Annotated in this window: 57 protein-coding genes, 1 other RNA gene and 5 pseudogenes (2 of these 63 running past the window's edge); 19 read left to right on the forward strand and 44 right to left on the reverse strand. The window is 37.9% G+C overall.

Annotated elements, in window-relative coordinates; translation table 11 throughout:
- Positions 1-155 carry the beginning of a DNA polymerase IV gene (gene dinB / locus ACPT8O_RS07035; protein WP_041175324.1) on the reverse strand. Its footprint begins 913 nt before the window's first position, so the window shows 155 of its 1,068 coding nt (coding positions 1-155); its start codon is at positions 153-155; its stop codon lies off the left edge, out of view.
- 171 nt (positions 156-326) lie between these two features.
- Here dinB and ssrA point away from each other — a divergent pair.
- The 3 genes from ssrA (at position 327) to ACPT8O_RS07050 (ending at position 2,165) form a co-directional block, all read left to right on the forward strand.
- Positions 327-692: a transfer-messenger RNA gene (gene ssrA, locus ACPT8O_RS07040) on the forward strand.
- A 183-nt stretch (positions 693-875) separates the two neighbouring features.
- Complete coding sequence (locus tag ACPT8O_RS07045) at positions 876-1,475, forward strand: integrase arm-type DNA-binding domain-containing protein (protein WP_021035114.1); 600 nt, start codon at positions 876-878, stop codon at positions 1,473-1,475.
- Between the two features lie 27 nt (positions 1,476-1,502).
- A complete protein-coding gene (locus ACPT8O_RS07050; protein WP_021035113.1) occupies positions 1,503-2,165 on the forward strand; it encodes a tyrosine-type recombinase/integrase in 663 nt (220 codons plus the stop codon).
- On the opposite strand, the gene ACPT8O_RS07055 is transcribed toward ACPT8O_RS07050, so the two are convergent.
- The 10 genes and pseudogenes from ACPT8O_RS07055 to ACPT8O_RS07100 form a co-directional block, all read right to left on the reverse strand.
- Complete coding sequence (locus ACPT8O_RS07055; protein ID WP_228003458.1) at positions 2,146-2,532, reverse strand: helix-turn-helix domain-containing protein; 387 nt, start codon at positions 2,530-2,532, stop codon at positions 2,146-2,148. The two genes, ACPT8O_RS07050 and ACPT8O_RS07055, sit on opposite strands and share 20 nt — an antisense overlap.
- Before the next feature lie 194 nt (positions 2,533-2,726).
- Positions 2,727-4,854 (reverse strand): annotated as a pseudogene (locus tag ACPT8O_RS07060) (replication endonuclease); the annotation flags it as partial.
- 9 nt (positions 4,855-4,863) lie between these two features.
- Positions 4,864-5,172 carry a hypothetical protein gene (locus ACPT8O_RS07065; protein ID WP_021035110.1) on the reverse strand — a complete coding sequence of 103 codons (309 nt, stop codon included), beginning with the start codon at positions 5,170-5,172 and terminating at the stop codon, positions 4,864-4,866.
- A gap of 125 nt (positions 5,173-5,297) precedes the next feature.
- Positions 5,298-5,540, reverse strand: coding sequence for a hypothetical protein (locus tag ACPT8O_RS07070; protein WP_005668404.1), 243 nt, complete (start codon positions 5,538-5,540; stop codon positions 5,298-5,300).
- A gap of 3 nt (positions 5,541-5,543) precedes the next feature.
- On the reverse strand, positions 5,544-5,924 hold the full coding sequence (locus tag ACPT8O_RS07075; RefSeq protein WP_041175322.1) for a hypothetical protein: 381 nt from the start codon (positions 5,922-5,924) through the stop codon (positions 5,544-5,546).
- Between the two features lie 17 nt (positions 5,925-5,941).
- A complete protein-coding gene (locus tag ACPT8O_RS07080) occupies positions 5,942-6,205 on the reverse strand; it encodes a hypothetical protein (protein ID WP_021035107.1) in 264 nt (87 codons plus the stop codon).
- A gap of 91 nt (positions 6,206-6,296) precedes the next feature.
- On the reverse strand, positions 6,297-6,545 hold the full coding sequence (locus ACPT8O_RS07085) for a hypothetical protein (RefSeq protein WP_041175321.1): 249 nt from the start codon (positions 6,543-6,545) through the stop codon (positions 6,297-6,299).
- 192 nt (positions 6,546-6,737) lie between these two features.
- On the reverse strand, positions 6,738-7,094 hold the full coding sequence (locus ACPT8O_RS07090; protein WP_021035104.1) for a hypothetical protein: 357 nt from the start codon (positions 7,092-7,094) through the stop codon (positions 6,738-6,740).
- A gap of 217 nt (positions 7,095-7,311) precedes the next feature.
- The gene (locus ACPT8O_RS07095; protein WP_005633752.1) at positions 7,312-7,467 is read right to left on the reverse strand and encodes a hypothetical protein; all 156 of its coding nucleotides are present in this window, start codon (positions 7,465-7,467) and stop codon (positions 7,312-7,314) included.
- A gap of 45 nt (positions 7,468-7,512) precedes the next feature.
- Positions 7,513-7,710: a hypothetical protein gene (locus tag ACPT8O_RS07100; RefSeq protein ID WP_021035103.1), complete on the reverse strand. Its 198-nt coding sequence runs from the start codon at positions 7,708-7,710 to the stop codon at positions 7,513-7,515.
- Positions 7,711-7,745: 35 nt separating this feature from the next.
- Between ACPT8O_RS07100 and ACPT8O_RS07105 the strand changes: the two genes are divergently transcribed.
- From ACPT8O_RS07105 to ACPT8O_RS07120, 4 genes and pseudogenes are all read left to right on the forward strand, one after another.
- On the forward strand, positions 7,746-7,988 hold the full coding sequence (locus ACPT8O_RS07105) for a hypothetical protein (RefSeq protein WP_041175320.1): 243 nt from the start codon (positions 7,746-7,748) through the stop codon (positions 7,986-7,988).
- A 172-nt stretch (positions 7,989-8,160) separates the two neighbouring features.
- Positions 8,161-8,382 (forward strand): DNA-binding protein, encoded by a 222-nt coding sequence (locus ACPT8O_RS07110; RefSeq protein WP_021035101.1) that lies wholly within the window; start codon positions 8,161-8,163, stop codon positions 8,380-8,382.
- Positions 8,333-8,779, forward strand: coding sequence for a S24 family peptidase (locus ACPT8O_RS07115; RefSeq protein WP_021035100.1), 447 nt, complete (start codon positions 8,333-8,335; stop codon positions 8,777-8,779). The genes ACPT8O_RS07110 and ACPT8O_RS07115 overlap by 50 nt, the downstream gene beginning before the upstream one ends.
- 215 nt (positions 8,780-8,994) lie before the next feature.
- A pseudogene (locus tag ACPT8O_RS07120) lies at positions 8,995-9,613 on the forward strand (IS1595 family transposase).
- A 1-nt stretch (position 9,614) separates the two neighbouring features.
- Here ACPT8O_RS07120 and ACPT8O_RS07125 read toward each other — a convergent pair.
- From ACPT8O_RS07125 to ltnD, 10 genes are all read right to left on the reverse strand, one after another.
- Positions 9,615-10,178, reverse strand: coding sequence for an MIP/aquaporin family protein (locus ACPT8O_RS07125; protein WP_021035098.1), 564 nt, complete (start codon positions 10,176-10,178; stop codon positions 9,615-9,617).
- Entirely contained in the window at positions 10,138-10,326 is a 189-nt protein-coding gene (locus tag ACPT8O_RS07130; protein ID WP_162690879.1) for a hypothetical protein, read from the reverse strand. Before ACPT8O_RS07130 ends, ACPT8O_RS07125 begins: the two co-directional genes overlap by 41 nt.
- A gap of 55 nt (positions 10,327-10,381) precedes the next feature.
- Positions 10,382-10,996 (reverse strand): cyclase family protein, encoded by a 615-nt coding sequence (locus ACPT8O_RS07135; protein ID WP_371903686.1) that lies wholly within the window; start codon positions 10,994-10,996, stop codon positions 10,382-10,384.
- 83 nt (positions 10,997-11,079) lie between these two features.
- Positions 11,080-12,423, reverse strand: coding sequence for a phospholipase (locus tag ACPT8O_RS07140; protein ID WP_041175319.1), 1,344 nt, complete (start codon positions 12,421-12,423; stop codon positions 11,080-11,082).
- Between the two features lie 58 nt (positions 12,424-12,481).
- Positions 12,482-13,948, reverse strand: coding sequence for a GntP family permease (locus ACPT8O_RS07145; protein ID WP_021035095.1), 1,467 nt, complete (start codon positions 13,946-13,948; stop codon positions 12,482-12,484).
- Positions 13,949-13,956: 8 nt separating this feature from the next.
- On the reverse strand, positions 13,957-14,904 hold the full coding sequence (gene denD / locus ACPT8O_RS07150; RefSeq protein WP_021035094.1) for a D-erythronate dehydrogenase: 948 nt from the start codon (positions 14,902-14,904) through the stop codon (positions 13,957-13,959).
- Positions 14,905-14,959: 55 nt separating this feature from the next.
- Positions 14,960-15,736, reverse strand: a complete 777-nt coding sequence (gene otnI, locus ACPT8O_RS07155) for a 2-oxo-tetronate isomerase (RefSeq protein WP_425623319.1) — start codon at positions 15,734-15,736, stop codon at positions 14,960-14,962.
- Between the two features lie 2 nt (positions 15,737-15,738).
- A complete protein-coding gene (otnC, locus tag ACPT8O_RS07160; protein WP_005665968.1) occupies positions 15,739-16,371 on the reverse strand; it encodes a 3-oxo-tetronate 4-phosphate decarboxylase in 633 nt (210 codons plus the stop codon).
- Positions 16,368-17,609 carry a 3-oxo-tetronate kinase gene (gene otnK / locus ACPT8O_RS07165; protein ID WP_038440074.1) on the reverse strand — a complete coding sequence of 414 codons (1,242 nt, stop codon included), beginning with the start codon at positions 17,607-17,609 and terminating at the stop codon, positions 16,368-16,370. Before otnK ends, otnC begins: the two co-directional genes overlap by 4 nt.
- A 2-nt stretch (positions 17,610-17,611) precedes the next feature.
- Positions 17,612-18,517 (reverse strand): L-threonate dehydrogenase, encoded by a 906-nt coding sequence (gene ltnD, locus ACPT8O_RS07170; protein WP_015702001.1) that lies wholly within the window; start codon positions 18,515-18,517, stop codon positions 17,612-17,614.
- 170 nt (positions 18,518-18,687) lie between these two features.
- Between ltnD and ACPT8O_RS07175 the strand changes: the two genes are divergently transcribed.
- The 3 genes and pseudogenes from ACPT8O_RS07175 to ACPT8O_RS07185 all read left to right on the forward strand — a co-directional run.
- Entirely contained in the window at positions 18,688-19,446 is a 759-nt protein-coding gene (locus ACPT8O_RS07175; protein ID WP_005665975.1) for a DeoR/GlpR family DNA-binding transcription regulator, read from the forward strand.
- Positions 19,447-19,491: 45 nt separating this feature from the next.
- Positions 19,492-20,144, forward strand: a pseudogene (locus tag ACPT8O_RS07180) (IS1595 family transposase).
- A gap of 21 nt (positions 20,145-20,165) precedes the next feature.
- Positions 20,166-21,032: pseudogene (locus tag ACPT8O_RS07185) on the forward strand (sodium-dependent transporter); the annotation flags it as partial.
- Positions 21,033-21,346: 314 nt separating this feature from the next.
- Here the strand turns inward: ACPT8O_RS07185 and ACPT8O_RS07190 are convergent.
- The 9 genes from ACPT8O_RS07190 to modA form a co-directional block, all read right to left on the reverse strand.
- Complete coding sequence (locus ACPT8O_RS07190; RefSeq protein ID WP_021035086.1) at positions 21,347-22,609, reverse strand: fimbrial protein; 1,263 nt, start codon at positions 22,607-22,609, stop codon at positions 21,347-21,349.
- Positions 22,602-23,234 (reverse strand): fimbrial protein, encoded by a 633-nt coding sequence (locus ACPT8O_RS07195; RefSeq protein WP_021035085.1) that lies wholly within the window; start codon positions 23,232-23,234, stop codon positions 22,602-22,604. Before ACPT8O_RS07195 ends, ACPT8O_RS07190 begins: the two co-directional genes overlap by 8 nt.
- A gap of 13 nt (positions 23,235-23,247) precedes the next feature.
- Positions 23,248-23,868 (reverse strand): fimbrial protein, encoded by a 621-nt coding sequence (locus ACPT8O_RS07200; RefSeq protein ID WP_021035084.1) that lies wholly within the window; start codon positions 23,866-23,868, stop codon positions 23,248-23,250.
- A 15-nt stretch (positions 23,869-23,883) separates the two neighbouring features.
- Positions 23,884-26,466 carry a fimbria/pilus outer membrane usher protein gene (locus tag ACPT8O_RS07205; RefSeq protein ID WP_021035083.1) on the reverse strand — a complete coding sequence of 861 codons (2,583 nt, stop codon included), beginning with the start codon at positions 26,464-26,466 and terminating at the stop codon, positions 23,884-23,886.
- A gap of 492 nt (positions 26,467-26,958) precedes the next feature.
- Positions 26,959-27,666: a fimbria/pilus periplasmic chaperone gene (locus ACPT8O_RS07210; protein ID WP_021035082.1), complete on the reverse strand. Its 708-nt coding sequence runs from the start codon at positions 27,664-27,666 to the stop codon at positions 26,959-26,961.
- A 78-nt stretch (positions 27,667-27,744) separates the two neighbouring features.
- Positions 27,745-28,386, reverse strand: coding sequence for a fimbrial protein (locus ACPT8O_RS07215; RefSeq protein WP_021035081.1), 642 nt, complete (start codon positions 28,384-28,386; stop codon positions 27,745-27,747).
- Positions 28,387-28,640: 254 nt separating this feature from the next.
- The gene (gene modC / locus ACPT8O_RS07220; protein ID WP_021035080.1) at positions 28,641-29,696 is read right to left on the reverse strand and encodes a molybdenum ABC transporter ATP-binding protein ModC; all 1,056 of its coding nucleotides are present in this window, start codon (positions 29,694-29,696) and stop codon (positions 28,641-28,643) included.
- The gene (modB, locus tag ACPT8O_RS07225; protein ID WP_041175314.1) at positions 29,683-30,411 is read right to left on the reverse strand and encodes a molybdate ABC transporter permease subunit; all 729 of its coding nucleotides are present in this window, start codon (positions 30,409-30,411) and stop codon (positions 29,683-29,685) included. Before modB ends, modC begins: the two co-directional genes overlap by 14 nt.
- Before the next feature lie 120 nt (positions 30,412-30,531).
- Positions 30,532-31,296, reverse strand: a complete 765-nt coding sequence (modA, locus tag ACPT8O_RS07230) for a molybdate ABC transporter substrate-binding protein (RefSeq protein ID WP_021035078.1) — start codon at positions 31,294-31,296, stop codon at positions 30,532-30,534.
- A gap of 137 nt (positions 31,297-31,433) precedes the next feature.
- Between modA and ACPT8O_RS07235 the strand changes: the two genes are divergently transcribed.
- Positions 31,434-32,201 (forward strand): TOBE domain-containing protein, encoded by a 768-nt coding sequence (locus ACPT8O_RS07235; RefSeq protein ID WP_021035077.1) that lies wholly within the window; start codon positions 31,434-31,436, stop codon positions 32,199-32,201.
- Positions 32,202-32,259: 58 nt separating this feature from the next.
- On the opposite strand, the gene lsgF is transcribed toward ACPT8O_RS07235, so the two are convergent.
- The 6 genes from lsgF to lsgA are packed head-to-tail and all read right to left on the reverse strand — an operon-like array spanning position 32,260 to position 37,935.
- Positions 32,260-33,063, reverse strand: a complete 804-nt coding sequence (gene lsgF, locus ACPT8O_RS07240; RefSeq protein WP_021035076.1) for a lipooligosaccharide biosynthesis galactosyltransferase LsgF — start codon at positions 33,061-33,063, stop codon at positions 32,260-32,262.
- 14 nt (positions 33,064-33,077) lie between these two features.
- Entirely contained in the window at positions 33,078-33,959 is an 882-nt protein-coding gene (gene lsgE / locus ACPT8O_RS07245) for a lipooligosaccharide biosynthesis N-acetyl-glucosamine transferase LsgE (RefSeq protein WP_021035075.1), read from the reverse strand.
- A gap of 11 nt (positions 33,960-33,970) precedes the next feature.
- Positions 33,971-34,744: a lipooligosaccharide biosynthesis galactosyltransferase LsgD gene (gene lsgD, locus ACPT8O_RS07250; protein ID WP_021035074.1), complete on the reverse strand. Its 774-nt coding sequence runs from the start codon at positions 34,742-34,744 to the stop codon at positions 33,971-33,973.
- Between the two features lie 11 nt (positions 34,745-34,755).
- Positions 34,756-35,817 carry a lipooligosaccharide biosynthesis family 4 glycosyltransferase LsgC gene (lsgC, locus tag ACPT8O_RS07255; protein ID WP_005692105.1) on the reverse strand — a complete coding sequence of 354 codons (1,062 nt, stop codon included), beginning with the start codon at positions 35,815-35,817 and terminating at the stop codon, positions 34,756-34,758.
- Between the two features lies 1 nt (position 35,818).
- Positions 35,819-36,733 (reverse strand): lipooligosaccharide biosynthesis sialyltransferase LsgB, encoded by a 915-nt coding sequence (gene lsgB, locus ACPT8O_RS07260; protein ID WP_005667132.1) that lies wholly within the window; start codon positions 36,731-36,733, stop codon positions 35,819-35,821.
- On the reverse strand, positions 36,730-37,935 hold the full coding sequence (lsgA, locus tag ACPT8O_RS07265) for a lipooligosaccharide flippase LsgA (protein WP_005692107.1): 1,206 nt from the start codon (positions 37,933-37,935) through the stop codon (positions 36,730-36,732). The genes lsgB and lsgA overlap by 4 nt, the downstream gene beginning before the upstream one ends.
- 131 nt (positions 37,936-38,066) lie before the next feature.
- On the opposite strand from lsgA, the gene ACPT8O_RS07270 reads away from it, so the two are divergent.
- Positions 38,067-38,810 carry a YdcF family protein gene (locus ACPT8O_RS07270; protein ID WP_021035073.1) on the forward strand — a complete coding sequence of 248 codons (744 nt, stop codon included), beginning with the start codon at positions 38,067-38,069 and terminating at the stop codon, positions 38,808-38,810.
- Positions 38,811-38,890: 80 nt separating this feature from the next.
- On the opposite strand, the gene ACPT8O_RS07275 is transcribed toward ACPT8O_RS07270, so the two are convergent.
- On the reverse strand, positions 38,891-39,565 hold the full coding sequence (locus ACPT8O_RS07275; RefSeq protein WP_021035072.1) for a cytidylyltransferase domain-containing protein: 675 nt from the start codon (positions 39,563-39,565) through the stop codon (positions 38,891-38,893).
- Between the two features lie 116 nt (positions 39,566-39,681).
- Between ACPT8O_RS07275 and ACPT8O_RS07280 the strand changes: the two genes are divergently transcribed.
- On the forward strand, positions 39,682-40,344 hold the full coding sequence (locus ACPT8O_RS07280; RefSeq protein ID WP_061725087.1) for an NAD(P)H-dependent oxidoreductase: 663 nt from the start codon (positions 39,682-39,684) through the stop codon (positions 40,342-40,344).
- Between the two features lie 46 nt (positions 40,345-40,390).
- Here ACPT8O_RS07280 and apbC read toward each other — a convergent pair whose 3' ends face one another.
- Positions 40,391-41,503 (reverse strand): iron-sulfur cluster carrier protein ApbC, encoded by a 1,113-nt coding sequence (gene apbC, locus ACPT8O_RS07285; protein ID WP_021035070.1) that lies wholly within the window; start codon positions 41,501-41,503, stop codon positions 40,391-40,393.
- Positions 41,504-41,653: 150 nt separating this feature from the next.
- On the opposite strand from apbC, the gene metG reads away from it, so the two are divergent.
- Positions 41,654-43,702, forward strand: coding sequence for a methionine--tRNA ligase (gene metG, locus ACPT8O_RS07290; protein ID WP_021035069.1), 2,049 nt, complete (start codon positions 41,654-41,656; stop codon positions 43,700-43,702).
- A 110-nt stretch (positions 43,703-43,812) separates the two neighbouring features.
- Complete coding sequence (gene tehB / locus ACPT8O_RS07295) at positions 43,813-44,673, forward strand: SAM-dependent methyltransferase TehB (RefSeq protein WP_021035068.1); 861 nt, start codon at positions 43,813-43,815, stop codon at positions 44,671-44,673.
- 49 nt (positions 44,674-44,722) lie between these two features.
- Here tehB and gloB read toward each other — a convergent pair whose 3' ends face one another.
- Both gloB and ACPT8O_RS07305 read right to left on the reverse strand, forming a co-directional pair.
- Positions 44,723-45,424 carry a hydroxyacylglutathione hydrolase gene (gene gloB, locus ACPT8O_RS07300; RefSeq protein WP_021035067.1) on the reverse strand — a complete coding sequence of 234 codons (702 nt, stop codon included), beginning with the start codon at positions 45,422-45,424 and terminating at the stop codon, positions 44,723-44,725.
- A gap of 171 nt (positions 45,425-45,595) precedes the next feature.
- A pseudogene (locus ACPT8O_RS07305) lies at positions 45,596-45,667 on the reverse strand (carboxymuconolactone decarboxylase family protein); the annotation flags it as partial.
- Between the two features lie 170 nt (positions 45,668-45,837).
- Between ACPT8O_RS07305 and ycaO the strand changes: the two are divergent.
- Both ycaO and gyrA read left to right on the forward strand, forming a co-directional pair.
- Entirely contained in the window at positions 45,838-47,601 is a 1,764-nt protein-coding gene (gene ycaO / locus ACPT8O_RS07310) for a 30S ribosomal protein S12 methylthiotransferase accessory factor YcaO (RefSeq protein WP_021035065.1), read from the forward strand.
- A 567-nt stretch (positions 47,602-48,168) separates the two neighbouring features.
- Positions 48,169-50,811 carry a DNA topoisomerase (ATP-hydrolyzing) subunit A gene (gyrA, locus tag ACPT8O_RS07315; RefSeq protein WP_041175313.1) on the forward strand — a complete coding sequence of 881 codons (2,643 nt, stop codon included), beginning with the start codon at positions 48,169-48,171 and terminating at the stop codon, positions 50,809-50,811.
- 69 nt (positions 50,812-50,880) lie between these two features.
- Here gyrA and metX read toward each other — a convergent pair whose 3' ends face one another.
- Complete coding sequence (gene metX / locus ACPT8O_RS07320) at positions 50,881-51,957, reverse strand: homoserine O-acetyltransferase MetX (protein ID WP_041175312.1); 1,077 nt, start codon at positions 51,955-51,957, stop codon at positions 50,881-50,883.
- 157 nt (positions 51,958-52,114) lie between these two features.
- Here metX and ACPT8O_RS07325 point away from each other — a divergent pair, with 157 nt between their 5' ends.
- A complete protein-coding gene (locus ACPT8O_RS07325) occupies positions 52,115-52,801 on the forward strand; it encodes a SanA/YdcF family protein (RefSeq protein ID WP_041175311.1) in 687 nt (228 codons plus the stop codon).
- A 233-nt stretch (positions 52,802-53,034) separates the two neighbouring features.
- Here ACPT8O_RS07325 and folC read toward each other — a convergent pair whose 3' ends face one another.
- Positions 53,035-54,339 (reverse strand): bifunctional tetrahydrofolate synthase/dihydrofolate synthase, encoded by a 1,305-nt coding sequence (folC, locus tag ACPT8O_RS07330; protein WP_021035060.1) that lies wholly within the window; start codon positions 54,337-54,339, stop codon positions 53,035-53,037.
- Position 54,340: 1 nt separating this feature from the next.
- The gene (gene accD, locus ACPT8O_RS07335) at positions 54,341-55,231 is read right to left on the reverse strand and encodes an acetyl-CoA carboxylase, carboxyltransferase subunit beta (protein WP_021035059.1); all 891 of its coding nucleotides are present in this window, start codon (positions 55,229-55,231) and stop codon (positions 54,341-54,343) included.
- 194 nt (positions 55,232-55,425) lie between these two features.
- Between accD and ACPT8O_RS07340 the strand changes: the two genes are divergently transcribed.
- Positions 55,426-56,817, forward strand: coding sequence for a DegQ family serine endoprotease (locus tag ACPT8O_RS07340; RefSeq protein WP_021035058.1), 1,392 nt, complete (start codon positions 55,426-55,428; stop codon positions 56,815-56,817).
- A gap of 52 nt (positions 56,818-56,869) precedes the next feature.
- On the opposite strand, the gene mfd is transcribed toward ACPT8O_RS07340, so the two are convergent.
- Positions 56,870-57,671 carry the 3' end of a transcription-repair coupling factor gene (mfd, locus tag ACPT8O_RS07345; protein WP_041175406.1) on the reverse strand. Its footprint extends 2,639 nt past the window's final position, so 802 of the gene's 3,441 nt are visible here — the last part of the coding sequence; its start codon lies off the right edge, out of view — the gene reads right to left on this strand; its stop codon occupies positions 56,870-56,872.

Here is a 57,671-nt window from a genome sequence, read left to right on the forward strand (position 1 = left end):
CTCGCCTCATAATTACAAGTTGTTAATACACCACGCTGACGAGAAGAACCACCTACAGCAACAGGCTTTCCCAGCAAATTAGGATTTTCACGAATCTCAATCGATGCGTAAAAACAATCCATATCAATGTGAATAATTTTTTTATCTTGCAACATAAAAAGTGCGGTTAAATTTTTTCTAATATTAATCAAGCAAACAACTGTTTAAATATACATTAAAATTAATAACCTAGCAATTTAATCTTTTATAAATGCCCTTTAACGCAGCAATTCAATCAATCTCAACTTTCCCTACCTTTCTTTTTTTGCTAGACTACGCATAATTTTGGGGCTGATTCTGGATTCGACGGGATTAGCGAAGCCCAAGGTGCACGTCGAGGTGCGGTAGGCCTCGTAAATAAACCGCAAAAAAATAGTCGCAAACGACGAACAATACGCTTTAGCAGCTTAATAACCTGCATTTAGCCTTCGCGCCCTAGCTTCCGCTCGTAAGACGGGGATAACGCGGAGTCAAACCAAAACGAGATCGTGTGGAAGCCGCCGTTTGAGGATCGAAGCACTAAATTGAATCAAACTAGCTTAAGTTTAGCGTGTCTGTCCGCATGCTTAAGTGAAATTAAAGACGAGACTAAACGTGTAGTACTAAAGGTAGAGTAATTTCGGACGGGGGTTCAACTCCCCCCAGCTCCACCACTAAACAAGATCACAAACGGTCAAATTTATTGAAAAATCAATGGTTTGACCGTTTTTATTTAGTGTCTTATAGGTATATAAAAGATCAGTGGATTTCACGAAATATCACAATTTTTTGTAGTAAAAATAGTAGTAAGAACTTACAATGCAAAAATCTTACTACCATTTTATGAAATTCCTACCATGGCAAAAATCATCAAGCAGCTAACCATTGCACAGGTAAATAACGCCAAAGTGGCGGAAAAGATCTATTATTTATTTGACGGTGATGGGTTAAAACTCGTCGTCAAGCCAAACGGTGTGAAAACGTGGGTATTTAATTACAAACGCCCCTACACATTAAAACGTACTGAAAAAACTATCGGCACTTATCCAGCGGTATCGCTTAAATATGCACGTCAAAAAACGCTTAAATTTCGCCAACTTTTAGCCAATAAAATTGACCCACACGAATTTGAGCGAAAACAAGTCATAGACGCACTAAAAGAACAACAGAGTTTTTCCCATGTTGCAAATGAATGGTTGCTCTATCGTGCGAAAATTGGCAAAGAACAAGGCAATTACACAGAAAAGACAAGAATTGATACAGAAAGACGCACGAACGCCGCTATTGACTTAATTGGTGGCGTGCCATTCAAAGAATTGACTCTAAAACACGGTTTATCCGTGCTTGAACCTTATCGCCAATCTGGGGCAACGGCTGAATTGAAAAAGCGTTATTTGGTTTTAAAGTCAATCGCTGAGTATGCTGAACGTTTTGAATATTGGGAAATCAACAAATAGAAATATCTTGGTAATGATTTGCCTGCAGTGAACAAAAACAAACATCATCCTTCAATTCATTACAAAACCTTACCAGAATTTATGATCAGCCTTGCTCGAGCCAACATATCACAAACTGTTCGCCTTGCGATTTTGTGGGGTTTGCTCAACGCTACAAGGGCGAGCGAAACCGTCAGTGCAAAATATTCTGACATCATTGAACACGAACATTTGCCCACTGGTAAAGTGTGGAAAGTGGAAGTTTCAAAAGGCGGGAAAGGGGATCGATTGCACCTTGTGCCGTTAAGTAAACAGGCAGAAACCTTGCTTTCATACATCAAGCAACACGCAAATAAGGAATATTTGTTCCCGTCCACTTTATCAAAGGCGAGAAATAAAAAGCATATCAACAGCCAAACACCGAATGAAGTGATTAAAACAATGGACGGCGGCAAATACAAAGGCACTATGACAAATCACGGCATACGGTCGCTATTCAGTAGTTATTGCAATGATAATCGCCTAGAACTTGGCTTGGATAAGGAAATCATCGAAATTTGCCTAAGCCATTTGAATTCCGATGAAATAAGAAACGCCTATAATCGGGCTGAATATTTGCCTTACCGATTAAAGACGTTTCAAGAATGGGCAACCTATGTTGAAAAATGTGCAAATGGTCTATTTAAAGAAATTATCGCCGACAAGTCTTAATGAATTCGTTCAAGTCGCTTTCCGCAATTTTACGGGAGCGACCGAATTTATAAGACTTTAACTTTCCACTAGCAATCCAACGTTTCACTGTTGCTTCTGAACAAATCCCCGTCTGGGCAATCTCTTTGATTGAAAAGTATCGTTCCATTAAACATCTCCCTCTCTCACAAACATAATCTATAAAATCAATTGCATCCTGTTTTATTATTAATGATGCAGCTGATATATCCCATTTCTTACGCTCAACAAAGTCTGATAATTCTTCATCTTCATTGATATTTACTTCTTTTTCCACTGCAATAACATAATCGGAATTTAAAATAATCTCCTCTGTAAACAAATCAGCTCCAATTGCATTTAATTTCAAAAACTTACTCATTTTTAACCTCACTTTTAATTAATTAACCCTAAAATCCCCCAAGCTCTCGCCCCAACCAAAGGCTTGAGCCAACGGAATTTTTTCTTCTTTAATGAAAACTTCATCGTTTTCACAACAAATCCACCGATAGTCATTAAGCCGTAACCGTCCATGGCGCATTAAAAGGTCAATTTGTGACGGTTTTAATGGCGAACCAATAGGCAACATCAATAAATTAGCTTGCTGTTCAATTTTTGAACGGTTACAGTTATTGACACAAGTCCGAGCTGCGCTCGCTGGTAGAGGTTGAGCTACGCTCAACCAAAGATGGATTAAAGTCCTTAGGACGTTTTTTAATCTCCCATCTTTTGGTTCGCGAAATCACCCGCTTAAGGCTAAAGCGATTGGCTAAGCCAATAATCGCTTTGCGCTGTTCACCATACTTGTTTGCCGGTTTAGTTTCATAATCTAATTTGATTGGCTGTTCTTCTCGTTTTGCCAGTGCCCCCCCCTGAATTTCCATATAAGCGGCATAATCGTTCGCCACACCTGCTGCTTGCGCTTTATCAATGAGTTCATCATCGGCTTGACCGCTGATCAATCGGCGCAATTCACGCCAAACAGAAATGGATGCGCCACCGTAGAATTGGAACTGACGAATGCCCCAACGGCTCGCCCATGCACAAACGCGCAATGCGTTGTCGTGTAGGCTTAGTGTCGGGTCTTCATCTGACACTTCGCCAGCAAGGGCGAAACCGTCAATATTTTTCGCAATGTATTTCGCAATGTAAGCCGTTGCGCTGCCTTTTGTTTTATCACATTCTTCCACTTTGCAACGGTGTTCTGCTGCGCCTTTTTCATTGCCGCTAACTCTAGAGCTTTTTGTTTAAATAAGCGGATGACTTCTTCTTTATGTTCTGCTGGCACATAAGCTAGCGCATGCCAGTGTGGTGTGCCGTCTTTGTGCGGCTCTGCCACTCGCATCCCGTAAAATTTAATATCACGTTTTGCTAACAAAGCACGGAATTGTTGCCACACTTTGTTTAGATAGTTTTGCGTATCTCTTGGATTCACCCCCGACCATTTTTTATTGCCGTTTCCTGCATGGAATGATGATGGCGCAGTGAGGGTTAAAAATAAGGCTTCATTATTGTTTTCTTCTGCCCATTCTTCCAAGCCACGCAAGCGCACCATCATTTCATTACGACGTAATGCGGGGTTAGATGATGATTTTAAGAACATATCGAAAAGTTCGACCTGTTCTTCTGGATTGTCCACGTTTTGAATGATCATTGCGCATAAGTAATCATAGTTTTTACGCTGTTGCAGTTGCCATTCTTGGAAACTTTGATTGGAAATATAACTGGCAGCATTGGCACGCACCTCGCCACAGGCAATAGCAACGTGTTCAACTATTCGGCGTTGTGTGGTGCGTATTTTCTTAAACCACCACTTTTCACAAACAAGACGGCTTAATGTGCTATCAACATATTCCCCTTTAATCGGTTTGTTTTGTTCAATTTTCTCCCAATGGGGAATTTGAAACCCCATTGCCAGTGCCATTTCACCGCACTTTTTATAGAGCTCAAAAAAATGTTGATTGATGCTATCAGCCGTTTGTTTGGGATAATAATCCTTGATGTTTTTTATCGTTTCAAATTGGAATGATTCAAACGCTGTGGCGATTTGATACGCCATCTTTTTGATCTTACGTTCAGTAAGCAAATAAAACGGTAATTTGGCATTTTTAGCTTGTTGCTTACCATATTGCTTAAAATTAAAGCCCATTTTGTGAAGTTCGTTATACTGCTCGGCAATTTCTTCACGTGTTGGCACGGTCATAAACTTAGCTTCAAAACGTGTTTCAAATTGGGTTTTAATGTCTTGTTTTATATCTTGCAACCATTTAGGCGTATTGATGAACGCTTGCAAAAAATCCATATTCACGTTGTATTGTGAAAAGACTTTTTTCAAGCGCACATCTAACACATCGCGCAAATAATCATTGGCATGGCGGCGTTGTTTATTGCCAAGGGCAAAGGCAATTGAACCGTCATCTTTGATGGAGCGATAGGCTTTTAAATAGAGCTTGCGGAAATGCTCACGCTGACGTTGGCGTGGGAGACTTTCTAATTTACGTTCAATAAAATCAAAGTCGATTGGATTAGCTGCGAACAACTCTAGCTGTAATGATGTGTATCTGCCATCATCAAAAGGCAGAGAAGTGCGGTCAACATTCACCGCACTTTGCATCATCACTGCACGTGCATCTGCCATCGCTTGCTCACGTTTGGCAAGATTGGCATTACACTCAAGTTCCCAGTTCATCATCAAGAATCCTTACATTGCTGTATTGGCTAAATATTCACTGTGATATTCAAAATATTCTTTGATTTTGTTGTTGGTCGAATTCACTGCACTGACTAATTCTTCCAAACTCAACATTTCATATTGGGCTAAGTCATAACGGCGTACTTCTTCAATTGCGCCCCAAATTGTGTTATGTAAATTGCCTACTGTTCTTGTTTTTTGTTTGCCATACCAACTATCTTGATCGCCCATCACTTCAACCACTTGAAAGCGAGTGCCGATGGGTAAAATTTCTAGCGTTGCGCCACAATCTAGGGCGATACAAATATTGTTTTCCATTATTCTTTTTCTCCTTTACCAACGGCTATCTAGCACGTCCGTAATAAACTCAATTAATCCCATTACCGTCACAGCCACGCCAAGAACGGCAAACACCACCACGAAAAACATCACTAAACAACTTGTCATTTTCTTTTCTCTCTCCAGTCCGCCCATTCGGCGTGTTTTTTCATTAATTCTCGTTTCGCTTGAATTGCAATATCGCCCAAACGGATATATTCACTAAATGCCGTATTCGCTGATTGTTCATCGCCCTTATCTAAGTGGTAGAAATAAGCGAACAATTGTTCTTGTGCATTATCTAGCTTGTGATAAACATCTTTTGCACAAAAAGACAAAGCACCACGGCTTAAAATTATTGCTGCCATTTGTTATTCCCCTATCGTTTTATCAATTTGAGTAAATTCCCGCTCTGTTACGCCTTGTGAAAACATTCCCGAAAGTAACCGCATTTTACGTAGTGCACGGGCTATTTTGCGTTGTCCTTGTTCTGTGTAGTGATGGAGCTTAGTGCCTGTTAAATGCCCTGCACGTAAATCTGAAAAATCTAAATCGGCTAATTCCAACAGCATTTCTCGAAAGCCTTGTTGTAAACCGTCAAACTCTCGTTCTACACGGAATTGGCTTTTGCTTAACGAGTGCAGCACATCATCAAAACTTCGGATTTCAGGCACCTTTACTTGATTTACACGGCACCATTTTTCAGCGGCAGATTCCATTTCATCGTCAAAGCAATAAGGCATTAAGACCATCACTCCCCCCCATTCATTTATTTACGGAACCACCGTGTAACGCATTGGAAAATGCTTTGTTCACGTTTCCACTGTGCTTTTTCAAGTAATGCAATGCGATCGCTTAATGATTCATTCAGCAAAACTTGCTGGGCATTCACACCTGCTTGGTGCGAAATAGCTCGTTGTAAAAGTAAAATATGGCGCGTTTGTTCATTCAATTTTTGTTGCAACTGCCACACATTCACACGGCTATGAGGCGTGTTTTTTTCTTTGCTGTACACATATTTTTTTCTTGTCATTTGCTCAAACTCCTAAATTTTGGTTGCAAAAATCCTGTCGAATGAATTTCTTCAAACGACGGCGGTTAAATTACTGTTGGAAAATTAAGAATTAACCCGTAGGGATTTCGACTTGGCGAGTATCCGTTTCGTCTAACGGCTTACTGCCTAACATTGCTTGCTGATTGGTTTCAAAGCTTGCTGTTTCGACTTCTACAATCTCACTAATCACTTTAAAGCGACATTCACGACATCCACTACAATAACCAAATGAACGCGTGCTTAACTTAGATAACCGTTCAGAGGTGCGAACAAAAACATTTTCAGAACCGCACTTCGGACATTTAACATGAACTTTCACTTTCACCACCTTTTGTTATACTCAACTCCATCTTGATTAAACGGAGCTATTCTATGTATTCAACTTACCCTAAATTTTCTTTACCAAAATTCGATCGGCATATTTCCGCATTTATTGATACCTTTGAAATAGATACCGATGCTTGCCCACGGTTTGATAAAGAATTTATTGTTGGCATTCAATGCCGCGGATTTATTTACCGACATATTCATTGTCAAAATATTGCTGAGCTTGACGCATTGGCAAATTATCTTGACTACTGTGGTGATTTTCGTCAGGAACTTCCGCCGAAAGGCGTAGATCGACTCTGGGTTCTTTTGGACGAAAGGTAAAAGAGCGAGAAAGTTTAATATTGCCGTCATTTACCACACCTTGCTCAAGGGCAAGGTTCATCCATTCTTCTAATTTTTCCATTGAATAGCGTTCACGAAAGCCGTCTTGGCTTTCCAGCCATAAGGAATATTCGCCATATTGATTTTGCAACAACAAAAAACGCCCTTTGCCTAAGGTTTCCCATTCTGTTCCGCCAGTATTATTTTTTTCACTCATACACACCTTCTTTTTTGTTCTACGCTCTCCACATTCCCCAATATGGATTGCACAGTTATTAAAATTAAAAGATAATCAACACCATAAACCACGACACCATTGAAAATAACGCCACGAGGTATGCCATGCTGACTCGATTTTTACGATTTCTCATATTTATCCTTAACTGGTCTATTGTTGCTGGAATCGTTTGGATTAATGTCATCTTACTGACTGATTAATTAATACATTCTTCCAATTTCAAACGAATAAAATCATTCAATTCCCGTTTATCCGCTTGAGCCATTTCTTGTAACTTTTCTTTAAAACTTGCCGTCACACGAAATGCAATAATTTCAGATTTTAGTTCGCGTTTTTTTTCTGTTTTCGCCATACCCTTTTCCTTGTTGTTGTTTTTGTTTACTTTGTTATACTTCTACTATCTAAAAAATTGGAATGCACAGAACGTTCCTATTACAGCGCAGATAAAACATAAAACTGGTAAATGGTTATGGTGATCATGGTATTGCTGTCCCAGTTCGTCTATTCTTTGCTTGGTTTGTTTTTCCTGTTCTTTCAAGGTTTGTTCAAGTTCTAATATGCGAACCCATAATTGTTCATCCACTTTTTTTGCCATAAAGCACTCCCATGTTTAAAAAATAAGGAACTCCCATGACTGACGAAACACTAGTTATCCCCATTGACGTTGATTCACCGCTCAACATCACTTTCCATGCCGAGACAGGAGAAATGACGGTGGAATATTTTCAGTTTGTTTCAGGTGCGCCACAGGCGAAGATGACTTTTCGCTATACACCGCAGGCAACACAAGAAATGCTGCGGGCGCTTGCGATTTTCCAAGAGAAACTCGGTACAACATTTTTAACGCAAGCCACGCCACATAACGTGCAATAGATTGTTTACATTGAGAAAGCATTGCCTTTTGTGTTTGTTTACATTGTTTGAGATATCATAACTAAATCTTTTTTAAATCAATATGTGATTTAAAAAAGATTTAAAAAATCTTATGAGGAAATCAAAAATGAAAGAATGGTACTCGGCATAAGAGTTAGAAGGGCTAGATGGATTGCCTGCTCAAGCAACAAATATCACTCGCAAGGCAAAAAATGAAAATTGGAAAATGCGCGAAGCCAAAGGTATAAAAGGCGGTGCGTTTGAATATCATATAAGTTCATTTCCTGATGTAACGAAAAATGCATTGGGCTTTACTGACGACACGGTGTGCGTCGTTAATCTGCATGAACCTTTGGCAAAAAAACACTATCCGAGTAGAAATTTTGGATATTGAAGCCAGTGCAGGAAATGGCACGTTTTTAACCCGTACAGAACAGGGCTTATTGGCGCAAGAGTTCGACTTGGATTTCTTCCGTCGCCAATTTGGGCGCACCGATGCTAAAAATTTAAAAATTATTGCGGTGAAAGGCGATAGCATGGCGCCGACATTAGAAAACGGCGATTTACTTTATGTCGATGTATCAGAAAATTATTTCAGTGCCGATGGGCTTTATGTGTTCACGTTTGATGATCACACATTCATTAAACGCTTGCAAAAACGTGGCCGTGAAATGTGGGCGATTTCTAATAATAAAGAAGAGTATAAAGAGTGGGAGATAAAACAGGATGATCCTGTCTATATTCACGAACGCGTGGTGTTTAGTTTGCCGATGAAGATGAAGAAGTGGTGATAAAATGACGGGATTTCTAGCATTTTTAGTTTTTGTAGCAGCGACTTACGGCTTTTATTATATTTTCCGCCTAAAAGCCGAATGAACTCGATTGGCTTCAGCGCCTCCTGCGGTGATTCTTGGTTGGTTAGCCACGGGGTTGTTTTATGCCTTAGCCACAACAGAGCATTATTTTAGGGGCTGACGTAGATTAGCAAGTGTGCTAGTCTATAAAAATAAATATAACTCATTGTAAATTAAAGAAATTTATACAAATAAGCTCCTTGAGTTTTTTGTATTAGAAATTACAGCCTGAGCAGCGGCTGATTTACTCGGTATCCAAGCCAATTCAGCGATTTTGTTTTACCGAAAAATTCGTGAAGTCATTAGCTATCATTTAGCCCTTGAAGCCGATGAGGTTGTTGATGGTCAAATTGAGCTTGATGAAAGCTATTTTGGCGGTCATCGTAAAGGAAAACGAGGTCGAGGCACAGCAGGAAAAATTGCCGTATTTGGTTTGTTAAAACGACAAGGAAAAGTATTTACGGTAGTGGTAGAAAATACCAAAACAGAGACATTAATGCCTGTTATTGTGAGGAAAATCAAGCCTGACAACTGGGTTTATACCGATACTTATCAAAACTATGATGCCCTTGATGTGAGCAAATTTCACCACGAACGAATCAATCATTCCGAACTATTTGCGGTGAAACAAAACCACATAAATGGAATAGAAAATTTCTGGAGTCAGGCGAAGAGAATCCTCCGAAAATATAATAGCATCGACCAAAAAACTTTCCTTTATTCTTGAAGGAATGTGAATTTCGGTTTAACTTTGGATCACCAAAAGAATAACTTAAAACATTGCTTTGCATAACCAAGCAGCTAACATTGCGCCAATTACAGACCTCAAGACAGGAACCCAAGCGTAATCGAAATTGGAACTACCTTTATTTTTAATTGGCATGATAGCGTGAACAAGACGCGGCATAAAATCACGTGTTGGGTTGATTGCATAACTTGTTAATCCACCAAAGGACATAACACCACCAGCTACTCCCGTAAAAACAAAGAACATTGCAACACCATTAGTAGGTTGTTGATGATTTAGTGCGAATAAAATAAATAACAATGAAAATGTGGTGACAATTTCAGAAAGTAAATTGCGTAAGTTATTAGAGTTTGTTGCAATAGTGGTAAAAGAACCTAATTGACAATTTTGATTGTCTTCTTCATCTAAATGATCTTTAAATAATAGCCATACAATCAGAGCACCAATAAACGCACCGATACATTGAGCAATAATATAGACTAACACAAGTTCTGTTGGAAATTTACCTACCGCCCAAAAATCAATAGTAACAGCAGGATTTACATGATCACCGGTGAGTGGTCCAAAAATAACAGCAATGGACACCATTGATAACCCCAACCACAAGCGGCAAGTAAACCACCGCTCCCATACATTCCTGATTTTTTAAGGAAATATTGGCACAAACGCCAAGTCCTAACACCATAAAAAATGCTGTTCCCACAAGTTCACCAAGATAAAGGTTGATATTTTCCATAATCTTCATTCCTATCTAGATATAAAAGAGTGCTAGAGATAACCCTAGCACTCCATCATTTATTCAATTTCAGCAATACAAGTTGGCTTGAATCTAGCCCGACAATGCGTAATGGAGCATTGATAAATTGCTTAATTTTGGCCCCTTTAGGAAGTTCAGAAAGATGCATATCTTCAATCACTGTGGTAAAACGCCCACTGTGATAACCTAAGATCGCTTGGTGATAATTTTTCGGATTTTCTGTATCAGGAACACGAGAAGAAGGCGAACCAAGTGCAAGGAAATCAATACCTACTCCTTTTAAATTAGGATAGTTATCGGATAAATATTTTCCCGCACTCGTCGCAATATATGGTCCTTCATTTTGATAAATTAACGGATTCTCAGTTCTGTATTTCTCAAACCCTGTGCGTAAGAAAGCAAAGGATACTTGCGCTAAAATATCCGCATAAGGCTCTAAATCTTCTTTCGTAATCCCTTCCGCTTCGTCTTTTGGAACCTCAAGTAATACAACATCCTTATGGCAAAAATACTCAATTGGCAATTCATTGATACTTAAACCATCTTTTACAAAGTAGCGTGCCGCAGCCATATGTGTACCGCAATGATTTGGTATTTTAGAGATAAAACTGCTAAATGGTGTTATCTCATTTATATCAGTACAACGTATTACTTCAACGACAGGTTCGTCAGGTCAATCTAAATCATTTGGATCTAATGGGTGTGATAAATATATAAACATCATTGATTTCCTTATCTACGTTTTTGGTGTAATAACCATTGTATCACTTCAGGGCTGTTAAATACCGCATCCCATGTATTATGCGCATTATCATTTGCAATACCATTGTCACCCACTTTTTCTGTAGTAAATTCAGTATATTTGACATTTGGTGCATGAAGCTCTTTCAGGATGTTTACGTTAATTCGTGAGCCTTCAACTGGAGAGATTTTATCTTCTTTGCTGTGGAAGAACCACATAGGGATATCCTTAATGGAAGAAAGATTTTCTTTTGTTGCATTACCATCGACCCATTCATACGTATAAGCTTCACGCCCACTCATTAATAATGCACCAGCAAAAAAGTGCGGTCGAGTTAATAAGAGTTTTACTGCACCTTCAGAACCACGAGATAATCCCACTAAATAAATACGTGTTTTATCAATTTGTGGATATTGCATTAAAGTTTCATCAATTATTTTTAATACAAGATCTCGACGGTTTTCCGTTTGCCAATGGATACCACCTTGATGCCCTTTTGTAATATCATCAAAAGGATCAAAAACACTTTGATATTGCGGTGCTAACACGACACCTTCTTCATATTGTAAGGTTGAAATAGCGCCCTTACTTGAAAGCAAATGTGCTATATTATCTGACCCTACTTGCCCTGAACCATGAAGAAAAATGGTTAAAGGATAAGTTTTTTCTGTTTCAAAATGTGGTGTAAAAATTCTGTAATTTAGAAAATTAGCTTTATCTTTCAAATAAACACTTTTCACTGCAAATTGATCAAGCCAAGGTGTTTTAACATGCTCAAAAATAGCAGGTTGCATTAGCTGGATTTTATCTAAGGTTTTACCATTAGTCAGTTTCAAATACCCAATTTGATTAATTTGATAAATTAACTTTTCACCATAATATTGAGGGACTTTGTTGATTTGTTTTTTCTCAATCACAATCACATTACCATCTTTATCTCTTCCTTTGAATTGCATAGATTGATTATTTTCAGTCTTAAGGCTATAAAGATCGGCATTCTTGTCTTGATTATCTAATTCAATAATGACAAATTTACCTATTTTAGGTTGAGCAGATAATGTTGGTTCATTATTTACATAAGCATGTAAAATAGTACGTGGTATAAATTCTTCTCCATTAAGTGCGGTAGAAATTTGATAAGTTTTTCGAAGATCAGAACCTGAAAGTATATTATCTTCATATTCTAATGCTACAGCATTAACCTTTTGACCTTGTGCGGTGATTTCAGCTAAAAGTGTTACTTGAATTGGTTTTATATTTTTAAAAACCTTATCTTGAGCCAAAACATGAAATGCTGCTAGAAGAGAAAGTAGAATGCATATTTTTTTTAACATCATATTCTCCTTAAAATGAAATCCCCATAATATTTTTATCATGGGGATATTTTCTGGCTTAGAGATTTTTATTCTGAAGTTTGATATAGAATAAAATGCTAGCTAACACGACAATAGGGAAAAGTAGATCAAATACAGAGCCATCGTTGCCAAAAATCAAGTTAGCAAGAATTACTGAAATACCACCAATCCCCCAAGCAATCGTGGTTGGTACAGACCAAACGACCATTTGTTTTTTCACATCATTAATTCCCATCATACGGTTAACCACCCAGAATAAACTATCATTGAAATAACCAAAGAAAAGCGATCCCATGGTAGCAGCTTGAGCGGCTAATAGCATATTGACACCGGGTATTTGCGCAAGGATTGGGGCTGAAATTGAAGCAGCTGTAATCATTGCAACCGTACCTGAACCTTGAATAAAACGCACTAAAGTCGATACGATAAATGGAATTAAAATTGGTGAAATAGGTAAGTTTGCGATCTGTTCTGCTAATTGTTTTCCAGCACCACTATCGCGTAATACCGCACCTAATGCACCACCCGCACCTGTTACTAATAAGATAATACCAGCTGTTTTAACACCTTCTTCAAGATGAAGTGCAGTCGTATTTTTATCGGCTTTTGGTAATAATGTGTAAACAGAAATTAATACGCTTAATGCTAAAGCAATAACAGGGTGACCAAGGAATGAAACGATTTGATAAGGTATACTTGTCAATGCTTCAGGTACATCTTTAACGAATAAATGTACAACTGCTTTAATAAAGATTAATATTATTGGTAATACAATTGGTAGTAAAGAAAGCCCTAAACTAGGAAGTTCTTTTTTCTCACGACTTTCAATATAACTATCATATTTTTGTTTTAATTCTTCTTCCGTGAACACTTCTTGATTAAAGTTAGGGTATTTTTTATCTAACCATTTAGCATACAGAACTATTCCTACAACAGGCAAGACAGCCATACACACTCCAGTGAGTAACATTGCACCAATATCTACACCAAATAACCCAGCTACTCCCAATGGACCTGGTGTTGGTGGAACGGTGTGGTGTGTCACAACCAAGCCACCAGCCAAAGCAACGCCTAGAGTTAATAATGAGCGTTTACCATTTTTTGCGAGAGCTTTTGCTACTGGATAAAGGATAACAAATGCAGAATCTACGAAAATTGGAATACTCACTACGTAACCTGTAATGGCTAATGCCCATTCTTCTTTTTTCTGACCTAGCATTTTGATAAAACTATATGCCATTTTTTCTGCCGCACCAGAAACTTCTAAGACGCTACCCATCATTACACCAAGTCCGATAACAATCCCAATACTACCTAGTGTGCCACCAAATCCTTTTGTGATGGAATTTAAGGTTTCATCAGCTGACATACCACCTACTAAACCCGCAATTGAAGCTGCAATTAGCATTGCGATGAAAGCATGAACTCGCGTTCTTAAGACGAGAAAAACGAGAACAAATACAGCGATTAATAATCCAATAATTGGAATAGGTAAGCCAAACATAGTGCCTCCTACATATCATATTCAATAAACTGTTGGATAACATTTTGGAAATTGCTATCCACTTTGAAACCAAGAGCTAATGCCTGGGTGTTATCAATTCTTGCAGGCCAACTAGCAACGATATTGTTAATGCTTTCATCAAACTCAAATTTAATATGTTCTAAAATTGCTTCACCTTTTACTTGAGTGAGATCAGATAACATTTGTTTTACGGTAACACTAAACCCTGGAAGATTAATAGTATGCCAACTACGCAATGGAAGTGATGGAAGTTGTAAAGCATGAATAAAGTTTGCAACTACTGTATTTGGGCTAGATAACCATAAACGTAATTCTTCCGATACAGGACACACAGCATCCTCCCCATGTAGAGGTTCACGCATAATACTGCTAACAAATGAGGATGCAGCTTTGTTTGGTTTGCCTGGTCGAATACAAATGGTTGGTAAACGAACAACAATACCATCTACAAAGCCTTTTCGTGAGTAATCATTAATCAGCAATTCACACATTGCTTTTTGTGTACCATAGGTAGATTGCGGTGTGAATGCTGTACTGTCTAAAATAGTTTCAGGTAGTTCTCCACCAAATATGGCTAAAGAACTAGAGAAAATAAACCGCACTTTAGGATTATTTTTGCGACAAATTTCAAGGATATTTCGTGTTGCTAAGAAATTAATTTCATAACCTAAATCAGGATCTTGTTCTGCATGACTACTTACGATAGCTGCTAAATGAAAAATAGCATCCGTTTCTTCAGTAATTAATTCATCTAATCCTGTTGGATAACGTAAATCCATTTCATAACATCGAACACGAGGATCATTATTTGGCGCAATAGGCTTAACAACATCAATTAAAATTAAATCATCAATATGAACATTATTCTGGGCTAATAGCGTTTTGGCTAAACGTTGTCCTAAGAACCCTTGTCCACCAGTAATTACAACTTTCATTGTATCCTCCTTAGATAATATATGTTTTTAAAGCCGCAGTTAAATTTAAGAATATTTATTTATACTTCTGAAACCAATCCAATCCCGCTACGGTTTCACCACGTGGTTTATATTCACAGCCAACATAGCCTGTATAACCGATTTCATCTAGTTTATCGAAGATATATTGGTAGTTAATTTCACCTTCGTCTGGTTCGTGGCGTGCTGGTACGGAAGCGATTTGTACATGGGCAAATTTACCGTTTAACTTATCGGTTAAACGAGAGAGATTACCGTCAACATTTTGGGCATGGAAGTAATCCAGTTGAACAAAAACGTTATCGCGATCTACCAATTCTACGATGTCCAACGTGTCATATTGGCTTTTTAAGAAATAGTTAGGTTTAACTTCAGGACTTAACGCTTCCAAACAAATATTAATACCGTGTGGTTTGAATTTTTCAGCAGCATAACGAATGTTTTCTACAAAGGTCTGTTTGTAATCTTCACGATTTGCACCTTCGGGAACAACTGCCGCCATAATATGAACTGTTGGGCAGTTTAAAGTAATGGCATACTCAAGGGCTTGATCAATATGTTGACGAGCTTCAGCTTCGCGTCCGGGAGTCGCCGCAATGCCCCATTCGCCTTTGGTCACATCGCCTGCAGAAGTATTAAATAATACTTGGGTCAAACCATATTGATCGAGTTTGGCTTTTAATTCTTTAGCGGGGTAATCATAAGGCCATAAGAATTCGACATATTTAAAGCCTGCTTTAGCCGCCGCTTCAAAGCGATCTAAAAATGGCACTTCGTTAAACATCATTGTTAAGTTTGCTGCAAATTTAGGCATAATTATTTTCCTCTATTTTCTAAATCTTTCACTTCGGTATCAGTGAGATAGCGGATTTTTTGTCCTTGCAAAGTGAAGAATAATTTTGCGGTTTCTTCTAACTCTTCTGTATTATCTGCCGCATCAAGCAAGTCTGAGCCAGTGACAACAACACCATGATTAGCGAGTAAGAAGGCTTTGCCTGTTAAAGCTCTGTTACTTAATTCTTCTGCAATCTTTGGTGAACCTGGTCTATAGTAGGGAATAACTTGCATTTTTCCCACGCGCATTACGTAATACGGTGTAAATGGCTCTATAGCATTATTAGGATCCAAATTATCTAAGCAAGAAAGTGCGGTCAAATAGGTACTATGTAAATGCACAATGGCTTTGCACTCAGGATTTTTCTTGTACATAGCCAAATGAAATACTGCTTCTTTCGATGGTTTATCGCCCCCTAAAAGATTACCTTCCATATCCAATACAGATAAACGTTCTACACTTAACCGACCGAGTGAAGAACCTGTAGGAGTCACTAACACACGATTGTCATCTAAGCGAACTGATAAATTACCTGCACCGCCCACGGTGTAACCTCGCTCATAAAAAGAACGTCCGAGCTGCACCATTAATTCTTTTTGTGCTAAATCCATCATAGGAACATTCCTTGTGCATATTCAAAAAAGTCTTCTTTGCCGAAATTGCCTGATTTAAGCGCAAGGAAAATATCTTCTTCTACCGCTTTTAACCAAGGCACACCCGGGGCAATTTGTTTACCAATATGGAACCCAGTAAAACCAAGTTCTTGCACCACAATACTTGAGGTTTCACCACCAGCAGTAATAAAATTGACCACGCCAGCTTGTTTTAATTTATCGGCAAGTTTGGCGAAAGTGCTTTCAATGGCATGGCTTGCTTGATCCACCCCAAATTGATGTTGAATAGCTTTTAATGCATCTGGTGGCACTGTTGCATAGACCATAGGGGCAAATTCGCTATCGAGATTTGCTATCACCCACTGATAAAGTTGTTCTATATAATTTTCATTATGGATGGCTTGCTCAACATCGAGTTGAAAGTGCGGTGCTTTTTCTTTATATTTTTCCACTTGCTTGTTCGTCATCACAGAGCAAGACCCTGAAAGCACCACGGTTTTACCTTTAGTTGGCGTAAAGGCATTGGCACCTTTTTTGCCACCACTTAAACGTGCAGCCATATAAGCTCCTAAGCCTGAACCGCCTGTCACCAATTTGAAATCCGCCACTGCTTCAGCAAGTACTTCCAACTGCGAATTATCCACGGCATCAACAACCGCATAACGGTAGCCTTGTGCTTTTAATTCCGCAAAGCACTCTTGCACACGCGAAGCCCCTTTAATCACATCAGCATACGCCACCAAACCTGTTTTACCTTTGGCTTGTGCATCCATTAAACGCATTAAATTAGCATCAGTCATTGGCGTAATCGGATGGTTTTTCATGCCTGATTCACTCAACAATACATCACCTACGAATAAATAGCCGTTAAAAATAGTGCGACCATTTACAGGTAAGGCTGGTGTAATAACGGTGAAATCTTCATTTAATTCATCTAGTAAAGCATCCGTGACAGGACCGATATTGCCTTTCGCTGTGCTGTCAAAGGTGGAACAATATTTAAAATAAAATTGCGTACAACCATTTTCCTTTAACCATTGATAAGCCCTCAATGACTGTTCAATGGCTTCATTCACAGGGTTGGAACGTGATTTTAGACTGATCACAATGGCATCTACTTTGCTGTTTAACGATTGTGTTGGAACACCGTTCATTTGCACCGTACTTAAGCCATTTTCAACCAAAAAACTGGCGATATCGCTTGCGCCTGTAAAATCATCTGCAATAACACCTAACATCGCTACGCTCCTTTTTTCGGTAAGTTAACGCCACTAAAAATTTTAATCACTGCACTATCATCTTCTTTACCATAACCCGCATTGCTTGCCTCAGTGAACATAGAATAGGCTGTGCTTGCCAAATGAAGTGGGAAATGAAGTGATTTTGCAGTGTCATTAACTAAGCCTAAATCTTTCACAAAAATATCAACCATAGAAAGCGGCGTATAGTCACCTTCTACTACGTGTTTCATCCGGTTTTCAAACATCCAAGAGTTACCAGCTGCATTGGTCACAACATCATACATAACATCAAGTGGAATACCCGCTTTTGAGGCAAGGGCCATAGCTTCCGCACCTGCTGCAATATGTACGCCGGCTAATAATTGATGGACGATTTTCACCGTTGCACCTAAACCAATTTCTTCACCAATGTTATAAACTTTTGCCGCAGTGGCATCTAAAACGGGTTGTAACAACTCAAATGCTTGTTTTGAACCCGATGCCATAACAGTCATTTCACCTTTTAATGCTTTAGCTGCACCACCAGAAACAGGTGCATCTAACATAATCAAACCTAATTCTGTTAATTTTTGTGAAATTATTTGAGCATCTTGAGCCGCCATGGTAGAAGAAACCATCACCGCTGTACCTGCTTTTAATTTTTTAGCAATACCATTTTCGCCAAATAATACTGCGTTAGCTTGGGCTGCATTAACCACTAAAATCACTACAGCATCAAGTTCGTGAGCGAAGTCATAGCCATTTGCCGCTACAGCTTTTGCACCTGCCGCTTTTAATTTTTCAAGTGCAACTGGGTTTAAATCAATACCATAGGTCGTTAATCCTGCATTAATGCAAGATACCGCTGCGCCCATACCCATAGAACCAAGACCAATTACTGCGACTGAATAATTTTGATTTTCCATTTTTAATCTCCCAATAGATCTTAACTAAATTTCTCTGTATATTAGCCGATACAATAAATTAAATCTGAGATCTAGATCACAGAATGATAAAAAATGTTATTTTTTGTTAATTTTAGTGATAAAACGTTATGAGCTCATAATCTGATTTGAAATCAGGTATGGAGAAAAAGATGATTCCTGCTGAACGGCAAAAGACATTATTAAACTTAATTAGTAAACAAAGCGTTATTAGTATAAATAACTTAGTCAATATCTTAGGCGTATCGCATATGACCGTACGTCGTGATATACAAAAGCTCGAAGAGGATGGAAAAGTCATCTCTGTTTCGGGGGGGGTTCAATTACTTGAACGTTTATCCAGTGAACCAACACATGACGATAAATCATTACTAGCAACGACTGAAAAGGCGGCTATTAGTAAAAAAGCAGTTGAGTTAATACAAGAACATTCCACTATATATCTAGATGCTGGCACGACAACACTTGAAATCGCAAAACAAATCGCTAATCGAAACGATCTACTTGTAATTACTAATGATTTTGTTATTGCCCATTATTTAATGGTCAATAGCCAATGTAATATTATGCATACTGGTGGGCTCATTAATAAATCAAATCGTTCCTCTGTGGGAGAATTTGCTGCCCAATTTCTACGTCAAATTTCAGTTGACATTGCGTTCATCTCGACTTCATCTTGGAATTTAAAAGGGCTAACCACGCCTGATGAGCAAAAAATTCCTGTCAAAAAAGCTATTATCCAATTTAGTCAAAAAAATATCCTTGTTACTGATTCATCCAAATATGGCAAAGTAGCAACATTTCTACTATATCCACTTAGTTCATTAGATACGATTATCTGTGATAAAGGATTACCCGAAAATGCTCAAGCTAGAATCGCTGAAATGAATGTTGAATTATTTTTAGTATAAAATAAAGGGGCTGACGTAGATTAGCAAGTGTGCTAGTCTATAAAAATAAAGATAACTCATTGTAAATTAAAGAAATTTATACAAATAAGCTCCTTGAGTTTTTTGTATTAGAAATTACAGCCTGAGCAGCGGCTGATTTACTCGGTATCCAAGCCAATTCAGCGATTTTGTTTTACCGAAAAATTCGTGAAGTCATTAGCTATCATTTAGCCCTTGAAGCCGATGAGGTTGTTGATGGTCAAATTGAGCTTGATGAAAGCTATTTTGGCGGTCATCGTAAAGGAAAACGAGGTCGAGGCGCAGCAGGAAAAATTGCCGTATTTGGTTTGTTAAAACGACAAGGAAAAGTATTTACGGTAGTGGTAGAAAATACCAAAACAGAGACATTAATGCCTGTTATTGTGAGGAAAATCAAGCCTGACAGCTGGGTTTATACCGATACTTATCGAAGCTATGATGCCCTTGATGTGAGCAAATTTCACCACGAACGAATCAATCATTCCGAACTATTTGCGGTGAAACAAAACCACATAAATGGAATAGAAAATTTCTGGAGTCAGGCGAAGAGAATCCTCCGAAAATATAATGGAATCGACCGAAAAAACTTTCCTTTATTCTTGAAGGAATGTAAATTTCGGTTTAACTTTGGAGCACCAAAAGAACAGCTTAAAATATTGAGAAAATGGCGTGGTATTTAGGGCTAATCTACGTCAGCCCCTTACATTATCTTGGCAAAGGGTATCATTGGTGGGATTGAACGTTCGGTAAAATATTTAATGCCACTGCTATTTATCTTCTTAATTGGAATGGTTATTCGCAACGTAACATTATCGGGCGCAATGGAAGGCATTACATTCTATTTAAAACCTGATTTCAGCAAAATTACCCCACAATTATTTATCTTCGTTTTAGGTCAAGTATTCTTCGCATTAAGCCTTGGTTTTGGCGTATTAATTACCCTTTCCAGTTACCTCAATAAAGAAGAAAACTTAATCCACACCGCCGTAATCACAGGTTTTACCAACACAATTATTGCTGTACTTGCTGGCTTTATGATTTTCCCATCACTTTTCACTTTTGGGATTGAACCAAACGCAGGGCCAACTTTAGTATTCCAAAGTTTACCTATCGTATTTTCTCACTTATGGGCAGGTAAATTCTTTGCGATTATCTTCTTCGGCTTATTATTAATTGCCGCACTAACGACTTCCATCACAATTTATGAAGTAATCATCACGGCATTGCAAGAAAAACTCAGAATGCGTCGTGGTAAAGCCATTATTTTTACGCTTGGAGGGATCTTTCTATTAGGCAATATTCCAGCAATTTTAGGGGATAATCTATGGAAAAGCGTAACCATCTTCGGCAAAAGCATTTTTGATTTCTATGATTACGCCAGTGGAAATATTCTCTTTATGCTGACCGCACTTGGCTGTGCTATTTTCGTTGGTTTTGTATTAAAAGATGAAGCCAAAAAAGAACTTTCTTCAACAAAATATTCAACTTTTATCAAAATTTGGTTTAACTACGTGAAATTTGTTGTCCCCGTGATCATCTTAGTGATTTTTATTAGCAACCTGTTCTAAAAAAGAAAAAACCGAGTAAATGCTCGGTTTTCTTTTTTTTTAATTCCTACAAAAATATTATTACTTTTAAGCTAATCCCTTGTCTTTCTTTTATTACATTTTCTAACCGCACTTTATTATGCTTGTTTTAACTGGGTTATTAATATGACAACATAAATCCAATGTAGGGTGGGCGTAAGCCCACGCATTTGACTTAAATAATTATCCTTAGTCATATTTATTTTATCGTGAGCGTAAGCCCACTCATTTAACTCAAATAATTATCCTTGTCATATTTATTTTTTCGTGGGCTTACGCCCACCCTACGGACTTGGTTATTGATATGACAAGGTATAAGTTGCGCGACCTTCTAATTCTCCACCTTCAATTTTTTTGGAATTATCCAATTTAATTAATTCGGGAGTAAAGCTAATAATATATGTATTTTGCTGTGGAAATTCTTTGGTTAATTTAATTTGGTTTTGAGTGCCTTTTTTAGGGCTGTCAGGTCCGAAGCTGATGTAATTACCATTTTTTTGTTTCAGTTTTATGCCAACATTGGCAGTTTGCGCGCCGTTATTTTTGTAAATCATTTTAAGTGTATCACTTCTGTTGCCAAGATTATTTGCATCGGTAAATACAATCCACGGGTTAATATAAGCGTTTGAACCGCAGTTTACACGAATATCTACATCACTTGTTTTAATAGGTGCGGTAATTTCTGAACTTTTTTTCGTGCCAAAATCTCGAGTATGGTTTGCCCCTCCTTCAATATTACAGGTTACTGCATTAAGGCGTATTGTTACGTTACTGCCCTCAACGGTTACACCACCATCAGAAGTTACCTTTGTAGCAACCGCTGTGCCACCATACCTCCCATCTAACGAAAATGCCCCGAAAAAGGTATTTTGCAAATTAAGTTCAAATTCGCCGTTTGTATTGATTTGATCAAGTTTAAAAGCAAAATCTATTGGCACATAGCGACTAAGATCAAGAGGTTTAATTTTTACCTCTGGGGTAATTTTTAATTCTGCGGTTTGAGAACAAGCAGTTGGAAATTCTACCTCATATTGAGTGATATCTTTCCATACTTTATATTGATTATTCCCAGGGTTAAAATTGGCAGGGCCGACAAAAGTTGTTCTTATCTTTAAAATAAAGCCCAATAGAGGAAATCGTTTTAATTGAAATGCGGTTCCCTCTCTTGTTTGAACTATATTCCAAGCTGATGGATCAACCCGATATGTAAATGCAAAACAAGAGTTACTACCTGTAACTCCTCTACTTGGAATACGGTAAGCGTCCAGTTTTATATCTCTTTCGCCCAAAGCATTAATTATACCTGCCATATCAATAGGGCGAGTTGTAGAAACAGGGTTATCTCGTGGAAAAAGATAACGCTTAGTAGTGATTTTTGTTGAAGGATATTTAGTAACAGAAGATGTATTAGGAAATCTAATACAAGCACTAAATATCCCAGAATTACAGTCTGCTCTATGCCATTCTCCGACTTTATCCGCCATAGCTTCTTTTGGCACTGAATTGAGAATAATAAAAAGTGCGGTCAATTTTTGAAATGTTTTTACAAATTTATTCATAGAATACCTCAAAGGTCATTTCGCTGGCGACTTTGCCAGCTTTGTCTGCAGATCCAGCTGTTAAAGCATAGAATTTGGCTGTCAGGGTAATGTCAAAAGTGTCTCCGTTTGCTTTTGCTCCAAGTTGTGTGCCAGTATATCCACTGCCAGCGGAAGTATCTGTCGGTAAGGTTTGTTTTGTTACATTAATCACTTCTCCTGCCTCACTGCCTCTTGTGGCAAAAATTTGTATACCCACACTATCTTTATTGCCTGAATTTTGTACCGTGTTTTTTAAATAGTATTGCACGCTAAATCCATTAGTTATAATAACTTTAGGTTCAACATAAGACGAAACAAAATAGTATTTCAAGCGATGAATATTGGCATTATTCGGTGTTTCGCCACAATTTCTTACAGAAAGAGTAAAGTCTTTTCCACCAACAGTTGTCCCTACACCTGTAAACTGATGGCTTCTTACCCGCCCTAAATCGACGGTTTTTCCCGCGGTTTCGGTGGTAATATTACATAATCTAGCTGCAAGCACCTTGCCTGAAAAAGTCACTTTGCCTTGATTTGCAGCATAGCCTTGTGGCAAGCCGAATAGCAAAAATAGCACGCCTGCCCATAAGCTCGTTTTTTTCATTTTAACTCCTTGCTTATTCATAAAAGGCAGCAAAAATCACTTCTGCCCGCACATCGCCTGCTTTATCATTTTTGCCATTTGTAATGGCATAAAAGCGTGCTTTTAAAGGCAATTTAAAAGCGTGATTTTGCCCTGTCACCGCCTCTGCGCCGAGAGTATCCCCATTCGGGCTTAAAACAAGTGTTTCAGTGGGAGATGACGAGGCATTGTATTTAATTTCAATAGGACCACCTTTTTTGGTTAATAATTGCACACCAACGCTATCTTTATTGGCACCTGTTTCAAGATTTGGTAACACACCTTTGTCTAATAAACTAGGCTTGTTTGTGGTATTCATTAACACAAATTTCAGTTTATTGGTTTCATTGATTAAATCGCCGCACTCTTCCACCCAAAGATCGAAATCTTTTTCGCCTGCGGTTTGGTTGGCTGTGCTAAGTTCATTGGCATACACAGTGCCGAGAGCAACTTGTTTATTTTCATAGCCGCTATGCACTTGGCAAGTACCGCCATTTTTAATCGTTACGGTAAATTTTACCCAACTATCAGATGCTGAGCCAAAAGGTGTCACAAATAACAAGCTGAATAAGCCTATCATTTGGCGGAATAAACGCTGCTTTTTCACTTTTTTCATTGGTTTATCCTCTATTTATTGACACACTTTTTCATATTGTTGCATTTGAGTGGCATTCTCTAAATTCACGCTGTAATCAAAATGGCATTGGTTTTGCTCGCCATTTCCCCAGCTAACTTTGATTGTGCCTTTTGGCTGTTGTAAACCACCAGCAAATAGCACACCATTTTGCACCACATAGCCGACAAATTGCCCTTGTTCGTCATAAGCTTCTGATGCCATTGGCAATAATTCGGCGTTAGTGCGGGTTAAGTTAAATAGTACAAGGCGATTACGTTTGGTTTCAAAATCAATCACGTGAATACTATTGGCTCGCGGAATAATTTTTTTCTCCGTACCATCAAATTCAATATTTAGCGGTAAATTTTGCGGATCGATACCAATTTCATTAATGCGATAAGGCTGGGTGTAAGGCACAATGGCATTACCAAACCAATCCAATATTTGCCCTTGTCCGCTATTCACTTCCGCACCAGCTGCACCATCTGCATGCACCACTGCAAAACTGTCGCCAACAGATTCGCCAAAGGTTATTCCGTGGCGATGTGCAACCACTACACCAGATAAATTAGAACTCATTTGACGAGATCCACGATTATCTCTAGAGGCAGAAGCATCAAAGTCGAAATAAGAATTACGATAACTCATATTTGCTGACATATTGCGATATCCCTCTTGTCCTGAGTTGCCATATACGCCATAACTCCATTGACTATTTTTACCAAAACTTCCATTGATACCAATTTGGCTACTGCTATTACCTGCCGAATTACGTGCATAATTAGACGAAAGTGAATGGTTATGACCTAACGGCACACTCATACTCAAATAAATTTGGTTATCGCGCTGCCCACTTTGTCGATCAATCGTTTGTGAAAAGCCGATTTGATAACTTAGCCATTTAAAACGATTCGCATAAGAGAGTTGATATTGATGATAACTGCCTGATTTATTCCAATAATTACGCGTTGCGCCAACTAAATATAAACTTCCCCATTTATCAAAATCTTGAATAATGGATAGTTGATACTGATTTTTAGGACGAGGCGATAACACAGAAAAAAAGCTTTTCCCAATGACATGATTCGCATTAATCACGTCACTTAAACTATAAAAATCACGAGAAGAGTAACGATAGGCTGCTAGCGTAATATTGGTGCGAGTGCGGTTAAAATTAATACTGTAATTACCATGTAAACTATAACCTTTTCTCACGCTTGGCTGTGTGTTCATTGCACCATTTTCATCCACAAGACTGTGCGGCAAAAAGGTACTACGAGTCCAAGTACTATCTACAGAAAACGCACCAATCGGGGTATTCAATCCTAACCCTAACGCACCTGACAAGTAATTTTTACTATAAGTCACACCTGTATTAATAGTGATATTATTATACAAACCATATTGCAACATACTTTGTGCGACATTATCAGGATAGATTTCTTCCCCGCTGCGATAACGCCCTGCAGCGAGTTGATAGCGGAATTGTCCCATTCTAATTAGAGGGGCAACATTAGAAAACGGCACGATAAATGACCGCACTTTGCCGTCTGCCTCTTTGATTTCCACCGTGAGATCGCCGTTATAGCCACTAGAATAAAGATCATCGATCACAAAAGGCCCAGGCGTGACATTAGTTTGATAAATGATATTGCCATTTTGATAAATGCTCACTACGGCATTACTATTTGCAATACCTTGCACACGAGGCGCAAAACCAAGTTGTGATGGCGAGAGCATTCGATCATCAGAGGAAATATCAATACCACGTAATGCAAACCCTTCGACCACTTGTCCAGATGTATAAAAATCGCCTAAAGTAACCAGCCCACGAATCGGTGCAAAATCTCTCTGTACATAGGTTTCGTAAGTTTGGTATGGCGTATTGTAGCTTTGACCTTCACTTTGGCTCCAACTTTTTGAACCAGAATGACGAAATGCCCAGTTACCTAAATTAACCCCTGTTCGCAAATTTAAAAACATTTGCGAAGATTGCGAACCTTGGTTTGCATAACGACTGTGGTTAATATTGTAATCAGCAAACGCTGCCACATCGCCTGTTTGCCAACGGCTTGGCGAAATGTAATCGCGAGGGCGATTGATGGTTAAGGCTTGTGCAATCGTAAATTCTAAACGCTGTTGCCCTGTGTTAAATACCGCTTTCCCGTCAGGAATAGCTTCTTGAATAAACACGCACTCATTCTCACTTGGGGAGCGTTTGATCGCGGCTGATTCTAAATCCAACAAGGCTTCTAATTCAGGGGTAAAACAAAGCTGTGCAAAAGGTATATTTGCATTTTCATTATCACGAAAACGCAATGTCATTTCGCCTTTTTCTTTGCCATTTACCCAAACAGCAGCGGGGTATTCTCCAGGTAATACGCTGTTTTTTTGTTGGAAACGTGTAACATCAATGTTAGAACCATTACCGCCCATATTCAAAAAGCCAGCACTAAATTCCACATCTTCATCTTCTACATTCAAGCTTTCTTTTGGTGTATTTAGTACGTTTTCCGCCTTTGCATACAAGGGAAAAAAAGCCAATCCAATTAAAAAACCAATTAGACTTAAATGCGGATTAAAAGAAAATTCTCTCATAATACCTCGTTAATAATTACGTGGATTACGCTCATGATAAAATGAATATAATCAACGATAACAATTTGAATTAAACGCGTGGGCTTACGCCCACCCTACATTAATCACTCTCACAACATTAAATATTGTGCGTATCCATTACTTGAATATATTTCATCGCATACCCCAAAACCTCGTAGGGTGGGCGTAAGCCCACGGTAAAATGAATACATTTCATCACATCCCCCAAAACCTCGTAGGGTGGGCGTAAGCCCACGGTAAAGTGAATATATTCATCGCATCACCCCAACACTTCGTAGGGTGGGCGTAAGCCCACGGTAAAATGAATATGACTAATCATAACCATTTGAGTTAAACGCGTGGGCTTACGCCCACCCTACATTAGCTCAGCCCACGGTAAAGTGAATATGACCAATCATAACCATTTGAGTTAAACGCGTGGGCTTACGCCCACCCTACGTTAGCTCAGCGTACAATTGAGGGGGCGTACGGTTAATTGATGGTTGATTCGCCTGCTACATCGCCTCCATAATCGTTAATTAACGACCATTTCACTTTTTGTCCGTTATTTACACCTTTTACGTCAAATTCGCCTTGGCTAAAAGGGGCGACCATCACGGCTTCAGGGGCGGATTTACCACCAACTGTGGCTTGTGTGAAAGTTAAATAATAAGGTGTTGGATTATCTGCCCAAAGTTTGCCTCCTTTGGCAAGCCAAGTGACTTTTTTGTAGGCTTCTGCTGGTGGATAAGGCAAATTGCTTGGGCGGTAAAAAAGTTTTAAACGGCTACGCACCGAAAACTGCAAATAATTCGGGTTGTCTTTTAAATAGGCTTTACTTGGTTTGGGTGGAATATCCAATAAATTAAAATAATAAAGCGATTCGCGATCTTGTGGTAAAGCTTGTGTGCCAGTAAAGGTGATACGCAAGGTTTGCCCTTGATTCCCCTCCACACGCGTGACGGGTGGTGTAATAATAAATGGCACCTGTGCTTGACTGCCTTGTTTGTCTTCAATCCAGCTTTGCACCAAAGCAGGGGAACTATCTTGATTATTCAATTGCACATTGAGACTACTTTGATTCCCTGGGTAAATTAAACGCGTACCCAGAATAATCACACTAGCCTGAGCAGAAAAGGTGGCAAATAAACAAGATAAAATTGCAGAAATAAAAATAGATTTTTTAGAAAAGGACAACATACATCACTCTCTTAGCATAAATAATGACACCGAAAAGCCCACCAAAAGGTGGGCAAGGGAATAAACGTAATATTTTGATTACTCGTATGCTAAGTCTAATTCAGCTTCGCCTTTTACTTTACCTGCTGTAGATTGACCTGTTGCATAATAGCGAGCTACAAATTGAACTACGTGTGTCGCACCATCCGCAGTTGTAACAGGTTTTAATTTATTTTGACTATCTTCTTCTCCAAGACGGATTGAAGATCCATCTAGGTTCGCAAATTGGATATTGACATTTGTAGCTTTATCTGTTTGCTCCTGATTTTTTAAAGTACCATTGTTATAGTAATCAATTTTATCCGTTGCATTAAATTGCACAGTGACTGTATTAGTTGTACCAGCTTCGTTAGGCGTTCCTTTGTTGCAATTTTCCAAACGGATTTGCACCAATTTATCAGCCGCAACATCACCAGCTTTAACTAATTGGTTTTTACCTACTTTTTTCAACTCAACCGTTCGGTCTCTATCTTCCGATTTAATTTCACAAGTATTTGCGACAACTTCACCAGTGACAGTAATTTTAGCGTGAGTTTTACTTTGACTATTAGTAGCAGCATCTGCTCCTGCACGTTGAGTTTTAATTACATCTCCAACTTTTGTTACTGGGTTACCATCATAGGCAGCATTTGCAACACCAAATACCCCTAATGCTAATAAAGCTAAGATTGTTTTTTTCATTTTAAAAATCCTATATAAAAACTTTAGAATAAATTTCATCCTAGATTGGATGACCACGTTTAAACCCGATAATTTAGAGTAAAAACTTACCCATTCTAAAAAAAAAAAAAAAAATGCAAGCTGTATAAATATTAAGGTATTTTGATAAATTTCTTTATTTTTCTAGATGTTAAGCAAAAAAAAACGCTTGTAATATACACTACAAGCGTTTTTTATATTATGTCATATTAGTGTTTTATTCAGTAAAGCGTTTACTACATCACCGAAACCGCTTTAATCTGAACATACACATCTTGCCCAACAGCAAAACGCAGTTCATTTTGCGCCCATTTACTGATACTTGCCCAAATTTTATGTCCTTCCACGAATACAGCAAGATCTACTCGAGAATCTTGTATCTCAATTTGTGTGACTTGACCACGTAAAATATTACGAATGCTTGTTTGTTCTGGCTTTTGCAGCGTGATAGAAACATCTGAACTATAAATACAAACTCGTACTCGCTCGCCTACATTCGCGGGAACTTGATGAATCCAAAGTGCTTGTTCGCCTAAGGAAAGTGCGGTCATTTTATAAGGAGGATTATGCAAATGAACGGGCAAGGCAAGTACACCACTCTGTTCGCTTTCCCCTTTCCAAGAGGCAAAAATAGGACTATTCCAAATTTTTTCTACGCTGTCATAGGCTTTCACAATACCGTTTTCCATCAGCACAACGCGATCAGCTAAACGCAACAATTCGTCCAAGCTATGTGTAACATATAAAATCGGGATATTAATTTCTTTAGAAAGACGTTCCAAATATTGCATTAGCTCGCGTTTGCGGGGAACATCAAGGGCAGAAAGTGGTTCGTCCATCAGTAAAATATCAGGATCAGTCAGCAGCGCACGCCCTATTGCCACACGTTGTTTCTCTCCACCAGAAAGAGTGAGCGGATAACGCTTTAATAAGTGAGTAATGCCGAGAAGATCCACAATATAATTAAAATCATCTTGCGAGACATTTTTCATGCCATATCGCAAATTTCCTTTTACGGTATAGTGAGGAAATAAGCGCGCATCTTGGAACACATAGCCAATTTTACGCAAGTGAGTCGGCAAGCATTCTTGGGTTTCCATATCCACTAAAGTGCGGTCATTTAAACGGATAAATCCTTCGTCTGGCTGTATCAAGCCACTGACAAGATTAATCAGCGATGTTTTGCCTGAGCCTGACAAACCGAAAATTGCGGTTACGCCTTGATCTGGCACTTGTATATTCGCTTGCAAGGCAAGTTGCCCGAGCTGTTTTTTTACATTAATCTGCAACATTTCCTTGTCCTAATTTTTTCTGCATTCGCTTGCTCAACCACTCTGACAATAGCAAAGAAATCAATGAAAGAATGATAGCAAATAAACATAAGCGAGCGGTTTGTTCTTCTGCACCGGGTGTTTGAATAAAAGAATACATCGCAAGGGGAATGGTTTGAGTTTCGCCTGCAATATTCGACACAAAGGTTATAGTCGCACCAAATTCTCCCAATGATCGTGCAAAACCAAGAACCAGCCCAGCTAAAATCCCAGGTAAAGAAAGCGGCAAGGTTATTGTAAAAAATACACGCCAAGCGGAAGCACCGAGTGTTTGTGCCGCTTGCTCCAATTTAATATCAATATTTTCTAAAGAAAGTCGAATCGCACGAACAACCAACGGAAAGGCAACCACTGCAGAGGAAAGTACCGCACCTTTCCAACTAAAACCAAAAGATAAGCCAAGCCACTGATATAAATACTTGCCAATGAAACCATTTCGTCCCATTGCCACAAGTAATAGATAACCGATAACCACTGGTGGCAACACTAAAGGCAAATGAATTACGCCAGTAATCAGAGATTTTCCATAGAAGTTTTTGCGCGCTAAAAGCCACGCGACAAAAATGGCTAACGGCAAACTCCAAAGCATAGAACTGACGGCGACACTCAGGCTTAAATTAATCGCTGAGATTTCCATTGGCGTCAAATTGAAAAATGAAAAAAATTGGGTAATCAAATAAATAGCCTCTGTTTAAATGCCTGATTAATGGGAAAAATCCCACATTTACGAGAGATATAATAACGCTAATAACAAAGGGCAGAAATATCTGCCCTTAATAAATGTTAAAATGCCACCTTATTTTGCAGAGAAACCATACCCTACAAGCACTTTCTTCGCTGCATCTGATTCTAAATATTTCAAGAAATCGCGAGAATCCGCATTATCATGACCTTTTACAATAGAAACAGGATAAACCACTGGTTTATGGCTATCTGCCGGGAACACTGCAACTGTTTTAACTTGTTGGCTAATTTTTGCATCAGTGCTGTACACAATACCGTAAGGTGCTTCTGCACGTTCAACTAAAGCTAATGCACCACGCACATCTTTTCCACGTGCTAAACGATCTTTTACCTTATCCCATAAATTTAATTTGGTTAATGCTTCTTCTGCATATTGACCAGCAGGCACGTGCGCAGGATCGCCAACAGATAAATAACTGTCTTTTAACCCATTAATCCATTCGCCTTTTGCAATATCCACAGAATTTACCGCACTTTTTGCTGGTGCAATTAAAACTAAATCATTACCCACTAAAACTTTTTCGGTTTCTTTCACAGTTAAATCTTTTTCAGAAAGATATTTCATCCATTTATTGCTTGCAAAGACAAAAATATCTGCTGGCGCGCCTTCTTCAATTTGTTTTGCTAAAGTTGAAGAAGACGCGAAAGAAAACACTACTTCATTTTTCGGATTTTGTTTTGCGTAATCTTTTGCAACTTGTTGTAAAGCATCTGTCATTGAAGCTGCTGCAAATACAGTCACTTTAGCGGATGCCGCAAAAGAAAAGCCTAATCCTGCGATTAAAAGTGCGGTTGAAATTTTCGTTAATTTTTTCATAAATCATCTCCTATGATTAAACGTTATCTACTTAATTATATATTGAAATAAATAACAATCATATAGCAAAAGAAAAATTATTTAGTAAAATATATAACGCTTAGGCTTACCACTTAGGATTACTTAAGGACAGCAAAATGAAAAACACCGAAATTTTACTCACGATTAAACTTCAACAAGCACTTTTTATCGATCCAAAACGAGTACGTTTACTCAAAGAAATTCAACAATGCGGTTCGATTAATCAAGCAGCGAAAAATGCAAAAGTGAGCTATAAAAGTGCGTGGGATCATTTAGAAGCAATGAATAAAATCAGCCCTCGCCCATTGCTTGAACGAAATACAGGCGGAAAAAATGGCGGAGGCACGGCACTTACTACTTATGCCGAACGTTTGCTACAGCTTTATGATTTATTAGAACGTACGCAAGAACACGCTTTTCATATTCTACAAGATGAATCCGTACCGTTAGATAGTTTGCTCACGGCAACTGCACGTTTTTCTTTACAAAGTAGCGCGCGCAATCAATTTTTTGGGCGAGTGGCACAACAGAGAATTATTGACGCCCGTTGTGTCGTGGATGTGAATGTGCAAGGCTTGCCAACACCGTTGCAAGTTTCTATTACCACAAAAAGCTCGGCGCGTTTGAAACTGATTACAGAAAAAGAAGTGATGTTGATGTTCAAAGCACCTTGGGTAAAAATCAGTGAACAACCATTAGCAAATCAACCGAACCAGTTCCCCGTAAATATCAAATCACTCAATGAAGAAGAAGCCATCTTTCAATTTGCTGAAAGCGACATTGAATTTTGTGCCACCGTCCACCAGCCTAATCAATGGCAAATCGGGCAACAGGTTTGGATTTATATTGATCAAGAGCAAATTATATTAGCGACGCTGGGGTAATTTCAATGTATAGTTAATACTCAAATTTTAAATACCATATTCAATTTCATCGGATTTCCTATTTACGTAAAAAAGTTTGATAAAGGTTTTTCAATAACGAGGTTGGCAATAAACGGGAACCAAAACGCAATGCAAAAGTAAATAATCCAGCTAACAAACCTTGAATACCCAAACGATATTTTAATTTGAACAAACGCCATTCTGCTTTGGCTTGATTGACACCACGGCGGCGACTCACCATGCCATTTCCGACTCGCGCATAAACTAAAATATCTGGCAAATTCGCCACATATAAACCTTGTGCAACAAGTTTTATCCACAAATAATAATCTTCTTGAAGATCTTCATATCCACCACAATTAATGACCGCAATTTTTTGATATGCCACCGTCATATGATTAAATGGACAACGTTTTTGCGTAAATTTGATAATTTCTTGATCCGACGTTGGCACATTACGATATGCCACAATATCATTGACATTTTCACCAAATTCAGCAATTTGTCCGCCAAAAATGATGGTCTCAGGATGCTGTTCAATAAACGCCACTTGCTTTTCAAAACGATCAGGCACGCAAATATCATCGGTATCCATACGGAACACCCAGTCATAAGCACAATGCAATAAACCCTCGTTTAAGGCTTTGCCTAATCCTCGATTTTGCTGCAATTTAACTAATTTTAGTGGCAGTTTTGTTTCAAATTCTGTCACAACGGATTCTAATTCTGGCGTTACTGCGCCATCAAAAACCAATACAATTTCATCTGCTTGACGAGTTTGTGCCACAAGACTTTCAAAACACTCCCGCAAGAATTGAGCATTTTCCTTAATATATAAGGACATAAGGACTGAAAATTTCATTTTATTTTATTTTCCTACATAAACCGTTTTAAATTAATGGCTAATTTTGGCGAAATTAAAATAACCAAAGTAATAATCAATTGCTTAATGCTTTTTGTTTTCTTAAAAATATCAAAGTAATATTTTGCCGGTTTACGCGATAAATTCATGATATGGGGATAAGCCAAAATATAGCTCGCGTTAATATCAAAATTACGAGCTTGCTCTACCGTTTTCACATAATGCTCGCGAATATAATCAATGGCTTTTTGCGTATTGGTAGTATCCGTAGACACACTTGAACGTTTAGTATAGAAAGTACAATAAGTCAGTGGTTCATTAATTTTATAAGGGGTAAAACTCGGCTCTTGTAGTAGTTTTAATAAGAAATCATAGTCTTCCAAAGAACGAAGTGCGGTGGATAATCCACCTATTTTTAGAAACATCTCTTTTTTAATTGCAACCATTGGCATGCCGCCAATCTTATTGGCTAACAAAATACGTTCTGTCGAGATTTCTTGTGGTTCAATCGGTTGAGTCACATAAGTAAACCCTTCATTGACCATTTCACACTTAGCTGGATGATAAATAAAATTAATGTCCGGATTTTGCTCAATAACTTGTAATACTTTTTCACATTTTTCCGACATAAACCGATCATCATCATCGAGAAAAAGCAACCAATCTCCCTTTGATGCGTGCGCGCCAATATTACGACTTTCTGCTGCACCTTGATTGGTTTCGTTACGGATGACCTTTACCACAAATGGATAAGATTGTGTCACTTCAACGGGGTCTTTCGAGCAATCATCCACAATAATCACTTCAAAATTACTTGATGTTTGTTGAGTTAAACTTTCTAATAAAGCTGGCACTTCTGCTTTTCGATTATAAGAAGGCACAATAATGCTTAACATAATTCCTTCCTTTAATTAGCCAAATTTTTCTTAATCGCAAAGATTTTTTTAAATGGATATTTCATTAATTTTTTAAACAAATTATTAGATAAAGATCCACGAATACTTTCTAAATTGCTTATCAATACAGGATTTTCAATAACCATAAGAGGGCGAACCACTTTATTTCTTATATTAAAATCCTGTTCAAAGAGTAAAAAATCATCCGCTAACCAAAATGGTTTGTTTTGAGAAATTTGCTGGATAAATCTTCTTGCCGCTGATTTTTTAATAAGATAGCTCACCGTGCCAGCAAAATAACTTTTATAAGGGAAAGCGTAATTTACATTGCCTGTTTTTTTGCATAGAAAAGAAAAAGTTGTCGGATAATTAATTTCTAAATCAGTATCATTGAAATTATTAATTTTTGACTGCCCAAGCAATATAATTTCAGCCTCAAGTTTTTCTGATAAAAGTGCGGTTAAATTTTGCTGAAAATTTGGGTGGAATAAAGCGTCATCTTCACAAACTAATGCGTAGCTATCTTCAGAGATTTCGTTGTCTTCAATAATTTTTTGGTACACAGAAAGGTGGCTTAAGGTACAGCCGATTTCGCCCTTAGTGACATTACGTCCATAATGTGCTTTAAATTGTTCAATATTAAAAATAGTAGCTAATTCATTACAATCTTTTTGCATGGTATTAATGGCAGAAAAAATTTGGAAATCCTCTGTGTTTTTTTGAGAAAAGAATAATTCCCGACGCTGAATATCTTTATCTAAAGAGATCAAATATTTTTTTAACATAAAATTATTCCTTATAAAATCCTTTTCCATTCTTCAATAATTTTCTCAATGCCATAATCTTCACTGATTACACGAGATTTTTCTGACATTTGCAGATAAAGTTCAGGATTATTGATTAATAAATCTAAAGCATTAACCATTTCTGCAATATTATTTTTTTCACAAAGAAATCCATTTGTTTTATTTTCAACTAATTGCTTTACGCCCGATGAACAATTAAAAGCAACAATGGGCAAACCAAATGCCATTGCTTCAATAAGCACTAAAGGCAAGCCTTCTGTTTGTGAAGGTAAACAATAAATTGAACTGCTTTCATAATAAAAAGCGACATCATTGGTTCGAGGAATAAAATTAACTGAATTTTCAATATCCAATGCTTTAGCAAGTTTTTTTAAATTTTCTTCTTCCTCTCCAGAACCCACTATTTTTAAATTCCAATCTGGATATTTTTTTGCCAAAACTTGCCAAACTTTTAATAAATAATCAAAACCTTTATAAGAAAATAAATGACCTACAGATAAAATAGTTTTATTTTCCCATTTTGCTAATTTATTCTTTGGCAAAAGCGTATTTGGATTAGCAATACTGATTATATTGTTCGTTTTAAATTTTTCTTGCCACTGCGTTTTTTCTGCTTCTGTCAATGTAACTATTTTATCGCAAGTTGTTACAGCTAAATATTTACCGAGTGTGCGAACAAGACGATTGCCAGTAAAGTTAAAAGAATAATGCTCCCATAAAATATGCTTTATATGTAAATTGACCAACGCCAAAGCAGAAAAAAGCATAATTGCACCATCAACCACAATTAAGGTATCCAGCTGCAATTCTTTAACCAATTCTCTTAATTTTTTTGTGATAGAAAAATAGTCTTTTTTCAATGAATAGGGCAATTTATTCATTGCGTAAATATTAATTTTTTCATCGACTTGGAAAAAAGGCTTATTACCGCCAATGCTAATAAAAGAAACATCATATCCCTGTTTAACAAGAGCATTAGCAACATTAATGGAAACGCGCTCCGTTCCCCCCGCACTTTCGATATTCATAATAAAGAAACCAATTTTTTTCATCTTAAATTTCCTTATAAATCGTTAATCCAAGCTTAGGGAATGAATCGTAACAGAATTGCCATCTTGGAATACTGGTTCTAATAAAACGAATTTCTACATTAGGATGACTTAATAAATTAAATGCAACAGAACTGAAGAACGTATAAATAATTACTTTTTTATTTGATAAATGTTTAAATACGTAATCTTCAAAAATTAATTCAGATTCAACATAATTTACCCCATCCACTCGGTAATCTTCTGCTGGATGAGGGAAATAATAGTCAAAAGGAATCTGATCTTTTAATTTTTTTATTAATGAGATGTTTTCTTCTTTTGTATTTAATAATGGTTGCCCAATAAAAAATGAGACTTCGCCATCTATATCACAATCTACTTTATTATCCCATAGGGAAATCGCTTCAATATTAGAAACAATATTTTTGTAATTAGGATAAACCGTATAATGTTTTTTTATTTTATTAAATAACTTATTTACACTATATTTATCGCCAATAAAGGCTTTAATCAGTTTATATTTAAACGTGTCAGGCTCTCTCAATAAATTAGGATGTGGGAAAATATTATCCGAGCCATCATCAAAGGTATAAAGCTCTTTAAATGAAATATGACTAAGATAAGTTTGTAGCCATAATGAATTAAGATTGGCAAGAAAAACCTTATCAAAACCTTTGTGCGTAATTTTATTCTTAAGCTGGCGCATTAACTTGAGAGAATCGAAACCTTTTAGATCTTTTCCCGTATCAATGTTCACCGAATCACTACAAACTTCCGCTAATTTACTCGCGTACAAGGTTCTTTTTTTATCCCATACACCACCAAACATGACGCCAAAAAATTGCTCGTTAGGATGTAATTCAATTATTTTTCTCGCAATTAATACTTGCAATGGTGTACAACAAAGAATGAGATTCATAGGGTTTTACTCACTTTAGATGTCATAAAATAAAGAATAGGAATAATGGAAAGCGAACCAATAATTCCAGCATAAGGGATATATTTAATTTCTGTAAAAGTTAAAACCACAAGGCTAGCTACATAAATGATTGTAGATAAAACCGAACATTGGGAAATAAGTTTATTTTTTCCATAATAGAAAAGATAATTAACTAAAATCAAATAAGGAATACTTAATGTGGTCGAAATTAAAAATAAAATAAAATAATATTTCGTTCCCACAAATTGACTACCTAAAACCCAAACTAGTACATTTTCAGGAATAATCCACATGATTAAGGCAGGAATAGGTATCAGCAAAAAGGAAAATAACGCCCATTTATGTAATTGTTGAATTACTAATTTTTTTTGTTTCAAGGCTTCATAAAAATAAGGAATGATCGCTTTATTAAGTGCTTGAATAGCAATAGAGACAACTAAAGCAAGTTGAGCCCCCATGGCATAAAGCCCTAAATCTGTTTCACTGAATTTGTGATAAATAAAAATACGGTCTAACTGCCCTTTTAAGAAAAAACTTGCATAATGTAAAACAAGCGGTAATCCAAATCCTAAAATATAAAATAATGCGGATTGATAATGTTTAAATTGATATTTTTTAGATGTTGCATTCTTTCTGTAAAAAAAATAAGAAAAAAACCAAACAACTAAATTGCTTAATAAAATTGCCAAAATTCTTTTTTCAATAAGATCATTTTGATAATACTCGAGCAATGCGATGGTAAATACCGCACCAGTAACAGTGAGTGAAAATTGAATAAAAGTATAAGACCAAGCCTTTTTCTGGCATTGTCTCACGCTTAACTGAACATTTAAGAAAGACTGAAAAATTGAGGAAAGTGCGGTATAAAATAATATTTCAGACTGAGCAATCCAACAACCCATTAAAATAATACTGCCAATTATCGTGGTATAAGCATAGCCAGTATTTACTACTAAATTTAATGAACGTTTTCCGTAAAAATAAAAATAACGGGAAATTGCGCCTTCTTGGGTTAAAGAAACCACAATTAAAAATAAACTTAAAAAAGTTTGATAATAAGAAAGTGAGCCATAACCCTCTACGCCTAATTTACGCGATAAATAAGGCAAAAGTAAAAAAGGAACTAACTTTGACGATAATTCCCCAACAAGGTAAATGACACTGTCTTTAAAAACTTTCATAAATATCACCGCACTTTTGATGAATTCGAGCGTTTGTTTATCAAAAATAAGGGCTTATTTTAACAAAATCAACATAGACAAGCTATGACTAATCATTATAATGAAACCGCTCTATATCAAGGATCTTATCTATGTTAGAACTAGGAAAACTTCTTACCGCATTTATCGCACCACCTTTTAATACCTTTGTGTTACTGATTATTGCAGCGATTCTTTATCTTGTTCATTTCAAAAAATTAGCCAAATTTATTGCGCTTATCAGTTTCACTTGGCTTTATATCATAAGCACACCTTTTACTGGTTTATTGCTAACAGATAATGATGACACGCCAGCCCTTACCCTAGATGACTATAAACAAGCTCAAGCCATCGTCATATTAGGCGGTGGATCTTACCCAACCAAAGAGCTGTATGCAGAAACGGCTTCTGGCTCACCACAACTAGAACGTTTACGTTATGCGGCATTTTTACAAAAAGAAACGGACTTGCCTATTTTAACTACTGGCTATTCTTTGATAGGCATTTCTGAAGGCGACTTAATGGCAAAAGAACTTAACCAATTCTTTAATGTGCCAACGAAATGGATCGAAAATAAAGCCCGTAATACGGAAGAAAATGCCAGTTTCACTAAAACTATTTTAGTTAAAAATAATATTCAAAAAATTATTTTAGTGACAAATCAATGGCATATGAAACGAGCCAAATACCTTTTTGAAAAACAAGGATTTGATGTACTTCCTGCTGCAGCGGCAAGCTATAGCAGCAAAGGAAATCTATCTGCACAATCTTTTGTTCCTGACTTAGGTGCGTTAAATAGCAATATGGTTTTACTAAAAGAGTGGATTGGTTATTGGAAAGCCCATTACGTAGAATAATTTACTTGTAAAAATCCTCTTTTCTAAATGTAAATAAACAAAATAGACATAAAAAAGACCGCAAAGTGCGGTCAATTTTTTTAGAATTCTTTTGAAATTAAACTTTCGGCTAATTGCAAGTCAAGTGTGGAATCAATATCAATGGAACGATAGGTTGGCATTAAATAAAAACGCATGGGAGCAATAAAAAAGCGTTTTTCTTCAAAGAGACTTTGGATGTCATTAGTATAAATTGCGCCATTTGCACGATAAGATTTCGGTAATTTTTGGCGAGGGGCTTCAAAATCGGTTAATTCGTGAATAGGCTGAACTTCGGTGCCTTCTAAAGTGAAGGATTTATAAGGATGATGTTCACATTCGCAAGCGGAAACCACCGATTTATATTTGCCACCAAGGAAAATTTCCATTGCATTACGAATATCTAAAGCATTACGCAATGGGCTGGTTGGTTGCAAAAGTGCGGCAGTACCTTGTGAAATATTAAGTGTTTCTAAGCAATGCAAAATCGCATCAATGGTGCGTGTATCACTTTGTGCCAAACTTTCAGGGCGTGCCACTGCTTTTGCACCATATTTTGTAGCTTCTTTTAAAATGTTTTCGCCGTCTGATGTCACGACAATTTGATCAAACATACCCGATTCTTGCGCTGCCAAAATCGCACGCCCCACCAAAGAAACACCACCCACAAGCTGTAAATTTTTGTCTTTAATGCCTTTAGAACCCGCTCTCGCAGGAATAATTGCAATTCTTGTCATTATTATTTTCACCCTCTGTGATAAAAGCGCTGACTATTCTAGAATCTTTCCCTTGTTTTAGCAAAAACTAATCTTTAATATGGCACCACATTTTTGTTTAACAAAGAGGAAATAAAATGACTCAACTTACTCGTGAACAAGTTCTTGAACTCTTCCATCAACGTAGCTCAACACGTTATTACGACCCAACAAAAAAAATCAGTGATGAAGATTTTGAATGTATTTTAGAGTGCGGTCGATTATCGCCGAGTTCTGTAGGCTCTGAGCCTTGGAAATTTTTAGTGATTCAAAATAAAACCTTACGCGAAAAAATGAAACCTTTTAGCTGGGGAATGATAAATCAGCTTGATAATTGCAGTCATCTTGTGGTAATTCTCGCGAAGAAAAATGCCCGTTATGATAGTCCATTTTTTGTGGATGTGATGGCGCGCAAAGGCTTGAACGCAGAGCAACAACAAGCCGCCCTCGCAAAATACAAAGCCCTGCAAGAAGAAGATATGAAATTACTCGAAAACGACCGCACTTTATTTGATTGGTGCAGTAAACAAACTTATATCGCCCTTGCAAATATGCTTACTGGAGCTTCAGCCCTTGGCATCGACTCTTGCCCAATTGAAGGTTTTCATTACGACAAAATGAATGAATGCCTCGCCGAAGAAGGATTATTCGATCCTCAAGAATATGCGGTTTCTGTCGTCGCAACCTTTGGCTATCGCTCACGCGATATTGCGAAAAAATCCCGTAAAGGGTTGGATGAAGTGGTGAGATGGGTGGGGTAAAAATCCCATTAAAAAAGGGCTGTAAATGCAGCCCTATCTTTTTTGATTATTTCACTTCTTTAAATAAAATCTCGCTTGGGATTACGGAACCTTGCCAGTAAAGTTCTGTAGAGACTTTTTCTGCAAGTTGTAAGAACGCTTGTGAAATTTCATTTTCAGGCACTCGCACAACGGTCGGGTTGCCTGCATCTAAATCTTCACGGATACGAATATGCAAAGGAAGTTGAGCTAATACTTTCACATTGTATTTTTCCGCCATTTTCTCTGCACCGCCTGTGCCAAAAATCGCTTCGTGATGACCGCACTTACTACAAATATGCATCGACATATTTTCCACAATACCCAACACTGGCACAGAGACTCGCTCAAACATTGAAATACCTTTCACCGCATCAAGCAAAGCAATATCTTGTGGGGTTGTCACTACTACTGCACCAGTCACAGGAATTTGTTGTGATAAGGTAAGTTGAATATCGCCAGTGCCAGGAGGCATATCAATAACAAGATAATCTAAACTATCCCATAGGGTTTCATTTAATAATTGACTTAATGCACTGCTCGCCATCGGGCCACGCCAAATTGTTGCGCTATCTTCATTCATTAAAAAGCCAATGGAATTTGCAGACAAACCATGTGCTTTAATTGGGGTGATGTGTTGATTATCTGGCGAAGTTGGACGTTGATCCGCTGCGCCTAACATATGGGGAATAGAAGGCCCATAAATATCCGCATCTAAAATCCCAACACGTGCGCCTTGTGCTTGTAATGCTAAAGCTAGATTAACAGAAACCGATGATTTTCCTACGCCGCCTTTGCCAGAGCTCACAGCAATAATATTTTTCACACCTTTTACGGCTGGTTGATTATTTGCACGTTTAAGTGTGGCGATTTGATAAGTCACCGCCCATTTAATTGCGTTGCAATCTGTTGCTTTCAACAACGCATCTGAAACCGCTTGTTTTAATTGTTCTGCACCTGAATTCCACGCAAAAGGTAATTGCAATTCAATGCGTAAAGTATCGCCACCCTTTTCCACTTTTTTCAAAGTATTAAGCGCAATCAGATCCTTTTGCAGGGTTGGATGCTGAAATTGTTGGATAATCTGCTGAACTTGATTTTGCTGCTCGGCAGTCAAATTATCAGAAAAGTAGGTTGCCATAATAACTTCCTGTTTAGTAGAGTAAATTTGTCGGGCATATTTAATCACGGAAAGTGCGGTATGTTAAGTTAAAGTTTTTCAAACTAGAAAAAATCCCCTATTTAAAGTAAGATAAGCACAATTTTTGTATGCTAAAAAAGAGAATAATAAATGACAACTCAACCCCGTAAAATTTTAGTCACTTGTGCCTTGCCTTATGCCAATGGGGCAATTCATTTAGGCCATATGTTAGAACATATCCAAGCGGATATTTGGGTGCGTTTTCAACGTATGCGTGGCAATAAAATCCATTTTGTCTGTGCGGACGATGCGCACGGCACACCGATTATGTTGAATGCTGATAAACTTGGCATTACACCTGAAGAATTAATTGCTAAAGCAAAAGCCGATCACGTGCGTGATTTTGCAGGTTTCAATATTAGTTTTGATAACTACCATTCCACTCACAGCGAAGAAAACAAACAGCTCACCGCAGAAATTTACAATAAACTCAAAGCCAATGGCTTTATTAAAAGCAAAGTTATTTCTCAATTATTCGACCCTGAAAAAAATATGTTCTTGCCTGATCGTTTTGTAAAAGGCACTTGCCCGAAATGTAAAGCAGAAGATCAATATGGCGATAACTGCGAAGTGTGTGCTTCTACTTATAGCCCAATGGATTTAATTAATCCTCGTTCAGCTGTTTCTGGCACAACACCTATCGTAAAAGAATCTGAACACTTTTTCTTTGACTTGCCTGCATTTGAAGGGATGTTAAAAGAATGGACTCGTTCTGGCTCACTTCAATCTGAAATTGCGAACAAAATGCAAGAATGGTTTGAAAGCGGTTTACAACAATGGGATATTTCACGCGATGCGCCTTATTTCGGTTTTGAAATTCCAGGTGCAAAAGATAAATTCTTCTATGTTTGGTTAGATGCGCCAATCGGCTATATGGCGTCATTCAAAAATCTATGTGAGCGTGAAGGCATTGATTTCAACGAATTTTGGGCGGAAGGCAGTGATGCAGAGCTTTATCATTTCATCGGTAAAGATATCGTTTATTTCCACAGTCTATTCTGGCCTGCAATGCTTGAAGGCAGTGGCTATCGTAAACCGACTAATGTGTTCGCTCATGGCTATGTCACGGTGGATGGGGCGAAGATGTCAAAATCTCGCGGGACTTTCATTCAAGCCAGCACTTATTTGAATCATATCGATCCTGAATGTTTGCGTTATTACTATGCGGCAAAATTAAATGATCGCATTGAAGATTTAGACTTTAACCTTGAAGATTTCGTACAACGTGTAAATACGGATATTGTAAACAAATTAGTGAATCTGGCTTCACGCAATGCCGGCTTTATTGCGAAACGCTTTGAAGGCAAACTTGCGGATAAACTGGAAGATGAATCATTATTTGCAGAATTTACCGCCCAAGCCGAGCAAATCGCCGCTTATTACGAAAGCCGTGAATACAATAAAGCCATTCGTGAGATTATGGCATTAACGGATAAAGCCAATAAATACATTGATGAAAAAGCCCCTTGGGTGATTGCAAAAGAAGAAGGCAAAGAGGCAGAATTGCAAGCCGTATGTTCAATGGGAATTGAGCTTTTCCGCGTGTTGATGTCTTACTTAAAACCTGTTCTTCCCAAACTGGCTGAGCGTGCAGAAGCCTTCTTACAAGCTGAATTACGTTGGGATAATATTCATCAACCATTACTTGCTCATACTCTTGCGCCGTTTAAAGCCTTATTCTCTCGTTTAGAGAAAAAACAAATTGATGCCGTTGTGGAAGAAACTAAAGCCTTATTTGCAGCAGCCAATAAAGCAGCAGAAAAAACTGAAGCAAAACCAACCGCACTTTCTGCTGTTGAACCTATTGCTGAAACCATCACCATTGATGATTTCGCTAAACTTGATATGCGTGTAGCAAAAGTATTGAAATGCGAAGCAGTGCCAGAATCTAATAAACTTTTACGTTTTGAATTGGATCTTGGCGATCATACTCGTCAAGTCTTCTCTGGCATTAAAACGGCTTATAATAAGCCTGAAGAATTAGAAGGTCGTTTTGTGATTATGGTGGCAAACCTTGCACCACGTAAAATGAAATTCGGCGTATCTGAGGGAATGATTCTATCCGCAGGAACAGGCGGTAGTGATTTATTCTTGTTATCTGCCGATAGTGGTGTTACCGCAGGTATGCAAGTAAAATAATCAATTCTATTAATTAGGGCAACATTACGTTGCCCTTTTATTTTCTTGTTGAAAATAGGTGACTTATAACCTACTATAACACTCAACTATTTATCTGTTTGGAGAATATTATGAAAAACGAATTAATTTGCTATAAACAAATGCCAGTGTGGACAAAAGACAAGTTGCCACAAATGTTCCAAGAAAAGCACAACACAAAAGTCGGCACTTGGGGAAAATTAACTGTATTAAAAGGTAAGCTCAAATTTTATGAGCTAACCGAAAATGGCGATGTCATTGCTGAGCATATTTTCACCCCAGAAAGCGAGATTCCTTTTGTTGAACCTCAAGCATGGCATCGTGTTGAAGCGCTTTCTGATGATTTAGAATGCACCCTAGGTTTCTATTGCAAAAAAGAAGATTATTTCAGTAAAAAATACAACATGACAGCCACTCACGGTGATGTAGTGGATGCAGCAAAAATTATCTCGCCTTGTAAAGTATTAGATTTAGGTTGTGGACAAGGGCGTAATTCACTTTATTTAAGTTTATTAGGCCATGATGTAACCTCTTGGGATCACAATGAAAACAGCATTGCCTTTTTAAATGAAACCAAAGAGAAAGAAAACCTTAATATTTCTACCGCACTTTACGACATTAATTCCGCCAACATTCAAGAAAACTACGATTTTATTGTTTCAACGGTAGTGTTTATGTTCTTAAATCGTGAACGTGTGCCGTCAATCATTAAAAATATGCAAGAACACACCAATGTTGGCGGGTATAACTTAATCGTTGCCGCTATGTCTACTGATGATATGCCTTGCCCACTTCCGTTCTCTTTCACTTTTGCTGAAAATGAATTAAAAGAATATTACAAAGATTGGGAATTCTTAGAATATGACGAAAATATGGGCGAATTACACAAAACCGATGAAAACGGCAATCGCATTAAAATGAAATTTGCCACGATGTTAGCAAAAAAGAAATAATCTGCTAATTTAAAAAATCACCGCACTTTGCCTCAATAAAAAAGATCACTTAGAAAATATCTTTGGCCTTGCGAAGTGCGGTAAATTCTTCAAGTCTTTTTGCTTGTAAAAACGGATTAATTTCTCGCTCTAGTTTTAATGTTGTCGGCAAACTTGGTTTATTTTCAGCTCGCTGTTTTTCAACAAAAACACGCTGCTTTTCTACCGCACTTTTTTCCACCAGCACAATTTCCGCAAATGCTAAATTTCCCAATGTATATTCGTGAGCAGGGCAAACAATCGTCTCGTCAGGCAATGCATTCAAACGCTGTAAACCTTCAAACATCTGCGCATAATTACCTGTGAAAACACGTCCGCAACCTGCAGAAAATAACGCATCGCCACAAAACAAATGATTATCCACTAAAAAACTAACGTGCTGTTTAGTGTGTCCACCCGTCGGAATGACATCAATTTGATAATGTGTGGTAAGGATCTTCCCTTCGTTCACAATTTGAGTTGCACCTTTTTTCTCACATTCTTGCGACCCATAAATCGGCACTGTTGGATAACGTTTTTTAAATGCCGACACACCTTGTGTATGATCATCGTGTTCGTGAGTAAGCAACACCGCTTCAATGTTTACATTTTGTTTATCTAACCACGCAAACAGCTTGTCCGTTTCAGGCAAATCTACAATAATAAGAGGCAGATTTTCTCGTTGATAAAGCCAAATGTAGTTATCATTCAGCGCAGGCAAAGCAAATAACATAATCGTCCTTTTCATTTGTGATGGAGGAATAAAATGATTGTAAACTGGAATGCCAACGCGACCAAATTTTTCTTTTTTGAGTTATCCTAGATAACAACTAAAAATTTGATTTAGGCTAAAATAACCAAATGAAGAAAAGTCGCCTAAGCCACTAGAAATAAAATAAACTTATTTTACCGCAGTTAAAGCCTCGATTGCAGCTTCTGGCGCAGTTTCAACAGTATGAATTTGAAATTTAGACATTATGTTTCTCCTAAATAAATATAAATAGATATGTTTTGTGTGAGAAATAATACGAAGGTTTTTCAATAAATAAAAAGAAATAAAATGCACTTTATAGATTAGAAAGTTATAACTAACGATCAAATTTTGCTAGAATACGGCAATTTTTAACGATATTAATAAGGTACTTTATGTCTGAACAAACATTTATCCTTGGCAAAGATGCCGCATTGGAAGATAGCATTGCAAAATTTCAGCAAAAATTGACCGCACTTGGTTTTAATATTGAAGAGGCATCTTGGTTGAATCCAGTGCCAAATGTGTGGTCTGTACATATTCGCGATAAAGACTGCCCACAGTGTTTTTCAAATGGTAAAGGGGCAAGCAAAAAAGCGGCGTTAGCCTCTGCCCTTGGCGAATATTTTGAGCGTCTTTCCACTAATTATTTCTTTGCTGATTTCTATTTAGGGCAAGAGATTGCAAACAGCGATTTTGTGCATTATCCCAATGAAAAATGGTTCCCGATTGAAGATGATGCTTTACTGCCTAATGGCATTTTAGATGATTATTTATTGGATTATTTTGATCCTAATGCCGAGCTTACGCCTGAATTATTAGTCGATTTACAATCTGGCAATTATGATCGTGGGATCGTGGCGATGCCTTATGTTCGGCAATCAGACGAGCAAACCGTTTACATTCCACAAAGTATTATTGCCAACCTTTATGTCTCAAATGGCATGTCTGCAGGCAATACAAAATTTGAAGCACGCGTGCAAGGCTTGTCAGAAGTCTTTGAGCGTTATGTGAAAAACAAAATTATCGCTGAAGCAATCAGTCTGCCAGAAATTCTAAAATCTGTGATGGATCGCTATCCATCTATTCAGGCTTCCATTGCAAAATTAGAGGAAGAAGGCTTCCCAATTTATGCTTTTGATGCTTCACTCGGCGGAAAATACCCTGTTATTTGCGTGGTGCTACTCAATCCAAATAACGGCACTTGCTTTGCCTCTTTTGGTGCACATCCAAATTTCCAAGTGGCATTAGAACGTACGGTGACTGAACTTTTACAAGGTCGCAGTTTGAAAGATTTAGATGTTTTCTCTCCGCCATCTTTCAATAACGATGATGTGGCTGAACACGCTAATTTAGAAACCCACTTTATTGATTCGAGCGGTTTAATTTCTTGGGATTTATTTAAACAAACACCAGATTATGAATTTGCTGATTGGGATTTCAGCGGTACAACACAAGAAGAATACAATAATTTAATGGCGATTTTCCATGCGGATGAAAAAGAAGTTTACGTAATGGATTACAACCATTTAGATGTATATGCGTGCCGTATTATTGTGCCAGGTATGTCTGATATTTATCCTGCAGACGATTTAATTTACGCCAACAACAATATGGGCATGGACTGGCGCGAAATTTTACTCGATTTACCAAACTGGCATCACGATGCTGAAACCTATCAAGAGTTATTAGAAGAATTAGACGGACAAGATATTGACGATGCAACTCGCGTGCGTGAATTTATCGGTATCGTTGCACCTAAAAATAGCGGCTGGACAACCTTACGCGTGGGCGAATTAAAATCTATGCTTCACCTTGCATTAGGCGAATTAGAACAAGCATTAGATTGGGCAAACTGGACGCTTAATATGAACAGCTCCGTATTCACCACAGAACGTGTGAATTATTACCGTGCATTAATTTCCATCATTGAATTACATTTAGATCAAAATCGTGACCCAGCGCAATATCGTTCAGTGTTTGAGAAAATGTATGGCAAAGATGCAGTTAAACAAGCTTGGGTTGCTGTCTCTGAAGGGGGTAATCCGTTCTACAATCTTCCTGCAAGTGATGAAAATTTGGAAAACTTTAAGGAGCATCAAGCGTTGCTAAAGGCTTATGGGAAGTTGCAGAAAGCGAAGCGAACACATCAAAAATAAATTAGGCTTATTTCGTACTTTCAATTCTTGAAAGTACGACCTACTTTTCTTTGTTTCGCCAAAGAAAATTAGGCAAAAGAAAAGCGCCCCTGCTTTTCCTTATTTCCTTCGTTTCATACAATTTGCTTAACGGAAATTTTCTGAACTCGCCGCAAACGGCTCAAACAGACGAAAATTTCCTACAAATTCTATGAAACAAAGGCGGAAAAGAAGGGACCCCATTTAATTCTACCTACAAATAAAACGACCTATAAAAATCTCCCTAAAACCAACCGCACTTTTTAAATGATCCTCCGATAAACTCGGGCCCCATATAAATCGCCTTTGCGACTTTCAATTTTTAGGCAATTTTCGTCTGTTTGAGCAACGTAGTTGCGAGTTTAGAAAATTGCCGTAAAGAAAATTGAAACAAAGCAAAGATCAGCGATTTAACTGGGGCACTTTTCTTTGCTTACTTTCTTTTGTACAAGCAAAAGAAAGTAAGTCGCCATTAGGCGAAATCCTAATGTAAAAAACATACCTTTATGCTATAATCCGCCACAATTTTTGATCAAAAAAGGAATACCAATGACGGATTCAATCCAATCATCTATCACCCCTGTCAATATTGAAGAAGAACTCAAATCTTCCTACCTTGACTACGCGATGTCGGTTATCGTTGGGCGTGCATTACCTGACGTTAGAGATGGTTTAAAACCTGTTCACCGCCGCGTGTTGTTCTCAATGGATCGCGAAGGCAATACCGCCAATAAAAAATACGTAAAATCAGCGCGTGTTGTGGGGGATGTAATCGGTAAATATCATCCTCACGGCGATTCCGCTGTGTACGATACAATCGTTCGTATGGCGCAACCATTCTCACTTCGCTATATGTTAGTTGATGGGCAAGGTAACTTTGGTTCAATTGACGGCGATGCACCCGCTGCAATGCGTTATACCGAAGTACGTATGCAAAAAATTACGCAAGCATTGCTCACTGATTTGGATAAAGAAACCGTCAATTTCTCGCCAAACTATGATGGCGAATTAATGATTCCAGATGTATTACCGACTCGTATTCCAGCACTTTTAGCAAATGGTTCTTCTGGTATTGCGGTGGGGATGGCAACTAATATTCCTCCTCACAACTTAAATGAAGTATTAAATGGTTGTTTGGCTTATATCGACAACAATGAAATTACCATTGATGAATTAATGCAACATATTCCAGGCCCAGACTTTCCAACCGCGGCATTAATTAATGGTCGTAAAGGAATTGAAGAAGCCTATCGCACTGGTCGTGGCAAAGTGTATGTTCGCGCTCGAGCAACGGTAGAAACCAACGAAAAAGGACGCGAGCAAATTATCGTGTCTGAATTGCCATACCAAGTAAATAAAGCAAAATTAGTCGAGAAAATTGCCGAATTAATTCGCGAGAAAAAAATCGAAGGTATCAGCAATATTACTGACCTTTCAAACAAAGAAGGGATTCGTATTGAAATTGATATTAAACGTGAGGCAGTAGGGGAAGTGGTATTAAACCATCTTTACTCGCTTACTCAAATGCAAGTGACCTTTGGTATCAATATGGTAGCATTGGATCACGGTCAGCCACGTTTATTTAATCTTAAAGAAATCATTGAATCCTTTGTGTTACACCGCCGTGAAGTCGTTACACGTCGTTCTATCTTTGAGCTTCGCAAAGCACGTGAACGTACGCATATTTTGGAAGGTTTAGCGGTTGCTCGTTCTAATATCGATGAAATGATTGCGATTATTCGTAACTCTAAAAACCGTGAAGAAGCTGCAACAACAATCAGTTCACGCTCTTGGACATTACATAGCGATATTATTAATCTTCTTGATGTTTCTGCTCGTCCTGATGATTTAGAAGAAAATCTTGGTATTCAAGGTGAACAATATTACTTATCGCCAGCGCAAGTAAACGCAATTCTAGAACTTCGTTTACACCGTTTAACGGGCATTGCCTTTGAAGAAGTTGTAAAAGAATATGAAGAATTATTAGTTAAAATTGCAGATCTTCTTCATATTTTAAGTAGCGCAGAACGTTTAATGGAAGTGATTCGTGAAGAATTGGAAGAAGTGAAAGCACAATTCGGCGATGATCGTTTAACTGAAATTACCACCGCATCTGGCGATATTGATTTAGAGGATTTAATCGCACAAGAAGACGTAGTTGTAACGCTTTCTCATGAAGGTTATGTGAAGTACCAACCACTAACTGACTATGAAGCACAACGTCGTGGCGGTAAAGGTAAATCTGCGACGAAGATGAAAGAAGAAGATTTCATCGAAAAATTACTGGTGGCAAATACTCACGATACGATCCTCTGCTTCTCTAGCCGTGGCCGTTTATATTGGTTGAAAGTATATCAACTTCCGCAAGCAAGCCGTGGCGCACGCGGTCGTCCAATTGTAAATATTCTTCCATTACAAGAAAACGAACGTATTACTGCAATCTTACCAGTTTCTGCTTACGAAGAAGATAAATTCGTGGTCATGGCAACTGCTGGCGGTATTGTGAAGAAAATCGCCTTAACTGAATTTAGCCGTCCACGTTCAAACGGTATCATCGCATTGAATTTACGTGATGAAGATGAATTAATCGGCGTGGATATTACCGATGGTAGCAACGAAATTATGTTGTTCTCATCACAAGGTCGTGTGGTACGTTTTGCAGAAAATGCTGTGCGTGCAATGGGGCGTTTAGCAACAGGGGTTCGCGGTATCAAACTGGCTTTAACAAACGATATTTCTGACGATGAAAGTGCGGTAGAAATTGAAGAAATTTCTGATGACAACGCTGAAGCATCATTAGACTTAAATATCGATAAAGTGGTTTCTCTTGTTGTGCCAAAAGGCGAAGGTGCCATTTTAACCGCAACGCAAAACGGCTACGGAAAACGCACACAGTTAAGTGAATACCCAACTAAGTCACGTAATACAAAAGGTGTGATTTCGATTAAAGTGAGTGAACGCAATGGTAAAGTAGTTGCCGCAACTCAAGTAGAAGAAACAGACCAAATTATGTTGATCACTGATGCAGGAACCCTTGTTCGCACACGCGTAAGCGAGGTAAGCATTGTAGGTCGTAACACGCAAGGTGTTCGTTTAATTCGTACTGCCGATGATGAACACGTAGTAAGTTTAGAGCGTGTTTGTGATGCAGATGAAGAAGATTCTTTGGAAGAAAGCAGTTCTGAAGAATAACCTATTATAAAAGAACCTATTATAAAAGAAAAAGTGCGGTAAAATTTCACCGCACTTTTTTATGCCTAATTACTTACCAGCCAAACCATCTCTAATCCGTTTTTCAAACTGATCATAATCCACTAAAAACGCATCGTGTCCGTAGTCTGATGGAAATTCATGAAAATGTAGATCGACGCCACTTTGTTCTAAAAGCTGTTTACTTTTATAAAGATCCACTGGTTTAAAAAGCTGATCCGTAGTCACAGAAACCAATGTATAACGCGCTTTAATGCGTGATAAAGCCTCTTTGATATTTTCATACCCCAGACTGGGATCATACATATCTAACGCACGTAACAAATGCAAATAACTATTGGCATCAAAACGTTCTAAGAATTTTTTTCCTTGATAAGAAAGGTAGGATTCCACTTGAAAGTAATCGCCCCAAAAACTGCCATCTGATTTTGTGGCACGCCCAAAGGCTTTCGCAAGTTGTAAATCAGTGCGGTAAGTCAGCATACCTAGCATACGCGCAATAGATAGCCCTTGATCTGGCGGTGTACCATCATAGTAATCGCCACCGTTAAAATTAGGATCATTAATGACCGCTTGACGCATTACGTGGTTAAAACCGATGGCTTCAGCACTAAAATAAATGGATGAGCAAAGGTTCACGATATTATCCATAAAATCAGGATAATCAATCGCCCATTGATTCGCTTGCATGCCACCAAAAGATCCGCCAATAATAGCTTTTAAATGGCTAATGCCAAGATGATCAAGCAAGGCTTTTTGTACTTTGACAATATCTTGCACGACAATATTAGGAAATTGGCTACCATAAGGTTTACCCATCTTCGGATTAATCGATGAAGGCCCAGTTGTTCCCTTACAACCGCCTAATACGTTCGAGCTAATAAAAAAATAACGATCCGTATCCAATGCTAAACCTGCTCCCATAAAATTCTGCCACCATCCATTGCGACCATCATCGAAATAAGGCTCAGCATCGCCAGTCAAAGCGTGGCAAATTAATACCGCATTATTTTTCTCAGCATTGAGCACGCCATATGTTTGATACGCGACATTAATATGGGAAAGTTTGCCGCCAAGCATCAGAGTTAAAGGCTGTGTGTCAAAAAGCACTACATTTTGCACAGACATTGAAAACCTATCGTAATAATCAGAATGGCGTTTAAACTATCAGTAAGTCGATTAGCTTGTCAAGAAATTTTAGCCGTCTAAACGGCTAAATTATCGCACATCAATGCGATTCACAAAATCCATCAAATTCCCCTTGAAGTGCGGTCGATTTTTCATTATGTTTACCGCTATGCTAGTAAAAAAATTCTCCCCAAAATTCACCGCACTTTTTCGCATACTACTCTACGCAATCTTTGCATTGATTATACTTTGCTTGCTAGTTGATCGAGGCGTAAGTTTTTATGTTCGCGATAAAATATTCACAAATATTGATGAACTCCCCTTTCGTCCTTACGCCCTTGTGCTTGGCACATCAAAATACACCGTCAGCGGAAAACCGAACGTTTATTACGATAGTCGCTTAACCACAGCTAAAAGCCTAATCGAACAACAAAAAGTGAATTATCTTTTATTAAGTGGCGACAACCGAACTTTGCAATATAACGAACCAAGAGCAATGTTTCGCGATTTACGCAAAATGGGCGTGCCAGAAACTTCAATGTTCCGTGATTTTGCAGGCTTTCGCACCCTTGATTCCGTTATCCGTGCCGATAAAATTTTCCAAGTACAAGCATTTACGATTGTCAGTCAAAAATTTCATTGCGAACGCGCACTATTAATTACCCAAGCACATAATATTGATGCCATTTGCTTTGTGGCAAAACAGCCAGAATTACATTTTTCCACACAAATAAGAGAAGTTTTTGCGCGAATAAAAGCAGTTTTTGATTTGATATTAGGGGTTGAACCTTATTTTTTGGGCGAGCCAGAACCACTTCCAACGGAAAAATTTTCAGTGAAATAATCGCTGAAATCTAATCAGTATTTCTACCAAAAATTTCCGCTAAAAATTTGCAAGCCTACTTAAAATTGGTTAAAATCTACACGCTTTTGCAAAGCAATGTTACGTATTACGTAAAGTCCCACATTCAATCCTTAAATTAGTAAAATTTATCAGGTGAATTATGAAACTCTCCCAAGCAAGCAAAAAAATAAGGGCTGATTTTAAAGATCAGCCCTTTGTTTTAATGGTAAATTTTATTCCAATACCGCCCAAAATTCAGCAACGGTGTGGAAAGATCCTAAGACTAAAACAACATCATTTTTTACCGCACTTTTGAGCGCTGTACGCACACCATCCATAACAGAATTATCTGATGTAGCTTGAACGTGTGGGAAATGACTTTTCAGTTTATCAGCTAATTCATCGCCTGACTGCCCGCGATAGCCGCCTAAGGTTACACAATGCCATTCATCAATAATAGGCGTTAAATGTGCAAATACCCCATTTGCATCTTTATCTTTTAGCATTCCACATACGGCAATCATTTTGCCCTCAATGTTGCATTTAAGTGCGGTTAATTTTTCAGATAAATATTTTGCGGCATGAGGATTATGCCCCACATCAACAATGATTGTTGGCAAGGTTTCAGCTGGTACGCCAAGATAATCCGCTAATTTTTTACGTCTATCTGCTTTTATTGCTTGAAAACGACCAACCAACTCCACCTCTTGCAGAGATTTTCGCAAAGTCTGTTCAGAAATATCAAAAGGTAAACATTGAACAGCAGCAAGAGCCGTTGCGGCATTCGCCAATGGAATCTGACAAAACAGCAAATTTTCTAACCGCACTTTTTTATTTTGCCATTGCCAATTTTCAGCATTTTGCTCAAATGACCAATCCACATCACGACGAGAAACTTGGCAATGTAATTTTTCAGCCTGATCTAACATTGTTTGCGGAACATTAGGTTCGCCAATCACGACAGGGCAATTTTCGCGGAAAATTCCTGCTTTTTCAAAAGCAATAGCCTCTCTGGTATCCCCAAGAAAATCGGTATGATCAATATCGATGCTAGTAATCACTGCAAGATGGCTATCCACAATATTGGTCGCATCTAAACGACCACCCAACCCCACTTCTAAAATCACTACATCTAACTTTGCTTGCTTAAATAAATGCAATGCAGAAAGGGTGCTAAATTCAAAATAAGTCAGCGATTCTGTTTTGTTTTCATCAATAAAAGCAAAAGAGGCTGTATGTGCTTCATCGGGTAAATCTTGATTTTGAATGCGTACTCGCTCGTTATAACGCAACAAATGGGGCGAAGAATACACGCCTACACGTAATCCGTGATTAAGCAAAATCGTTTCTAATAAGTGGCAAGTGGTGCCTTTACCATTCGTCCCTCCCACTGTTATCACATAAGGGGCTGGATGAAGTAAATCCAATTTTTCTGCCACAGATTTAATACGATCTAAACCAAGATCAATGGGTTTAAAATGGCTTTTTTCTAAATAAGAAAGCCACTCAGCGAGTGGCGAAGTGGCTTTAAGTTGCATATTATTCATCTTCTGAAATGAGTTCAGGTTCTACAAAAGGAGAAGGTTGATTCGTTAATTTACTCAGTACACTTGCCAAAGTTTTACGCATTTCTGAACGTTTCACGATCATATCAATTGCCCCTTTCTCAAGTAAAAACTCACTGCGTTGGAAACCTTCTGGTAATTTTTCACGTACGGTTTGTTCAATAACACGAGGGCCAGCAAACCCAATTAAGGCTTTTGGCTCGGCAATATTTAAATCCCCTAACATCGCAAAACTGGCTGATACGCCACCTAAAGTTGGATCCGTTAATACTGAAATAAACGGCACACCTTTTTCACGCATTTGGGCAAGCACCGCACTAGTTTTTGCCATTTGCATTAAAGAAAACAAGGCTTCTTGCATACGCGCACCGCCACTTGCAGAGAAACATACAAAGGGACAATTCATTTCCATTGCTTTTTCAGCCGCTTTAACAAATTTTGCCCCAACTACAGAACCCATTGAACCGCCCATAAAAGCAAAGTTTGATGCAGCCACAACAATTGGCATATTATAAAGTGTACCTGTCATGGTAATTAATGCATCTTTTTCACCCGTTTCTTTTTGTGCCGCACTGATACGATCTTTATATTTCTTTAAATCTTTAAATTTTAAAATATCTTTTGGTTCTAAATCTGCCGCAATTTCTTGGCTTGAATCTTCGTCCAATAAGTTTAATAAACGCTCACGGGCATCAATACGCATATGATGACCGCATTTAGGGCAAACATACAGATTACGTTTGAGTTCTTCACTATAAAGTACTTGTTCACAAGCAGTGCATTTTGTCCATACGCCTTCTGGCACATTGGCTTTTCGAGTGGAAGAAGAAGGACTTTTACTAAAAATTCGGTTAATCCAGCTCATTTTTTGACCTTTTTATTGACTAGAAAATTGCGCGTATTAGAACATAAATTTATAGAATTTGCTACTTGTAAGGCCGTTTTTATACTGCTCCGATTTCCTTTTTAACAAGATAATTTGCTCTCCTCTTATTGAACATTTTTTCTATTTTTTTGTCTTATAGACCACGTTGTCTGAAATCTATTTTGGAGTATTTTATGAAAAAAACACGTTTTGTATTAAATAGTATTGCACTTGGATTAAGTGTATTAAGCACATCATTTGTTGCTCAAGCCACTTTGCCAAGTTTTATTTCGGAACAAAACAGTCTTGCACCAATGTTAGAAAAAGTTCAACCTGCCGTTGTCACTCTTTCCGTTGAAGGAAAAGCTAAAGGAGATTCTCGTTCTCCTTTCCTAGACGATATTCCTGAAGAATTTAAATTTTTCTTCGGCGATCGTTTTGCGGAACAATTTGGTGGACGCGGAGAGTCAAAGCGTAACTTCCGTGGTTTAGGTTCTGGTGTCATTATTAATGCAAGCAAAGGCTATGTTTTAACTAATAATCATGTTATTGATGGGGCTGATAAAATTACCGTGCAATTACAAGATGGTCGTGAATTTAAAGCAAAATTAGTGGGTAAAGATGAGCAATCAGATATTGCGTTAGTTCAACTTGAAAAACCAAGTAATTTAACAGAAATCAAATTTGCTGATTCCGACAAATTACGCGTAGGCGATTTTACTGTTGCAATTGGTAATCCATTTGGTTTAGGTCAAACTGTGACATCAGGTGTTGTTTCTGCATTGGGTCGTTCAACAGGCTCTGATAGCGGTACTTATGAAAACTACATTCAAACCGATGCAGCCGTAAACCGCGGTAATTCGGGTGGTGCGTTGGTAAATTTAAATGGCGAACTTATTGGCATTAATACCGCAATTATTTCTCCAAGCGGTGGCAATGCAGGAATTGCCTTTGCGATTCCAAGTAATCAAGCAAGCAATTTAGTGCAACAAATTTTAGAATTTGGTCAAGTGCGTCGCGGATTGCTTGGTATTAAAGGGGGCGAACTCAATGCTGATTTAGCCAAAGCCTTTAATGTGAGTGCGCAACAAGGCGCATTTGTGAGCGAAGTTTTACCGAAATCTGCTGCTGAAAAAGCAGGTCTTAAAGCGGGCGATATTATCACGGCGATGAACGGTCAAAAAATCTCAAGTTTTGCTGAAATGCGTGCAAAAATTGCAACCACTGGTGCAGGCAAAGAGATTAGCTTGACTTACTTACGAGACGGCAAATCCCACGATGTTAAAGTGAAATTACAAGCGGATGATGGTAGCCAACTTTCCTCTAAAACTGAATTACTCGCATTAGATGGCGCAACATTGAAAGACTACGATGCAAAAGGCGTTAAAGGCATTGAAATCACAAAAATTCAACCTAATTCGCTGGCTGCACAACGTGGTTTAAAAGCGGGCGATATTATTATTGGTATTAATCGTCAAATGATCGAAAACATTCGTGAATTAAATAAAGTGCTTGAAACTGAGCCATCAGCAATTGCACTTAATATTTTACGAGGTAACAGTAATTTCTATTTATTAGTGCAATAATCTGCTTGATATATTTAAGAAAAAAGTCCGATCACAATGATCGGACTTCTTTTTATGCAGCAATCGTTCTTAACAAATCCACCACAAATTCTAACCGCACTTTGTTATCGGATAGATCTTTCATAAACTTAAATTTTAATGGACCATCAAATCGATACACAATAGGTTCTTTTTGAATTAATTGAATAAATTTATCTGGATTCACTTGTGCTTTTGCTGAAAACTCAATAAAACCGCCTTGTGTTCCAGCATCAATTCGCACAACTTTTAACGGCTCAACCAATAAACGCAACTCTGCAATTTGTAATAAGTTTTTCGTTGCATCAGGCAATAATCCAAATCTGTCAATCAACTCGACTTTTAATTCATCTAATTCTGCTTTACTCTCTGCGGCGGCAATGCGTTTATAAAAGGATAAACGCATATTCACGTCTCCTAGATAATCATCAGGCAGTAAAGCAGGAACGCGCAATTCAATATCCGCTTGTTGTTGCGTCAGTTCTTCTAAGGATGGTTCTCGCCCTTCTTTTAACGCTTTAACCGCCGCATCCAATAATTCCATATAAAGCGAAAAACCGATGCTTTCAATTTGTCCGCTTTGTTCATTTCCGAGTAATTCGCCTGCACCACGAATCTCTAAATCGTGGGTTGCCAAGATAAAACCAGCCCCAAGATTATCAAGATTTTCCAATGCATCAAGACGGCGTTCAGCATCTTTTGTCATCATTTTTGGCGGTGGCGTAAGCAAATAAGCATAAGCCTGATGATGTGAACGCCCTACTCGTCCACGTAATTGATGAAGCTGAGCCAAGCCAAAATGATCCGCTCGTTCAATAATAATGGTATTTGCCGTT

The sequence above is a fragment of the Haemophilus sp. HN_Hi08 genome (assembly GCF_049824455.1).
In the GTDB taxonomy this organism is placed as follows: domain Bacteria; phylum Pseudomonadota; class Gammaproteobacteria; order Enterobacterales; family Pasteurellaceae; genus Haemophilus; species Haemophilus influenzae_D.

Excerpts from the sequence above, each read along its gene's own strand:
- ACPT8O_RS07045 (WP_021035114.1), top strand. The coding sequence starts at position 876 with ATGGCAAAAATCATCAAGCAGCTAACCATTGCACAGGTAAATAACGCC.
- ACPT8O_RS07065 (WP_021035110.1), bottom strand. The coding sequence starts at position 5,172 with ATGGAAAACAATATTTGTATCGCCCTAGATTGTGGCGCAACGCTAGAA.
- ACPT8O_RS07070 (WP_005668404.1), bottom strand. The coding sequence starts at position 5,540 with ATGGCAGCAATAATTTTAAGCCGTGGTGCTTTGTCTTTTTGTGCAAAA.
- ACPT8O_RS07075 (WP_041175322.1), bottom strand. The coding sequence starts at position 5,924 with ATGGTCTTAATGCCTTATTGCTTTGACGATGAAATGGAATCTGCCGCT.
- ACPT8O_RS07080 (WP_021035107.1), bottom strand. The coding sequence starts at position 6,205 with ATGACAAGAAAAAAATATGTGTACAGCAAAGAAAAAAACACGCCTCAT.
- ACPT8O_RS07090 (WP_021035104.1), bottom strand. The coding sequence starts at position 7,094 with ATGAGTGAAAAAAATAATACTGGCGGAACAGAATGGGAAACCTTAGGC.
- ACPT8O_RS07095 (WP_005633752.1), bottom strand. The coding sequence starts at position 7,467 with ATGGCGAAAACAGAAAAAAAACGCGAACTAAAATCTGAAATTATTGCA.
- ACPT8O_RS07100 (WP_021035103.1), bottom strand. The coding sequence starts at position 7,710 with ATGGCAAAAAAAGTGGATGAACAATTATGGGTTCGCATATTAGAACTT.
- ACPT8O_RS07105 (WP_041175320.1), top strand. The coding sequence starts at position 7,746 with ATGACTGACGAAACACTAGTTATCCCCATTGACGTTGATTCACCGCTC.
- ACPT8O_RS07115 (WP_021035100.1), top strand. The coding sequence starts at position 8,333 with ATGAACCTTTGGCAAAAAAACACTATCCGAGTAGAAATTTTGGATATT.
- ACPT8O_RS07125 (WP_021035098.1), bottom strand. The coding sequence starts at position 10,178 with ATGGTGTCCATTGCTGTTATTTTTGGACCACTCACCGGTGATCATGTA.
- ACPT8O_RS07130 (WP_162690879.1), bottom strand. The coding sequence starts at position 10,326 with ATGGAAAATATCAACCTTTATCTTGGTGAACTTGTGGGAACAGCATTT.
- ACPT8O_RS07140 (WP_041175319.1), bottom strand. The coding sequence starts at position 12,423 with ATGTTAAAAAAAATATGCATTCTACTTTCTCTTCTAGCAGCATTTCAT.
- ACPT8O_RS07145 (WP_021035095.1), bottom strand. The coding sequence starts at position 13,948 with ATGTTTGGCTTACCTATTCCAATTATTGGATTATTAATCGCTGTATTT.
- denD (WP_021035094.1), bottom strand. The coding sequence starts at position 14,904 with ATGAAAGTTGTAATTACTGGTGGACAAGGGTTCTTAGGACAACGTTTA.
- otnI (WP_425623319.1), bottom strand. The coding sequence starts at position 15,736 with ATGCCTAAATTTGCAGCAAACTTAACAATGATGTTTAACGAAGTGCCA.
- otnC (WP_005665968.1), bottom strand. The coding sequence starts at position 16,371 with ATGATGGATTTAGCACAAAAAGAATTAATGGTGCAGCTCGGACGTTCT.
- otnK (WP_038440074.1), bottom strand. The coding sequence starts at position 17,609 with ATGTTAGGTGTTATTGCAGATGATTTTACAGGCGCAAGCGATATCGCC.
- ltnD (WP_015702001.1), bottom strand. The coding sequence starts at position 18,517 with ATGGAAAATCAAAATTATTCAGTCGCAGTAATTGGTCTTGGTTCTATG.
- ACPT8O_RS07175 (WP_005665975.1), top strand. The coding sequence starts at position 18,688 with ATGATTCCTGCTGAACGGCAAAAGACATTATTAAACTTAATTAGTAAA.
- ACPT8O_RS07190 (WP_021035086.1), bottom strand. The coding sequence starts at position 22,609 with ATGAATAAATTTGTAAAAACATTTCAAAAATTGACCGCACTTTTTATT.
- ACPT8O_RS07195 (WP_021035085.1), bottom strand. The coding sequence starts at position 23,234 with ATGAAAAAAACGAGCTTATGGGCAGGCGTGCTATTTTTGCTATTCGGC.
- ACPT8O_RS07200 (WP_021035084.1), bottom strand. The coding sequence starts at position 23,868 with ATGAAAAAAGTGAAAAAGCAGCGTTTATTCCGCCAAATGATAGGCTTA.
- ACPT8O_RS07205 (WP_021035083.1), bottom strand. The coding sequence starts at position 26,466 with ATGAGAGAATTTTCTTTTAATCCGCATTTAAGTCTAATTGGTTTTTTA.
- ACPT8O_RS07210 (WP_021035082.1), bottom strand. The coding sequence starts at position 27,666 with ATGTTGTCCTTTTCTAAAAAATCTATTTTTATTTCTGCAATTTTATCT.
- ACPT8O_RS07215 (WP_021035081.1), bottom strand. The coding sequence starts at position 28,386 with ATGAAAAAAACAATCTTAGCTTTATTAGCATTAGGGGTATTTGGTGTT.
- modC (WP_021035080.1), bottom strand. The coding sequence starts at position 29,696 with ATGTTGCAGATTAATGTAAAAAAACAGCTCGGGCAACTTGCCTTGCAA.
- modA (WP_021035078.1), bottom strand. The coding sequence starts at position 31,296 with ATGAAAAAATTAACGAAAATTTCAACCGCACTTTTAATCGCAGGATTA.
- ACPT8O_RS07235 (WP_021035077.1), top strand. The coding sequence starts at position 31,434 with ATGAAAAACACCGAAATTTTACTCACGATTAAACTTCAACAAGCACTT.
- lsgF (WP_021035076.1), bottom strand. The coding sequence starts at position 33,063 with ATGAAATTTTCAGTCCTTATGTCCTTATATATTAAGGAAAATGCTCAA.
- lsgE (WP_021035075.1), bottom strand. The coding sequence starts at position 33,959 with ATGTTAAGCATTATTGTGCCTTCTTATAATCGAAAAGCAGAAGTGCCA.
- lsgD (WP_021035074.1), bottom strand. The coding sequence starts at position 34,744 with ATGTTAAAAAAATATTTGATCTCTTTAGATAAAGATATTCAGCGTCGG.
- lsgC (WP_005692105.1), bottom strand. The coding sequence starts at position 35,817 with ATGAAAAAAATTGGTTTCTTTATTATGAATATCGAAAGTGCGGGGGGA.
- lsgB (WP_005667132.1), bottom strand. The coding sequence starts at position 36,733 with ATGAATCTCATTCTTTGTTGTACACCATTGCAAGTATTAATTGCGAGA.
- lsgA (WP_005692107.1), bottom strand. The coding sequence starts at position 37,935 with ATGAAAGTTTTTAAAGACAGTGTCATTTACCTTGTTGGGGAATTATCG.
- ACPT8O_RS07270 (WP_021035073.1), top strand. The coding sequence starts at position 38,067 with ATGTTAGAACTAGGAAAACTTCTTACCGCATTTATCGCACCACCTTTT.
- ACPT8O_RS07275 (WP_021035072.1), bottom strand. The coding sequence starts at position 39,565 with ATGACAAGAATTGCAATTATTCCTGCGAGAGCGGGTTCTAAAGGCATT.
- ACPT8O_RS07280 (WP_061725087.1), top strand. The coding sequence starts at position 39,682 with ATGACTCAACTTACTCGTGAACAAGTTCTTGAACTCTTCCATCAACGT.
- apbC (WP_021035070.1), bottom strand. The coding sequence starts at position 41,503 with ATGGCAACCTACTTTTCTGATAATTTGACTGCCGAGCAGCAAAATCAA.
- metG (WP_021035069.1), top strand. The coding sequence starts at position 41,654 with ATGACAACTCAACCCCGTAAAATTTTAGTCACTTGTGCCTTGCCTTAT.
- tehB (WP_021035068.1), top strand. The coding sequence starts at position 43,813 with ATGAAAAACGAATTAATTTGCTATAAACAAATGCCAGTGTGGACAAAA.
- gloB (WP_021035067.1), bottom strand. The coding sequence starts at position 45,424 with ATGTTATTTGCTTTGCCTGCGCTGAATGATAACTACATTTGGCTTTAT.
- ycaO (WP_021035065.1), top strand. The coding sequence starts at position 45,838 with ATGTCTGAACAAACATTTATCCTTGGCAAAGATGCCGCATTGGAAGAT.
- gyrA (WP_041175313.1), top strand. The coding sequence starts at position 48,169 with ATGACGGATTCAATCCAATCATCTATCACCCCTGTCAATATTGAAGAA.
- metX (WP_041175312.1), bottom strand. The coding sequence starts at position 51,957 with ATGTCTGTGCAAAATGTAGTGCTTTTTGACACACAGCCTTTAACTCTG.
- ACPT8O_RS07325 (WP_041175311.1), top strand. The coding sequence starts at position 52,115 with ATGTTTACCGCTATGCTAGTAAAAAAATTCTCCCCAAAATTCACCGCA.
- folC (WP_021035060.1), bottom strand. The coding sequence starts at position 54,339 with ATGCAACTTAAAGCCACTTCGCCACTCGCTGAGTGGCTTTCTTATTTA.
- accD (WP_021035059.1), bottom strand. The coding sequence starts at position 55,231 with ATGAGCTGGATTAACCGAATTTTTAGTAAAAGTCCTTCTTCTTCCACT.
- ACPT8O_RS07340 (WP_021035058.1), top strand. The coding sequence starts at position 55,426 with ATGAAAAAAACACGTTTTGTATTAAATAGTATTGCACTTGGATTAAGT.